This is a genomic window from Streptomyces sparsogenes, assembly GCF_001704635.1.
GTDB classification, from domain to species: domain Bacteria; phylum Actinomycetota; class Actinomycetes; order Streptomycetales; family Streptomycetaceae; genus Streptomyces; species Streptomyces sparsogenes.
Genome location: NZ_MAXF01000178.1, coordinates 1 through 57,671, shown reverse-complemented (window position 1 = coordinate 57,671; position 57,671 = coordinate 1). Strand labels below are relative to the sequence as shown.

46 protein-coding genes and 1 pseudogene (1 of these 47 running past the window's edge) are annotated in these 57,671 nt (G+C 75.5%); 29 read left to right on the top strand and 18 right to left on the bottom strand.

The genetic code is table 11. The features are described 5' to 3' along the window. From BBH68_RS33235 to BBH68_RS33225, 3 genes are all read left to right on the top strand, one after another. Positions 1 to 85, top strand: partial view of a glycosyltransferase gene (locus BBH68_RS33235; RefSeq protein ID WP_065967478.1) — the 3' end only. The gene continues 1,124 nt to the left of window position 1, outside the view; only the last 85 of its 1,209 coding nucleotides appear in the window; the start codon falls outside the window, past its left edge; it ends in the stop codon at positions 83 to 85. Further along, complete coding sequence (locus BBH68_RS33230; protein ID WP_065967477.1) at positions 82 to 3,696, top strand: hydantoinase B/oxoprolinase family protein; 3,615 nt, start codon at positions 82 to 84, stop codon at positions 3,694 to 3,696. Before BBH68_RS33235 ends, BBH68_RS33230 begins: the two co-directional genes overlap by 4 nt. A gap of 268 nt (positions 3,697 to 3,964) precedes the next feature. Continuing rightward, positions 3,965 to 4,291 carry a WhiB family transcriptional regulator gene (locus BBH68_RS33225; protein WP_065967476.1) on the top strand — a complete coding sequence of 109 codons (327 nt, stop codon included), beginning with the start codon at positions 3,965 to 3,967 and terminating at the stop codon, positions 4,289 to 4,291. Here the strand turns inward: BBH68_RS33225 and BBH68_RS33220 are convergent. Both BBH68_RS33220 and BBH68_RS33215 read right to left on the bottom strand, forming a co-directional pair. Then, a complete protein-coding gene (locus BBH68_RS33220; RefSeq protein ID WP_065967475.1) occupies positions 4,207 to 5,253 on the bottom strand; it encodes an iron-containing redox enzyme family protein in 1,047 nt (348 codons plus the stop codon). The genes BBH68_RS33225 and BBH68_RS33220 overlap by 85 nt on opposite strands. Further along, positions 5,250 to 6,905 (bottom strand): FAD-dependent oxidoreductase, encoded by a 1,656-nt coding sequence (locus tag BBH68_RS33215; protein ID WP_065967474.1) that lies wholly within the window; start codon positions 6,903 to 6,905, stop codon positions 5,250 to 5,252. Before BBH68_RS33215 ends, BBH68_RS33220 begins: the two co-directional genes overlap by 4 nt. 117 nt (positions 6,906 to 7,022) lie before the next feature. Here BBH68_RS33215 and BBH68_RS33210 point away from each other — a divergent pair, with 117 nt between their 5' ends. Further along, complete coding sequence (locus BBH68_RS33210; protein ID WP_065967473.1) at positions 7,023 to 7,691, top strand: HemK2/MTQ2 family protein methyltransferase; 669 nt, start codon at positions 7,023 to 7,025, stop codon at positions 7,689 to 7,691. After that, positions 7,663 to 8,022, top strand: coding sequence for a CDGSH iron-sulfur domain-containing protein (locus BBH68_RS44650; protein ID WP_079151370.1), 360 nt, complete (start codon positions 7,663 to 7,665; stop codon positions 8,020 to 8,022). The genes BBH68_RS33210 and BBH68_RS44650 overlap by 29 nt, the downstream gene beginning before the upstream one ends. On the opposite strand, the gene BBH68_RS33200 is transcribed toward BBH68_RS44650, so the two are convergent. Together BBH68_RS33200 and BBH68_RS33195 are read right to left on the bottom strand one after the other, a co-directional pair. After that, positions 7,994 to 8,500, bottom strand: coding sequence for a mycothiol transferase (locus BBH68_RS33200; RefSeq protein WP_065967472.1), 507 nt, complete (start codon positions 8,498 to 8,500; stop codon positions 7,994 to 7,996). The genes BBH68_RS44650 and BBH68_RS33200 overlap by 29 nt on opposite strands. A 29-nt stretch (positions 8,501 to 8,529) precedes the next feature. Further along, positions 8,530 to 9,651: a hypothetical protein gene (locus BBH68_RS33195; protein WP_245738425.1), complete on the bottom strand. Its 1,122-nt coding sequence runs from the start codon at positions 9,649 to 9,651 to the stop codon at positions 8,530 to 8,532. 284 nt (positions 9,652 to 9,935) lie between these two features. Between BBH68_RS33195 and BBH68_RS33190 the strand changes: the two genes are divergently transcribed. Beyond that, positions 9,936 to 11,372: a S1 family peptidase gene (locus BBH68_RS33190; protein WP_065967471.1), complete on the top strand. Its 1,437-nt coding sequence runs from the start codon at positions 9,936 to 9,938 to the stop codon at positions 11,370 to 11,372. 43 nt (positions 11,373 to 11,415) lie between these two features. On the opposite strand, the gene BBH68_RS33185 is transcribed toward BBH68_RS33190, so the two are convergent. From BBH68_RS33185 to BBH68_RS33175, 3 genes are read right to left on the bottom strand one after another with little or no spacing between them, the layout of a single operon-like run. Next, positions 11,416 to 11,703 carry a DUF1876 domain-containing protein gene (locus tag BBH68_RS33185; protein WP_065967470.1) on the bottom strand — a complete coding sequence of 96 codons (288 nt, stop codon included), beginning with the start codon at positions 11,701 to 11,703 and terminating at the stop codon, positions 11,416 to 11,418. 10 nt (positions 11,704 to 11,713) lie between these two features. Then, positions 11,714 to 13,105, bottom strand: a complete 1,392-nt coding sequence (locus tag BBH68_RS33180) for a nicotinate phosphoribosyltransferase (RefSeq protein ID WP_065967469.1) — start codon at positions 13,103 to 13,105, stop codon at positions 11,714 to 11,716. Between the two features lie 45 nt (positions 13,106 to 13,150). Continuing rightward, positions 13,151 to 14,320, bottom strand: coding sequence for an acyltransferase family protein (locus tag BBH68_RS33175; protein WP_245738424.1), 1,170 nt, complete (start codon positions 14,318 to 14,320; stop codon positions 13,151 to 13,153). Between the two features lie 280 nt (positions 14,321 to 14,600). On the opposite strand from BBH68_RS33175, the gene BBH68_RS33170 reads away from it, so the two are divergent. Beyond that, positions 14,601 to 15,506, top strand: coding sequence for an endonuclease/exonuclease/phosphatase family protein (locus BBH68_RS33170; RefSeq protein ID WP_065967468.1), 906 nt, complete (start codon positions 14,601 to 14,603; stop codon positions 15,504 to 15,506). Positions 15,507 to 15,536: 30 nt separating this feature from the next. Here the strand turns inward: BBH68_RS33170 and BBH68_RS33165 are convergent, their stop codons facing one another. Beyond that, the gene (locus BBH68_RS33165; RefSeq protein WP_065967467.1) at positions 15,537 to 16,415 is read right to left on the bottom strand and encodes a LysR family transcriptional regulator; all 879 of its coding nucleotides are present in this window, start codon (positions 16,413 to 16,415) and stop codon (positions 15,537 to 15,539) included. Positions 16,416 to 16,599: 184 nt separating this feature from the next. Here BBH68_RS33165 and BBH68_RS33160 point away from each other — a divergent pair, with 184 nt between their 5' ends. From BBH68_RS33160 to BBH68_RS33150, 3 genes are read left to right on the top strand one after another with little or no spacing between them, the layout of a single operon-like run. Continuing rightward, a complete protein-coding gene (locus BBH68_RS33160; protein WP_065967466.1) occupies positions 16,600 to 16,971 on the top strand; it encodes a YybH family protein in 372 nt (123 codons plus the stop codon). A gap of 2 nt (positions 16,972 to 16,973) precedes the next feature. Beyond that, positions 16,974 to 18,110, top strand: a complete 1,137-nt coding sequence (locus BBH68_RS33155; protein ID WP_065967465.1) for an FAD-dependent monooxygenase — start codon at positions 16,974 to 16,976, stop codon at positions 18,108 to 18,110. 10 nt (positions 18,111 to 18,120) lie between these two features. Continuing rightward, the gene (locus BBH68_RS33150; protein ID WP_065967464.1) at positions 18,121 to 18,804 is read left to right on the top strand and encodes an alpha/beta fold hydrolase; all 684 of its coding nucleotides are present in this window, start codon (positions 18,121 to 18,123) and stop codon (positions 18,802 to 18,804) included. 32 nt (positions 18,805 to 18,836) lie between these two features. Here the strand turns inward: BBH68_RS33150 and BBH68_RS33145 are convergent, their stop codons facing one another. Continuing rightward, complete coding sequence (locus BBH68_RS33145; RefSeq protein ID WP_065967463.1) at positions 18,837 to 19,787, bottom strand: sensor histidine kinase; 951 nt, start codon at positions 19,785 to 19,787, stop codon at positions 18,837 to 18,839. Positions 19,788 to 20,019: 232 nt separating this feature from the next. Here BBH68_RS33145 and BBH68_RS33140 point away from each other — a divergent pair, with 232 nt between their 5' ends. From BBH68_RS33140 to BBH68_RS33125, 4 genes are all read left to right on the top strand, one after another. Continuing rightward, the gene (locus BBH68_RS33140) at positions 20,020 to 20,907 is read left to right on the top strand and encodes an alpha/beta fold hydrolase (RefSeq protein WP_065967462.1); all 888 of its coding nucleotides are present in this window, start codon (positions 20,020 to 20,022) and stop codon (positions 20,905 to 20,907) included. A gap of 165 nt (positions 20,908 to 21,072) precedes the next feature. Further along, positions 21,073 to 21,396 carry a hypothetical protein gene (locus BBH68_RS33135; RefSeq protein ID WP_065967461.1) on the top strand — a complete coding sequence of 108 codons (324 nt, stop codon included), beginning with the start codon at positions 21,073 to 21,075 and terminating at the stop codon, positions 21,394 to 21,396. 54 nt (positions 21,397 to 21,450) lie between these two features. Next, on the top strand, positions 21,451 to 22,281 hold the full coding sequence (locus BBH68_RS33130; RefSeq protein WP_065967460.1) for an SAM-dependent methyltransferase: 831 nt from the start codon (positions 21,451 to 21,453) through the stop codon (positions 22,279 to 22,281). A gap of 167 nt (positions 22,282 to 22,448) precedes the next feature. Then, entirely contained in the window at positions 22,449 to 23,192 is a 744-nt protein-coding gene (locus tag BBH68_RS33125) for an acetyltransferase-like protein (protein ID WP_065967508.1), read from the top strand. Between the two features lie 42 nt (positions 23,193 to 23,234). On the opposite strand, the gene BBH68_RS33120 is transcribed toward BBH68_RS33125, so the two are convergent. Both BBH68_RS33120 and BBH68_RS33115 read right to left on the bottom strand, forming a co-directional pair. Continuing rightward, on the bottom strand, positions 23,235 to 26,033 hold the full coding sequence (locus BBH68_RS33120; protein ID WP_065967459.1) for an AfsR/SARP family transcriptional regulator: 2,799 nt from the start codon (positions 26,031 to 26,033) through the stop codon (positions 23,235 to 23,237). Positions 26,034 to 26,269: 236 nt separating this feature from the next. After that, positions 26,270 to 27,136 carry a pentapeptide repeat-containing protein gene (locus BBH68_RS33115; protein WP_065967458.1) on the bottom strand — a complete coding sequence of 289 codons (867 nt, stop codon included), beginning with the start codon at positions 27,134 to 27,136 and terminating at the stop codon, positions 26,270 to 26,272. 248 nt (positions 27,137 to 27,384) lie between these two features. Here BBH68_RS33115 and BBH68_RS33110 point away from each other — a divergent pair, with 248 nt between their 5' ends. Further along, positions 27,385 to 28,056, top strand: a complete 672-nt coding sequence (locus tag BBH68_RS33110; RefSeq protein WP_065967457.1) for an enoyl-CoA hydratase-related protein — start codon at positions 27,385 to 27,387, stop codon at positions 28,054 to 28,056. A gap of 36 nt (positions 28,057 to 28,092) precedes the next feature. Here the strand turns inward: BBH68_RS33110 and BBH68_RS33105 are convergent, their stop codons facing one another. Together BBH68_RS33105 and lxmK are read right to left on the bottom strand one after the other, a co-directional pair. Then, positions 28,093 to 29,151 (bottom strand): T3SS effector HopA1 family protein, encoded by a 1,059-nt coding sequence (locus BBH68_RS33105; RefSeq protein WP_079151368.1) that lies wholly within the window; start codon positions 29,149 to 29,151, stop codon positions 28,093 to 28,095. Continuing rightward, complete coding sequence (gene lxmK / locus BBH68_RS33100) at positions 29,148 to 30,296, bottom strand: class V lanthionine synthetase subunit LxmK (RefSeq protein WP_079151367.1); 1,149 nt, start codon at positions 30,294 to 30,296, stop codon at positions 29,148 to 29,150. Before lxmK ends, BBH68_RS33105 begins: the two co-directional genes overlap by 4 nt. A gap of 328 nt (positions 30,297 to 30,624) precedes the next feature. Here lxmK and BBH68_RS42370 point away from each other — a divergent pair, with 328 nt between their 5' ends. Continuing rightward, entirely contained in the window at positions 30,625 to 30,792 is a 168-nt protein-coding gene (locus tag BBH68_RS42370; RefSeq protein ID WP_170066623.1) for a hypothetical protein, read from the top strand. Positions 30,793 to 30,992: 200 nt separating this feature from the next. On the opposite strand, the gene BBH68_RS33095 is transcribed toward BBH68_RS42370, so the two are convergent. After that, positions 30,993 to 31,466, bottom strand: a complete 474-nt coding sequence (locus BBH68_RS33095) for a helix-turn-helix domain-containing protein (protein ID WP_065967456.1) — start codon at positions 31,464 to 31,466, stop codon at positions 30,993 to 30,995. A gap of 170 nt (positions 31,467 to 31,636) precedes the next feature. On the opposite strand from BBH68_RS33095, the gene BBH68_RS41080 reads away from it, so the two are divergent. Continuing rightward, a complete protein-coding gene (locus BBH68_RS41080; protein WP_065967455.1) occupies positions 31,637 to 34,186 on the top strand; it encodes a LuxR C-terminal-related transcriptional regulator in 2,550 nt (849 codons plus the stop codon). On the opposite strand, the gene BBH68_RS33085 is transcribed toward BBH68_RS41080, so the two are convergent. The 4 genes from BBH68_RS33085 to nsrR all read right to left on the bottom strand — a co-directional run bounded on the left by BBH68_RS33085 (position 34,134) and on the right by nsrR (position 37,805). After that, entirely contained in the window at positions 34,134 to 35,429 is a 1,296-nt protein-coding gene (locus BBH68_RS33085; RefSeq protein WP_065967454.1) for an MAB_1171c family putative transporter, read from the bottom strand. The genes BBH68_RS41080 and BBH68_RS33085 overlap by 53 nt on opposite strands. After that, a complete protein-coding gene (locus BBH68_RS33080) occupies positions 35,410 to 35,973 on the bottom strand; it encodes a ParH-like protein (protein ID WP_065967453.1) in 564 nt (187 codons plus the stop codon). The genes BBH68_RS33085 and BBH68_RS33080 overlap by 20 nt, the downstream gene beginning before the upstream one ends. Positions 35,974 to 36,082: 109 nt before the next feature. Continuing rightward, complete coding sequence (locus BBH68_RS33075; RefSeq protein ID WP_065967452.1) at positions 36,083 to 37,288, bottom strand: globin domain-containing protein; 1,206 nt, start codon at positions 37,286 to 37,288, stop codon at positions 36,083 to 36,085. A gap of 73 nt (positions 37,289 to 37,361) precedes the next feature. Continuing rightward, entirely contained in the window at positions 37,362 to 37,805 is a 444-nt protein-coding gene (gene nsrR, locus BBH68_RS33070; RefSeq protein WP_065967451.1) for a nitric oxide-sensing transcriptional repressor NsrR, read from the bottom strand. Positions 37,806 to 37,934: 129 nt separating this feature from the next. Here nsrR and BBH68_RS33065 point away from each other — a divergent pair, with 129 nt between their 5' ends. The 12 genes and pseudogenes from BBH68_RS33065 to BBH68_RS33015 form a co-directional block, all read left to right on the top strand. Further along, positions 37,935 to 38,414: a cupin domain-containing protein gene (locus BBH68_RS33065; RefSeq protein ID WP_065967450.1), complete on the top strand. Its 480-nt coding sequence runs from the start codon at positions 37,935 to 37,937 to the stop codon at positions 38,412 to 38,414. A gap of 503 nt (positions 38,415 to 38,917) precedes the next feature. Next, complete coding sequence (locus BBH68_RS33060; protein ID WP_245738427.1) at positions 38,918 to 40,207, top strand: beta-ketoacyl synthase N-terminal-like domain-containing protein; 1,290 nt, start codon at positions 38,918 to 38,920, stop codon at positions 40,205 to 40,207. A gap of 66 nt (positions 40,208 to 40,273) precedes the next feature. Then, complete coding sequence (locus tag BBH68_RS33055) at positions 40,274 to 46,906, top strand: type I polyketide synthase (RefSeq protein WP_079151365.1); 6,633 nt, start codon at positions 40,274 to 40,276, stop codon at positions 46,904 to 46,906. Between the two features lie 279 nt (positions 46,907 to 47,185). After that, complete coding sequence (locus BBH68_RS33050; RefSeq protein ID WP_104531478.1) at positions 47,186 to 49,876, top strand: YfhO family protein; 2,691 nt, start codon at positions 47,186 to 47,188, stop codon at positions 49,874 to 49,876. Positions 49,877 to 49,904: 28 nt separating this feature from the next. Continuing rightward, positions 49,905 to 50,891, top strand: a complete 987-nt coding sequence (locus tag BBH68_RS33045; protein WP_065967449.1) for a glycosyltransferase family 2 protein — start codon at positions 49,905 to 49,907, stop codon at positions 50,889 to 50,891. Continuing rightward, positions 50,888 to 51,286: pseudogene (locus BBH68_RS33040) on the top strand (GtrA family protein); the annotation flags it as partial. The gene BBH68_RS33045 and the pseudogene BBH68_RS33040, both read left to right, overlap by 4 nt. Before the next feature lie 497 nt (positions 51,287 to 51,783). Beyond that, positions 51,784 to 52,377, top strand: coding sequence for a GNAT family N-acetyltransferase (locus tag BBH68_RS33035; RefSeq protein WP_065967448.1), 594 nt, complete (start codon positions 51,784 to 51,786; stop codon positions 52,375 to 52,377). Positions 52,378 to 52,398: 21 nt separating this feature from the next. Next, positions 52,399 to 53,892 (top strand): ABC transporter substrate-binding protein, encoded by a 1,494-nt coding sequence (locus BBH68_RS33030; protein ID WP_065967447.1) that lies wholly within the window; start codon positions 52,399 to 52,401, stop codon positions 53,890 to 53,892. A 44-nt stretch (positions 53,893 to 53,936) separates the two neighbouring features. Further along, a complete protein-coding gene (locus BBH68_RS33025) occupies positions 53,937 to 55,676 on the top strand; it encodes an ABC transporter permease subunit (protein WP_079151363.1) in 1,740 nt (579 codons plus the stop codon). Then, positions 55,673 to 56,947: an MFS transporter gene (locus BBH68_RS33020; RefSeq protein WP_065967446.1), complete on the top strand. Its 1,275-nt coding sequence runs from the start codon at positions 55,673 to 55,675 to the stop codon at positions 56,945 to 56,947. The genes BBH68_RS33025 and BBH68_RS33020 overlap by 4 nt, the downstream gene beginning before the upstream one ends. Positions 56,948 to 57,099: 152 nt before the next feature. Continuing rightward, positions 57,100 to 57,180 (top strand): putative leader peptide, encoded by an 81-nt coding sequence (locus BBH68_RS44645; protein WP_361723878.1) that lies wholly within the window; start codon positions 57,100 to 57,102, stop codon positions 57,178 to 57,180. 224 nt (positions 57,181 to 57,404) lie between these two features. Further along, positions 57,405 to 57,671, top strand: a 267-nt coding sequence (locus BBH68_RS33015) for an NAD(P)H-dependent oxidoreductase (RefSeq protein WP_174589125.1), incomplete at its 3' end; no start/stop codon positions are given.

The following is a 57,671-nucleotide window of genomic DNA, read 5'->3' as shown; positions in this document are numbered from 1 at the left end:
CCTCGCCGCCCACGACGCGCCGCCGGTCGGCGGCGCGGTGTCCGGCCACGCCGCCCCCGCCGAAGGGGTGACAATGGCGGGGTGACGGCAGGACGCTGGGAGTTCTGGATCGACCGCGGCGGGACCTTCACGGACGTCGTGGGCAAGCGCCCGGACGGGCGCCTCGTGACCCGCAAGCTGCTGTCGCACCACCCCGAGCGGTACCGGGACGCCGCCGTCGCCGGCATCCGGCTGACGCTCGGGCTGGGACTCGACGAGCCCATCCCGGCCGACCGGATCGCGGTCGTCAAGATGGGCACCACCGTGGCCACCAACGCCCTGCTGGAGCGCACGGGCGAGCCGACCGTCCTGGTCGTCACCGAGGGTTTCCGGGACGCGCTGCGCATCGCCTACCAGAACCGCCCGCGCCTGTTCGACCGGCGGATCGTGCTGCCCGAGGCGCTGTACGAGCGGGTCGTGGAGGTGCCCGAGCGGGTCGACGCGCACGGCGGTGTCGTACGCGAGCCGGACCTGGAGGCCACCGCGGACGCGCTGCGCGCGGCCCACCGGGACGGCTTCCGCAGCGTGGCCGTCGTGCTGCTGCACGGCTACCGCCACGCCGCGCACGAGCAGGCGGTCGAGGCGGTGGCCCACGAGCTGGGCTTCCCACAGATCAGCTGCTCACACGAGGTGAGCCCGCTGATGAAGCTGGTGCCGCGCGGGGACACCACCGTCGTGGACGCGTATCTCTCCCCGATCCTGCGCCGCTACGTCGAGGACGTGGCCGCCGAGCTGCGCGGCGTCCGGCTGATGTTCATGCAGTCCAACGGCGGGTTGCGGGAGGCCTCGCACTTCCGGGGCAAGGACGCGGTGCTGTCCGGGCCCGCGGGCGGGGTGGTCGGCATGGCGCGCGCCTCCGGGGAGGCCGGCCACCACCGGGTCATCGGCTTCGACATGGGCGGCACCTCGACCGATGTGTCGCACTACGCGGGCGAGTTCGAGCGGGCCTTCGGCACCGAGGTGGCGGGGGTGCGGATGCGCGCGCCGATGATGAACATCCACACCGTCGCGGCCGGCGGCGGCTCGGTGCTCCACTTCGACGGGCGGCGCTACCGCGTGGGGCCCGACTCCGCCGGGGCCGTCCCGGGCCCGGCCTGCTACCGGCGCGGCGGCCCGCTGACCGTGACCGACGCGAACGTGATGCTGGGCCGGATCCAGCCTGGACACTTCCCGGCGGTCTTCGGCCCCGGCGGCGACCGGCCCCTGGACGCGGAGACGGTGCGCGCCCGCTTCGCCGCGCTCGCCGGTGAGATCGCGGCGGCCACGGGCGACCGGCGCGGACCGGAGGAGGTCGCGGCGGGTTTCCTGGACATCGCGGTCCTGGGCATGGCCAACGCCGTCAAGAAGATCTCCGTGCAGCGCGGCCACGACATCACCCGCTACGCGCTCACCAGCTTCGGCGGGGCGGGCGGCCAGCACGCGTGCGCGGTCGCCGACGCCCTCGGTGTGAACACCGTGATCGTGCCACCGCTGGCGGGGGTGCTCTCCGCGTACGGCATCGGCGTGGCCGACGCCACCGCCATGCGCGAGCAGGCCGTCGAGACCGAGCTGAGCGACGCCACGCTGCCGCGCGTGCGGGAGATGTGCGCGGAGCTGGAGACGCGGACGCGCGCCGAGCTGCGCGCGGACGGTATCCCCGACGAGACCGTCACCACCTCGGCCCGGGTCCATCTGCGGTACGCGGGCACCGACTCCGCCCTCCCCGTCCCGCTGGACACCGCCGGGGCGATGGCCGAGGAGTTCGTCCGGGCGCACCGCGCGCGCTACGCCTTCACCATGGACAAGCCGCTCGTCGCCGAGGCGGTGTCGGTGGAGGCCGTGGGCGCGGCGGGCCCCACGGCCCCGGTGGCCGGGCCCCCGGGCGGCGGGCCGCCGCGCGCGGGGGAGCCGCGCCCGGCGGACACCGTGCGGATGTTCGCCGAGGACGCCTGGCGGGACGTCCCCCTGTACCAGCGCGCCGGCCTGCGTCCGGGGGACGCCGTCGGCGGGCCGGCGATCATCGCCGAGGAGGACGCCACCACCGTCGTCGACCCCGGCTGGCGGGCCGCCGCCGAAGAGCGCGGCCACCTGCTGATCACCCGGGCGCGGCCACGGCCGCGCACGGTGGCCGTCGGCACCGAGGTCGACCCGGTGATGCTGGAGGTGTTCAACAGCCTCTTCATGGCGATCGCCGAGCAGATGGGCCTGCGCCTGGAGAACACCGCCCACTCCGTGAACATCAAGGAGCGGCTGGACTTCTCCTGCGCCCTCTTCGACGCCGAGGGGAACCTGATCGCCAACGCCCCGCACATCCCGGTGCACCTGGGGTCCATGGGGGAGTCCATCAAGGAGGTGCTGCGGCGCGACGGGGACGCGATGCGGCCCGGCGATGTGTACGCCGTCAACGACCCGTACCACGGCGGCACCCACCTGCCGGACGTCACCGTCGTCACCCCGGTCTTCGACGAGCCGGGCGCCGAACTGCTGTTCCTCGTGGCCTCGCGCGGCCACCACGCCGAGATCGGCGGCATCACCCCCGGCTCGATGCCCGCCTTCAGCCGCCGGATCGAGGAGGAGGGGGTGCTCTTCGACAACTGGCTGCTGGTCCGGGACGGCCGGCTGCGCGAGGAGGAGACCCGCGAGCTGCTGACCTCGGGCCCGTACCCCTCGCGCGCCCCCGACGCCAACCTCGCCGACCTGCGGGCCCAGATCGCCGCCAACGAGAAGGGCATCCACGAACTCCGCCGGATGATCGGGCAGTTCGGCCTGGACGTCGTGCACGCCTACATGGGCCATGTGCAGGACAACGCCGAGGAATCCGTGCGCCGCGTCGTCGGGCGGCTGGGGGACGGCTCGTACCGCTACGAGACGGACAGCGGCGCGGTCATCCAGGTCGCCGTGCGGGTGGACCGGGAGGCGCGCGCGGCCGTGCTGGACTTCGCCGGCACCTCACCGCAGCAGCCGGGCAACGCCAACGCGCCCAGCTCGGTGGTGATGGCGGCGGTGCTCTACGTCTTCCGGACGCTCGTGGCGGAGGACATCCCGCTCAACAGCGGCTGCCTCAAGCCCCTGCGGGTCCGCATCCCCGAGGGCTCGATGCTCGCGCCCGTCTTCCCGGCCGCCACGGTCGCGGGCAACGTGGAGACCTCACAGGCCGTCACCGGCGCGCTGTACGCGGCGCTGCGGGTCCAGGCCGAGGGCTCCGGCACGATGAACAACGTGACCTTCGGCAACGACCGCGTGCAGTACTACGAGACCGTCGCGGGCGGCTCGGGCGCCGGCGAGGGCTTCGACGGCGCGGACGTCGTGCAGACCCACATGACCAACTCCCGGCTGACCGACCCCGAGGTGCTGGAGTGGCGCTATCCGGTGCGCGTGGACGCCTTCGAGGTGCGGCACGGCAGCGGCGGCCGCGGCCGCTGGCGGGGCGGCCACGGCGCCACCCGGCGCATCCGCTTCCTGGAGCCGATGACCGTGGCGCTGCTCACCGGCCACCGGAGGGTGCCGCCGTACGGCATGGCGGGCGGCGAGCCGGGCGCCCGCGGGGTGAACCTGGTCGAGCGCGCCGACGGCACCGTGGAGCGGCTCGGCGGCTGCGACGCGACGGAGGTCGGGGCGGGGGACGTGCTCGTCGTCCACACGCCGGGAGGCGGCGGCTACGGGCCGCCGCCCGCCTGAGCGCCCCGCGCTGACGCCCTGTCAGCGCCGTTTGGCCCGCCGCCCGATGTTCGTCACCCCTGAGGCCGTTTGCGGTCGCGGTGGTGGGAAACCCGCCACACGTCAAGCCCGCAGAGCCCGCCCGCGGCGGCGCCGACCTTCCGCCCCGACCGCACGAAGCACGCGTGAGCACGCGTCCGGGGCGCGGAGAGCGAGACCGGCGCGCACCAGTGCCGCGGCCGGGCCGGGAGCGGGACCCAGTACGGCGATCAATAGCTAAGGAGCGGCCATGGAGTGGTGGCGGCACGCCGCGTGCGTGGACGAGGACCCGGAGCTGTTCTTCCCCGTGGGCGTGGCCGGCCCGGCGGCCCAGGAGCAGCAGGCGCGGGCCAAGGAGGTCTGCGCCCGCTGCCCGGTGAGCGGCGAGTGCCTGGAGTACGCGCTGGGCGTGGGGGTGACCCACGGCGTGTGGGGCGGCACGAACGAGGAGGAGCGCCGGGCGCTGAACCGCCGCGCCCGGCGCCATGCGCGTCAGGCGTCGAGCGGCAGCCGCAGCGAGGAGCGGTCGGCGTCCCACGCCGCGAGCAGGTGGTCCGACCAGCGCGCCTCGAGGTAGTTGGTGGCCTGGACACCGAAGGCGACGGCCGCGGCCTGCTCCGGTTCGCGGTCGAGGAGGTCGCCGATCACGCAGCGGCGCATCAGCTGCTCGTGCACCGCGTCGGCCTCGATGTGCTCGGTGAAGAAGTGGACGCACCGGGGCTCGGCGCCCAGCCGCTCCAGAGCCCGGGCCAGCCGCTGTGAACCGGGCGACGAGGTGATCTCCAGGACGGCGAAGTGCCCGGCCATGGCGCCGCGCAGCGAGCGGTGCAGGCCCAGCAGCGACATCAGGTTCACGGTGGCGAGCGTCGGGGCGGGCGCGTGGTCCACATAGCGGCCGTAGGCCGGGTCAAGACCGGCGCCGGCCATGAGGTCGGCGAAGAGCCGGGCGTGCACCCGGTCGCCGTGTCCCGCCCCGAACTCGTCGAACTCCACCGCCACCAGTGAGGCCTTGGCCTGTCCCGTCAGCCGGGGGATCAACCACGCCTGCGGATCGGCCTCTTTGAGCTGGTAGAGCGAGCGGTGGACCAGGTACTCCCGCATCCGCTCCCAGGTGCCGTGGCTCTTCAGGCGGTGGCTGACGCCCCGCGCGCCCAGCGGCTCGACCAGCAGCGCGTCCAGATCGCCGGTCACGTCCGTACCGCCCGGCACCGCCTCGCGCAGCGCGGCCAGGAAGCGGTCCTCCAGCACCCCGCGCAGCCGCAGCAGATCCGGCTGCCACTCCCAGCTCTCCGCGACCCCCGCGAACCCCCGGTAGTGCAGCTCGTAGCAGACGTACAGCGCGAGCTGGGCGTCCTCGCCCAGCGGGTCGGCGGCGCGGGCCCGGTCCAGCGGCAGCGCCGCGTGCTCCGGGGGCGGGGCCTGGGTCAGCGCGTCGCGTACGGCGGCGGAGACCGGGCCGCGGGCCTCGGGCAGCGGCGGCCCCGCCGGGGGCGCGTCGGCACGTGCGCCGGTGGAGGTGCGGTCGGCACCGACGGTCACCGCCGATCACCTCCGGGGGCGCTGTCGGGCCCGGAGGCGTCCGGCTCGGGGGCGCCCGGCTCCGGGGCATCGGGTCCGGGGGTGTCGGGTTCGGGAGCGGCCGGGTCGGGCACGTCGTCGCACCGCTCCAGCGGGCGCACCGCGGGGCCCTGCAGCACGCTTCCGTCCGAGGCGAACCGGGACCCGTGGCACGGGCACTCCCAGGCCCGCTCGGCGTCGTTGAACCGCACCAGGCACCCCAGGTGGGTGCAGCGCGCGGACACCGTGTGCAGGGTGCCCTCCTCGTCGCGGTGGACGGCGCGCTGCCGGCCGCCGACGCGTACCACCGCCCCGCCGCCCGGCGGGATGTCCCGCACCGAGCCGGCGCCCGCGCCCGAGAGCCGGTCGCCGATGAAGTGGCGGGCGACGTGGGCCTGCAGCCCCAGCAGCGCCGGGGTCTCGCGCAGCGGGTTCAGCCGCACCGGGTCGTACAGGTCGGCCCACTCCGGCGGCTCCCCGGTGATCCGCCCGGCCAGCAGGCGTCCGGCGAGCACTCCGCCGGTCATGCCCCACCCGGCGAAACCGGTCGCCACATACGCGTGGTGCGCGGCCGGGTGCAGCCGCCCCACGAACGGCACGTGGTCGGTGGTCCAGTTGTCCTGCGCCGCCCAGCGGAAGGCGGGCTCGGCCCCGGGGAAGCGCCGCCGGGTCCAGGAGATCAGCCGCTCGTAGCGGCCGCTGACATGGCCCACGCCGGGCGTGAACTTCTCCCCGGTGACGATCAGCAGCCGCCGCCCGTGGTCGTACGGCGCGGTGCGGACCGAGCGGGTGTCGTCCTCGGGCGTGATGTACATGCCCAGCGGATCGCGGTCCGCCGGGAGCACCGCCGCGACGACCAGCTCCCGCCGCGGCTCCAGCCGGGCGAACAGCAGCGAGCGGTCGAAGATCGGGTAGTGGGTGGCGACCACGACGTCCCGGGCGCGGATCGACGCCCCCCGGTCCGTGCTCAGCCGGCACGGATCGCCCTCCTTGAGGCCCACCACCCGGGAGTTCTCGAAGACCCGGCCGCCGCGCGCGACCAGGTCCCGGACGAGCGCCAGCAGATATTTCCGGGGGTGGAACTGCGCCTGCCCGCTCACCTTGACCGCGCCCGCCACGGGGAACGGCAGATCCGTCTCGGTGACGAACGAGGCGTCCAGGCCGGCCTCCGCGGCCGCCTCCGCCTCGCTCCGCACCGCCCGCAAGGTCTCCTCGGACTCGGCGTAGGTGTACGCCGGGACGTCCTCGAGATCGCACTCGATGCCCAGCTCGGCGACCACCTCGACGACCCGGTCCAGCGCGTCGGCCTGGGACCTGGCGTACACCCGGGCCGCCTCCTCGCCGCGCGAGGAGCGGATGTCCTGGTAGGCGAGGCCCTGCAGGGCGGAGAGCTTGGCGGTGGTGTGGCCGCTCACCGCGGCGGCCACCCGCCCGGCCTCCACCAGCGCGACCTGGCGTCCGGCGCGGGCCAGCTCCCACGCCGTGCAGATGCCCGCGATCCCGCCGCCGACCACGGCGACGTCGACGTCCGGTCCGGCGAGCCCGGGGCCGGGCTCCAGGGTGGGGTACTCGGGTCCTGGCGCCGACTCCATCCAGTAGGACGAGGGCGCGAACCCGGTGGGAAGACTCGTCATCGGCAACTCCTCTCCCGTCCGCGAGTGCCCCCCATCGCCCGCCTCGATCACCTTTTCGCGCTTTCGGCCCCGCCGGTGCCGCCGTTTGGACCGCCGTGGCGGAGGTACCCGGGGACCATGCGGTTGATCAGGCCACCCGGGGTGTATCCACCACAGGACGACACCATGCTGCTGGCCGAGGCGGTGTGGCGGGAGCCCGGCGTGTCCGGCGGCCGTGTCCTGGACGTCGGCACCGGCACCGGCGCCCTGGCGCTGCTCGCGGCCCGCCGCCGGGCCGCCGAGGTGCACGCCGTCGACGTCGCGCCGCGCGCCGTGGCGACCGCCTGGCTGAACGCCCGGCTGCGGCGCGCGCCGGTCCGGGTGCGCCGGGGCGGCCTGCCGGACCCGGCCACCGCCGGCCGCTTCGACGTGGTCCTGGCCAATCCGCCGTACGTGCCCGCGCCGTCCTCCTCCAGCCTGCCACCGCACGCCCGCGCCCGCTCCTGGGACGCGGGGCCCGACGGCCGGGCCGTGCTGGACGACCTGTGCGCCCGGGTTCCGGCGCTGCTGCGGCCCGGAGGCGTGCTGCTGCTCGTGCAGTCGGCGCTGAGCGGGGCCGGGACTACGCTGGAACAGCTGCGGACACAGGGGCTGCGGGCGGAGGTCACCGCACGCCGCATGATCCCGTTCGGACCGGTGCTGCGCGGCCGCAGCGCATGGCTGGCCTCCCGGGGGCTGATCGCTCCGGGAGAGGACAAGGAAGAGCTGGTGGTGATCCGTGCCGTCCGCGCCGACCACGCCGTCTGAGGCCCACGAGCCGCCGGCCGACCGGGCCCCGGCGCGGCGCGTGATCGTCGATCCCGAGGGCCCGCTGCTGGTCGAGGGGCCGGTGGAGGTCGTCCTGGAGGACGGCACCACGGTGCGCTCCGACCGGGTCGTGGTGGCCGTGTGCACCTGCCGGCGCAGCGGCCGCTACCCGTGGTGCGACACCAGCCACCGCCGCCGCGTGCGGAAGGGATCGGGCGACGCGGGATCCGGCGGCACGGGATCCAGTGGCAGGGGATGCGGCGGTACGGGCGCGGGCGCCACGGGATCCGGTGCCACGGGAGCTAGCGGCGCCGCAGCACCCCGCGGATGAAGGCCGCCTGACCGGCGTGCTGCAGATCGTCGGAGATGACGCTGACCAGCCGGACCCCCAGCGTCACCGGCGGGGTCCACGTCTCGTCCACGACGGCGTCCAGATCGGAGTCCCGCAGGCCCCGGACGAAGTCGGCGGTGCGCTCGTGGACCGCGTCGTGGTACCCGAGCAGCAGCTTCGCGGGCACCCGGACGGCGTCCACGTACTTGGCCCGGTGCCCGTAGCCCGTAGCCGACGCCGAGAAGGGCAGCCCGAACCGGTCGTACCAGCCCTGCTCGGTCCAGACCTGCTCGGTATTCGCCACCTCGGAGACATGGTCGTCCTGAACCCGCGTCAGATGCCACACCAGCCAGGCGACGGTGTTCGCCTTGTCGTCGAGCCGCGTCGCCAGCTGTTCGGCCGTCAGTCCCTTCACGGCCTCGTGGACCGTCTCCCGCACGCGGCCGAAACCGTCGGCCAGAACGTCAGCGCTGTTCATCTCACGATCGTAAATGACGTCGACGTGACTCACTCGTACATGACGTAGTCCGGCCGCGGCCGGAGGGCGAGCACGTCTTCCGGGGTCATCAGCGAGCCGCCGCCCTGGGTGTCCTCGTCGTAGAAGAGCTTGAAGCCGGTGCGCAGTCCGTCGGGCAGGTCCGCGACGAGGCGGCGCCAGGTCTCCCGCTTCATGCCCGGCGAGCCGATGCCGTCGGCGCTCTTGATCATCACCACCCCGGGCTGGGGGCGCAGGGCGGACTGGTCCCGCACCACGGACTCGGCGACCTGGTGGAACACCAGCGGCTTCTCCGGCAGGTCGTGGTCGGCGACGAGGCCGGACAGATAGCGGGCCACCCGGGTCAGCTCACCGCCCGTGGTGTGGCCGTAGCGGTGGCCGGGCACCTCACCCGGGCCCATCTGCCACTCCGGGTCGAGCGCCAGCCCCACATCGGGGTGGACCAGCCACTCGCGCAGGGCCTTCACCTCGTCGAGCACCGGCGCGCGGCCCGGCTGGACGTTCAGCAGCAACAGGGCGCGTTGGCGCCGGGCCGCCCGGTGGAAGCGGCGGATCGTCGCCGCGGGGGTGCGCGAGCGGTAGCCGCCGTCCGGGCCCGCCGTGCCCTGCGCGACGGTCGCCAGGAGTTCGAGGACAGGCAGCGGCTCCCGGTCGATGGCGTAGGCGCGGGCGGTCCTCTCGATCTGGGCGATGCGGTCGCCGAGGTCCCCGGTGCCGAGGCGGCCGAGCGCGGCGGCGCCGGGCAGGCCGCAGTAGCCGACCAGCCGGTAGCGGGACAGCCGCCGCCCGCCGCGCGGGAGTTCGGGACGCCGCCTGGCCGGCCGCCGCGACGGGGACGGGCCGGGGGAGGGGGCGCCCGCGCCGCCGCTCCTGGACGAGGACGAGGACGAGGACGGGGACGGGGACGGGCCGGACGCGGACTCGGCCTCCTGCCCGGCGCACCCGGCCAGCGCGCCCAGGCCGGCCGCCGCCGTCGCCGCGAGCAGCCCACGCCGGGTGGGCGATGGCGCGCCCCGGGGGGACAGCCGCCCGGCGGTGTCCGCGGCGGGGCCGGTGGCCTCGGCGGTGTCGTCGGCCACCTCGCCGGGCGGTGTCGGGTCCGGTACCGGGTGCCGGGGCGTGCGATGAGCCACGTTCCTCCCTCCGTGGTGCCCGGACGGGGGCCGGGCACCTGCGTGTCCTGTGTGCCGATCAGTCCCCCCGTGCCCTGCGACTTCCACAAACGCGGCACCCGAAACGACCGACGGCACGATCGACGGCACATTTCAGGGCCGTCCGGCGCCGCGGTGAGCGGAACGGCGCGGCGGTCCGTATGGAAGGGGGCCGTGCCGGTGTGGCCCCTGGCGGCCGAGCGGCGGCGCGGTGCTGGACCGACGTGCGGGAAACGACGTGCCGGAACGACGTGAGGAGGCAGGTGGTGGGACATCCGCGGCGCAGCGCGCACCGTGTCGCACGCCTCGTGGCCATCGGGGCAGTGGTCTGCGGCGGACTGATGGTCTCTCAGGCCGCGGCGGACGGATCGCCCGCCCAGGGGCCCGGTGGCCGGCCCGCCCGGGTCCTCCAGGACACCCCGGGCCCCCCGGAGGCCCGGCTGGCCAGGAGCCTGGTGGACCGGCTCGGCGCCTCCCGTACGGCGGGCAGCTGGATCGGCGCCGACGGAAGGGCGGTGGTCGCGGTGACCGACGCGGCCGCGGCCGCCGAGGTCGACCGGGCGGGGGCGCGGGCCAAGCAGGTGCGGTACAGCATGCGGCGGCTGCGCTCGGCGGCCGAGACGCTGCGGCGGGCCCCCCGGGTGGCCGGGACCGCGTGGGCGGTGGACGCCACGGCCAACAAGGTGGTGGTGCTCGGCGACAGCACCGTCTCCGCCGACCAGTGGACGCGGATGAAGGGCGTCGCCGCCGGCATCGGCGGGGAGGTGCGCATGGAGCGCACCACCGGCTCGTTCACCACCCGGACCGCCGGCGCCGAGCCGATCTTCACCCGGGGCGGGCGCTGCTCGGCCGGTTTCAACGTCACCGACGGCCAGTCCGGCTACATCCTGACGGCGGGGCACTGCGGCCCGAACGGCACCGCCTGGTTCGCGGACAGCCAGGGCACGGCCGGCGTCGGCACGACGGTCAGGAGCGACTTCCCCGGAAGCGACTTCTCCCTCGTGCGCTACCGGAACCCCGCCTCGGACCAGAGCAGCGTGCTGAACGCCGGGGACGGCCAGGTCGTGCGGATCACCGCCGCCGGCGATCCGGTCGTCGGCCAGAAGGTCTTCCGCAGCGGCAGCACCTCCGGGCTGCGCTCCGGCGAGGTGACCGCGCTGAACGCGACGGTGAACTACCCGGAGGGCACCGTCAGCGGCCTCATCCAGACCAATGTGTGCGCCGAGCCCGGAGACAGCGGGGGCCCGCTCTTCGACCGGAACACGGCGCTCGGGGTGACCTCCGGCGGTACCGGCGACTGCACGAGCGGGGGCGTCACCTTCTTCCAGCCCGTGACCAAAGCACTCACGGCCCTCGGCGTGAGGATCCCGGACGCCCCCGCGAGCGACGGCGACGCCGCCGGCGCCGCGCCCACCGCCCCCACCGCCCCCACCGACGGCTCCGGCGCCGGCGCCCAGGACCGGCCGGGGGCCCAGGACCGGCCCGGGGCTCCGGACCGGCCGGGGGCTCCCTCCCAGCCGGTGGCCCCGATCATTCCGGGCACCCAGGGCGACACCTCGACGCTCGCCGGGATCGTCGGCTACGCCCAGCGCCTCGGCCCGGGGCTGGCGCTCGTCGGCGCGGGCCTCCTCGGGTTCCTCGCCACCCTGGTCATCCGGCCGGGCCGGCGGCGGTACCGCGGCTACTCGACGCGGTGGGGGTGACCCGGCGGGCGCTGCGGCGCCGGGACGTCGGCCCGGCGCCGGGTCACAGGGCCCATCCGGGCGCCGGCCGGATCCGCGGCCGGCGCGCGGCCACCTCGCCCTCGATGTCGCGTTCCGCGGCGATCAGCAACTGCTCGCCCAGGTCGTGCATCGCCCGCCCGGCCGCCAGCTCGTCGCCGATCTCGGGGACGTCGCGGTCCTCGGGGGCGCACCGGGCGACGCCCCGGCCGGTGAACGAGGTGTCCCTCGTGTCGAGCACCACGCGCGCCTTCGTCGTTCCCTCGTCCTCGTAGAGGTAGAGGTGGACCTTCCATTCCACGGTGTGCGGCATGGCCGACTCCTCACCTGATGGTGGTCGGGTGTGTTTCGGGGCGGGGCGGCCCGGCCCACGCGGCGACGGCGTCCAGCTCGCGGCCGATACGGCCGCGCACCTCCTCCTCCAACGCGGCCAGGCGCTCGGAGACGAGGGGGCGCTGGGCGGCGGGGGCGCGGATCCGGCGGGCCGGGTGCGAGAGGTCCGCCAGGTCGGCGCGGAGCCGCTGCCGGCACTCCGCCAAGGTGGCGCGCCCGCGGGTGCGCCGGCCGTCCCGCATCACCGTCTCCAGCACCGGCCGGCCGTACCGGGCGGGGTCCTCGTCCGCCACGCCGATCACGTCCGGCCGCCCGGCGCGGCGGAAGACCTGCTTGGGGCCGGGGGCGGTGACCTTCGCGGGGGAGAGCTTCATCACCGGCCGCCCGTCGTACGCGACCATCTTGTAGGCCGAGTCCAGGTACGGGGCGTCGGCGGAGACCCCGACGCGGGTGCCGACCGCGTAGACGTCGATGGGCGCCCCGGAGCGGACCAGGTCGTCCACCGCGTACTCGTCGAGCCCGCCGCTGGCCACGATCCCCACATCCGCCAGTCCGGCGGCGTCGAGGATGTCGCGCGCCCGCCCGGCCAGGAGGGCGAGGTCCCCGCTGTCGAGCCGGACCGCCGAGCCGGGGCCCCGGGCGCCCCCGTCCAGGTCGCGCAGCACGCGCGCCGCCGCGCGCACCCCCGACTCGGTGTCGTACGTGTCCACCAGCAGCGTCACCGGTCCGGGGTGGGCGCGGGCGAAGGCCCGGAAGGCCGCCTCCTCCGAGTCGAAGGCCTCCACGAACGAGTGGGCCATCGTGCCCACCGCCGGCAGCCCCTCGGCACGGGCGGCCGCCACATTGCTCGTTCCGGCGAACCCCACGACCCCGCCGAGCCGCGCGGCGTGGAAGCCGGCCTCGGGCCCGTGGGTGCGGCGCAGCGAGAAGTCCACGACGGGGTGTCCCGCCGCCGCGAGGACGCACCGGACGGCCTTGGAGGCGATCGCGGTCTGGTGGCTGAGCCGGTTGAGCAGGTACGTCTCGACCAGCTGGGCGACCGGCAGCGGTGCGGTGACCTCCAGCAGGGGTTCCCCGGCGTGCACCACCCGGCCCTCCGGCACCGCCCGCACCTCGCCGTCGAAGGCGAGCCCGAGCAGCGGCCGCAGATCCTCGGCCGGCCGGTGCAGCACCGCGGCGAAGTCCGCCACGTCCTCGGGGCCGACGCGGTAGCCGGCCAGGAAGTCCAGGCCGGACTCCAGGCCCGCGGCCACCAGGAAGCCGCGGTCGGGCGGCAGGTCCCGGACGAAGAGGCTGAAGGTGGCCGGTCCGGTCATCCCCTCGCGCAGATAGGACATCGCCATGGTGACCTCGTAGAGGTCGGTGGTCGTCGCCTCGGACATCGACGGCACCTCCTCAGTGCCCGCTCCGTGCCGGTATCACCCACTTTAGTGAGTGTTCTGCCCTGCTTTGGCGCGCTCCACCGTATTCGTGGCTTTCCGGGTGCTCGCGGTGCTCTCTGTGCTCGCGGTGTTCTCGTTGCTCGCGGGGGCGTTCCGGTCCGGTCGTCCGGCCTCGCGCCGGAAGGCCCAGGCCATCCGGGGCTCGACCAGGGGACGGAAGAGGCGCCGTACGGGGGCGGTGCACAACACGGTGATCATCGCGATGGCGGCGGCGGTGACCGTCAGCTCGCCGAGGGGGGTGTGCAGCCAGGGGTGGTCGTACCACCCCCAGAACCGGGACGACTTGATCACGAAGCCGTGCAGCAGATAGCCGTACATCGTCCCGGTGCCGAGCGCGGTGATCCACAGCCGCCGCCGGGGCACCCAGGCCAGGAACGCGGCCGTCAGCACCAGCGCCAGCAGGAAGAGCGCGGGCGTGGTGAACACCCCCGCCCAGGCCGGCACCCCCAGCCCCGCCACGCTCCCGCGGTGGTAGAACCACCCCGCGTCGAGCCGGGGGGCCACCGCGTACGCCGCGATCAGCGCCCCCGCGCCGACCGGCAGCGCGGCCAGCCGGGCGCGCCGGGTGCGCAGCCGTGCGAAGTGCTCCGGCCGCAGCGACAGCCCCAGGACGAAGAAGGGCAGAAACGCCAGCACCCGCTGGAGGGCGAGATCGCCGCCCATCTCCGGGGAGACCGAGGCGAGGACGGCCAGGACCAGCGAGACCGGCACCGGATGGCGCAGGGCCAGCCACAGCGGGGTGGTGAGCCGCCAGATGAACAGCGCCACCAGGAACCACATCACATACCAGGGGTCGAGCAGGCTGATCGGATAGCCCGGGTCGTCCTGCGCCCACCGGTAGAACAGGGTGTACGCGACCTCGAAGACGACGTACGGCGCGGCGACCCCGGTCAACAGCCGCCGCAGCCGTTTGGGCCCCGGGTCGAAACCGCGCGAGAAATAGCCCGAGATCAGCGCGAAGGCCGGCATGTGGAAGGCGTAGACCGTGAGATAGACCGCGGTGACGGCCCGGCTGCCGTAGGTGAGCGGCTCCCAGGCGTGACCGCAGGCCACCAGCACGATGGTGAGGTACTTCGCGTTGTCGAAGTACGGATCGCGCGTCCGGCCGCCCGACCCCCCGCCCCGGAGCGGAGCGTCGGTCGGCGGCGTCGGCACACGCGCGGGACTGTCCTGCTGCACTGTGTCTCCCGGGCACCCTCGAGCGGATCGTCATCGGACCCGGGGGCGTCTGCCCGGTGCGGCCCTTCTCATGCGGCCCCGCTGCCGTTGTGCCGTTTGGAAATAGTGTGCCAAGCGGCAACAGCGGCCCCTGGGGCGGTGGATCGGCGGCCATCCACGGGTAGTCCTACGTTTCGAAGCACGGTCACCGCAGGTCACTTCGCCCACACCGCGAGGCACCAGACTCGGGGGCCTCGCCGGACCTCACGGAGGAGCCATGCCCGCACCTGTGTTCAGCCGTCGCCACGGTATGCGCGCCGCGGCCGCCGCGGCCCTCGTCCTGCCGCTCGCCGCCACGTCCCAGGAGGCCGCCGCGGCCGCCTCCGGCCCGCGGCATGACACGCGGCTGCGCGTCATGACCTTCAACCTCCGCTTCGCCTCCGACACCGAGCCCAACTCCTGGGCGGCGCGCCGCCCGGTGATGCGGGAGCTGCTGCGCCACGAGGCACCCCATCTGCTGGGCACCCAGGAGGGGCTGTACGGCCAGCTCAGGGACATCGCACACGATCTCGGGCCGCGCTACGACTGGCTGGGCACGGGGCGGGCGGGCGGCAGCCGCGATGAGTTCATGGCCGTCTTCTATGACACCGGTCGGCTGGAACCGCTGGAATACGACCACTTCTGGCTGTCCGACACCCCGTATGTGATCGGTTCCAACACCTGGGGCGGGGCCGTGGTCCGTATGGTCACCTGGGTCCGCTTCCACGACCGGCGCACCGGCGGGCAGTTCTACGCCCTCAACACCCACCTCGACCACCGCAGCCAGCCCGCCCGTGAGCGCGCCGCCGCGCTGATCACCGAGCGGCTCGGCGGCCTGGACGCGGCCCTGCCCCGCATCGTCACCGGCGACTTCAACGTCGCCGCCCACGGCAACCCGGTCTACGACGCGATGCTCGGCGGTGGCTCCCTCGTCGACGCCTGGGACGCCGCCGAGCGGCGCGGCGCGCAGTACGCGACCTTCCACGGCTACCGTCCGCTGGTCCCGGACGGCGACCGGATCGACTGGATTCTCACCTCGCCGAGCGTGCGCACCCACTACGCCGCCATCAACACCTACTCCCGTGACGGCCAGTTCCCCAGCGATCACCTTCCGGTGCAGGCCGTCCTGGAGCTCGGGGCGTAGCCGTCCGCCCGTCCGCCCTTCTGTGAGGCCTCAGGCCCCGAGCAGCCGTCGCGCGCGTCCGATGAGGGCGCGGGCGGCGGGGCTGACGGGGCCTTCGGCGCGCCAGGCGAGCGCGAGGGCGCCGCGCAGCGCGGGGCGGGTGATGGTGAGCGCGCGCAGGTCGTCGCGTCTCTTCGCGATGCCCTCGGGCACGATCGCGATGCCCAGCCCGCGCGCCGCGAGCTGGGCGAGCACCGTGGGGGTGCCGGCCTCGAAGGCGATGTGCGGGGTGAAGCCGGCGGCGGCGCAGGCCTCGTTGAGCAGGGAGCGGATGCCGGTGCCCCGCGGGAGGCTGATCAGCACCTGGTCGCGCAGGGCGTCGAGGGGGATCGTCGACCGCTTCGCCAGTTCGTGGTCGGGGCCGACGGCCGCGACCACCGGCTCCTCGGTGACGATGTGGAGGGCGAGACCGGGTGGGGGCGTGGTGCCGAAGGCGATGACGGCCGCGTCCAGCCGGCCGCCGCGCAGCCCCTCGACGAGCCGGTCGGAGCTGTCCTCGGTGAGGGTGATCTCCACCGCCGGGTGGTCCTCGTGGAAGTCCGCCAGCAGCGTGGGCAGATCGACGTTGTGGGAGGTCACCGTGCCGATGGCGACATGCCCGCGGACCAGCCCGGTCAGTTCCTCGACGGTGAGCCGCACCCCGGAGACCGCGGCGAGCGCCGCCCGGGCGTAGGGGAGGACCGCCGCGCCCACCTCGGTGGTCCGCACCGAACGCCCCGAGCGGTCGAGCAGCTCCTGCCCGAGCTCGCGTTCCAGGCGGCGGATCTGCGCGCTGACGCCGGGCTGGGCCACATGGAGCCGCTCCGCGGCCCGGGTGAAGTTGGCCTCTTCCACCACGGCCACGAAGTATTCGAGCTGCCGAAGTTCCATGGCGGAAACTCTATCGGCACGTCATAACGAATGCTTCTGGTGTGCAGCAGAACCAGCTCTTGGACTTCTGATCCGGGCTGCTCCAGAGTGGAGGTGTCAGGGAGCGGGACACCCCCGGACACCAGCAAGAACGCCAGCGAGAACGCCAGCGAGAACACCAGCACCCCAGAGCTGAGGAGCAGCCATGGCCGCCCAGACCACCACCACCCGCCGGGGCGCCATCGAGCCCGAGGACCTGGCCCGCCTGTTCGTGGAGCGGGCCAACGCCGGGGACGCCGAGGGCCTCGCCGAGCTGTACGAGCCCGAGGCCGTGCTCGCCTTTCCTCCGGGGGCCCGGACGGTCGGCCGCGAGGCGATCCGCGCCGTGTTCGAGCGGATGCTCGCGCAGGTGCCCCGCTTCGAGGTGGAGCCGGCCCTGCCGACCGTCCGCAACGGCGACCTCGCCGTCACCTCCACGCGCCCCGCCGACAACACCGGCGGGCGGGTCCAGGTCGTGCGCCGGCAGCCCGACGGGACCTGGCTGCGCGTCATCGACCGCCCCGAGATCAGGGACTGACCGTGGGAGTGCTCATCGCCGGGGCCGGGATCGGCGGGCTGACCGCCGCCCTGGCCCTGCACGCCGCGGGCATCGAGGCCACCGTGGTCGAGGCCGTCCGCGAACTGCGCCCGCTGGGCCTGGGCGTCAACCTGCTGCCGCACGCGGTGGGGGAGTTGACCGCGCTCGGCCTCGGCGACGACCTCGCCCGCATCGGGGTCGCCACCACGCGGAACGTGTACTGCGACCAGGCGGGGAACACGCTGTTCACCGAGGAGCGCGGGCTGGCCGGGGGCTACCGGTGGCCGCAGTACTCGGTGCACCGGGGCCGGCTGCAGTCGCTGCTGCTGGCCGCGGTGCGCGACCGGCTCGGCCCGCACGCCGTGCGCACCGGCGCCCGGCTGCTGGACTTCGAGCAGGACACCGACGCGGTCCGGGTCCGGGTTCCCGGGGCCGAGTTCGAGGCCGAGGCGCTGGTCGGCGCGGACGGCCTGCACTCCGCGGTGCGCGCGCGGCTGCATCCCGACCAGGGCCCGCTGCTGTGGGCCGGGGTGCGGATGTGGCGCGGGGCGGCGGAGGCCGGGCCGTTCCTCGACGGCCGCTCGATGGTCATCGCACGCGGCGACCGGAATGCCGAGCTGATCGCCTATCCCCTCGGCCCGTCCCTGGTCAACTGGGTGGCCATGGTGTCGGTGGCCGAGCCCGGGCCGCTGCCCGGCGACGCCAGCTGGAACCAGCCCGGCCGCGCCGAGGAGGTCCTGGAGCACTTCGGCGGCTGGACCCTGGGCGGGCTCGACGTGTCCGACCTCATCACGGGCAGCCCGGCGATCCTCGAATACCCGATGGTCGACCGCGACCCGCTGCCGGCGTGGGGCCGGGGGCGGGTGACCCTGCTCGGCGACGCGGCGCACCCCATGTACCCGGTCGGGGCGAACGGTGCCTCGCAGACCGTCGTCGACGCCCGGGTGCTGGCCGACGAACTCGCCCGCGACATCCCCCGGGGCCTGAGGGCCTACGAGAACAAGCGACGGGAGGCGACCGCCGCCGTCGTCGCCGCCAACCGCGAGATGCAGCGCTCGTGGCACGCGCGGTCCCCGGAGGAACTCGCCCGCGTCACCACGACCTACCGGCGCGCCACCCGCGCCGACCACCAGCACTGAGGAGCGTCACATGGCCACCTTCGTACTCGTCCCCGGCGCCTGCCACGGCGGCTGGTGCTACGAGCGGATCGACGACCGGCTGCGGCGGCACGGCCACCGCGCGCACGCGCTCACCCTGACCGGCTTCGGCGACCACGCCCGGCCGATGAGCGGCACGGTGAACCTCGACACCCACATCCAGGACGTGGTCGACGTGCTGACGGCCGAATCGCTCGAGGGCGTGGTGCTGGTGGGGCACAGCTACGGCGGGATGGTGATCACCGGGGTGGCCGACCGGGTGCCGGAGCGGGTGGACTCCCTGGTGTACCTGGACGCGTTCGTGCCCGAGGACGGCGACTCCGTCTGGACGCTGACCTCCGAGGCGGAGCACGAGTGGTACCTGAGCGCGGGGGAGACCGGCTACGCGGTCCCGCCGCTGCCGTTCTTCGACCCCCGCGCCACAGCCCACCCGCTCGCCTCGCTCGTCCAGCGGATCCGGCTCACCGGCGACCTCGGGCGCTTCCGGCGCCGGGAGTACGCGTACGCCACGCTCTGGGACGGCCCGTCGCCGTTCACCCCCACCTACGAGCGGCTGCGCGAGGACCCCAGCTGGACGGTGCACCCGCTGGAGGGGCGGCACAACCTCATGCGGGACGTGCCGGACGACCTGCTGAAGATCCTGCTCGACGTGGCGCCGCCCGGGCCCGGCCACTGACCCTCGTTCGACCCGGGCGGCGCGCGGGCCGCTCAGATACGGGTGCGCAGCCTGATGGTCGTGCCGTCCGCGTCGGTCTGCATCTGCACCACATCGCACAGCATGCGCACCCCCCACAGCCCGAAGGCGGGCTCCGAGCCGCTCGGCGGAGTGAAGCCCCACAGTGCGTCCGGATACCAGTGGCCGGGGCCGGACATCTCGCAGACCAGGTCGCCGTTGTCGGTCCACATCCGCAGCTCCGCCGGCGCGCTCCCGTGCCGGACGGCGGTGGTGGCCACCTCGGCGACGGCGGACACCATGTCGCGCAGCGCGTCGCCCGCCAGCCCCTGGCGAGCGGCCCGCTCGGCCGCGAACACCCGCGTCGAGTCCAGGTCGGCCGGGTTGATCGACAACGTCTCGGCCAGCCGGGGGGCGCGGGGCAGCGGCCGCCGGTCGCAGGTGGCGCTGAACGGGCCGGGGTCGGTGTACTCCTCGCTCCTGCGCGGCCCGTGGCCGTCGATGATCTCGGGGTGGGTCTGCCGCGCGTAGCCGAGGATCTCCGGGTGCAGCGCCCGCCGGTCGTAGCAACAGATCGCGTGGGCACCGGAGTTGCTGAACGCGGCGTTCACGATGGACTCGTAGCGCGCCCACTCCACGACCTCCAGCGGGGTGCGCCCCTGCCACACCGGCTCGGCGATCACCCGGGCCCGGCGGGGCGCCTCGGCCTTGACGTAGGCGTCGTACGCGGCGATGGTCCGCACGGGGTGCTGGTACCAGTTGAGCGCGTCCTCGAACTGCACCGACGAGGCGTCCTGGCCCAGGGCGTCCCGCAGCGCGATGACGTTCGACTTGGCGGCGACCACGACCACGGCGTCGTCGGCTTCGAGACCCGCGCGCAGGAAGGGCACGCACACCGAGACCACCTCCTCCTCGTCGTGGTAGAGGAATCCGCGGTGCACCATGGAGCCGCGGTGCTCCGCGACTCCACTGCTCTGGCCGGTCATAGGGGCTCCCTCGGGCTGCGCCGGAAAATCGCACGCGCGTCCATCATTCGAATGTCAGGACGGTGTGGTGTGCAGTCTGCCACCCCCGGCCGCGCGCCGCACGGGGACCCTCAACATCGAACAATGCCTGAACGCAACGGCGTTGCGGGACGAATGGGCCGGGTGGAGCGGCGCCCCACGGGGGTGGCGTCGGCGCATGGACGAGCACCTGGGGGTGGCATAGCATCCCGGCGTGACACAGCTGAAATACGTCAACGCCAATGATCTCGAGTTCGCATATCTCGAAGCGGGCCCCGCTGACGCGCCGTTGGCACTCTGCCTGCACGGCTTCCCCGACACCGCGCACACCTGGCGCCATCTGCTGCCCGCCCTCGGCGACGCGGGCTACCACGCCGTCGCCCCCTTCCTGAGGGGCTACGCGCCCACCGGCATCCCCGCCGACGGCGCCTACCAGGCCGGTGCGATCGCCTCCGACGCCAACGCGCTGCACGACGCGCTCGGCGGCGACGGCGACGCGGTGCTCATCGGACACGACTGGGGCGCGATCGCCGCCTACGGCGCCACCGCCCACGCCCCCGAGCGCTGGCGGCGGGCCGTGACGATGGCCGTCCCGCCGCTGGGCGGGGTGCTGGCCGACTTCTTCGACTACGACTACGACCAGTTCAAGCGGTCGTTCTACATCTTCCTGTTCCAGACGCCGCTGGCCGAGGCGGGGGTCGCGGCCCACGACATGGCGCTCATCGACGGCCTGTGGCGCGACTGGTCGCCGGGCTACCACCACGCCGAGCAGGACATCGCCCACGTCAAGGAGAGCCTGCGCGAGCCGGCCAACCTCGAGGCCGCCATCGGCTACTACCGCGCCCTGTTCGACCCCTCGCGCCACGTGGAGAAGTACGCCGCCGAGCAGGAGGCCATCACCCGGACCGGCGAGCGGCCCACCCTCTACCTGCACGGCACCGCCGACGGGTGCATCGGCGCCGACGTGGTCGGCAGCGCCAAGGACAACCTCCCGCCCGGCTCGCGCGTCGAACTGGTCGAGGGGGCGGGACACTTCCTCCACCTGGAGCGGCCCGAGGCGATCAACCGGGAGATCCTCACCTGGCTGGGCGCCGTTTCCTAGGGGGCTCGGTTCGCCCCGCCACCGGGCGCGACATGGCACGGGCGGCGGGCCGGTATACCCGGCCCGCCGCCCGGTTTACCGCCGCTATACCGCCGCTACCCCGCCCTCTTCGATGCTGGAGGCATCGCTACAGCCGCCCGATAGGGACGCGTCTGGAGAGGGCCTGTGAACGTCGACGAACACCAGCAACAGCACACCGAGCGCGAAGCCCTCTACGCCTGGAGCACCTACCAGGTCTCCGGCGGAGTGGAAGGATCCGGCCCGAGCGGCACCTGCCGCGCGGAGAAGACCGCCCGTGCCTGCCTCGAAGCCGCGCTGCAGGCGGCGGCGGTCCACTCGGACGTCTACTCCTGGGGGCAGCTCAGCCGGGTGCGGGCGGATGTCGATCTGCCCTTCCACCTGTGGTCCCGCGCCCCGCTCGCCTGGGCCGAGCCGGGCCCGCGGGAAACGGTCACCTGGCGGCCCGGACTCGCGCCGCACGGGCAGTGACACGTATCGGCATGCGGTGAGGCGGTGGCAGTGCTCGTGGCAGGGGAATTCGGGATGAACAGCAGCGGGGCCGGGATCGGTCTCAGGACACCGGGGAGCCGGCAGCAGGCCGCGGACGGTCACCCCCAGGGCCGTGCGGCCAATCCGGCCCGGGTCTACAACTATCTGGTCGGCGGCAAGGACAACTACCTCGCCGACTACGAGCAGGCCCAGCGGTTCCTGCGGATCGCGCCGGAGGTCCGGGACACCGCCCTGTCCAACCGGCGTTTCCTGGCCCGCGCGGTGCGCCACGTGGCCGGCGAGGGCATCGACCAGTTCCTGGACATCGGCGCGGGCCTGCCGGTGAACCCGAACGTGCACGAGGTCGCGCGGGCGGTCGAACCACGGGCCCGGGTGGTCTACGTGGACAACGATCCCATCGTGGCCAGCCACGGCCGGGCCCTGCTGACCGGCTCCGGCACCACCACCATCAGGGCCGATCTGCGCACCCCCGAGCGGATCCTGGACCACGACGAGCTGCGCCGGCTGCTGGACCCGCGGCAACCGGTGGCGATCGTGCTGACCTTCGTCCTCGACTACATCGCCGACGCGGACGACCCGTGGGGCCTGGTCGCGCGGCTGATGGACTGGGCCGCGCCGGGCAGCTGTCTGATCCTGTCCCATGTCACCGGCGACTTCACCGAGAACCCGTACCGGGACTGGTCCGGCTTCACCACCCCCGTCTCGTCCGCGGCCCGCGACCGGGCGGGGATCCAGGAGTTCTTCGCCGGGCTCGACCTCCTGGAGCCGGGCCTGGTGCAACTGCCCCTGTGGCGGCCGGGCATCGGGGCCGAGCACGACCCGTCCCGCGTCTGGGCGTACGGCGGAGTCGCCCGCAAGGCATAGTGCGGCCCGGGGACCGCTCGACCAGGGAAAACATTTGGCACCGAGCCCCGGTTGTGGCAGCGTTCCCGGCCGTGACAGACACCAACACTCACACGGACACCAACACTCACACCGACGCCGGCCCTGACGCCGGCACCGGCAGCGGCGCGGGCACCGACGGCCTCCGGATCACCCGGCTCGCCGACCGTCCCTCGCTGACCGACCGCGTCTACGAGATCTCCGAGGCCTGGCCCACCTTCATCGCCCACGACCTGGTCGCCAACGCCCTGATGTCCCGGGTGGTGGAGGAGTTCCCCGAGTACTGCGTGGTGGCCACCGACGGCGACCGGGTCGTCGCGCGGGGGTTCGCCGTCCCCTTCAACGCCGAACTCGACGGCCGCGAGGAGATGCCGGACCAGGGCTGGGACCGCGTGCTGGCCTGGGCGTTCCGCGACCGCCGCGGCGGGCATCCGACCACGGCGGCCAGCGCCCTGGAAATCACCGTGGACGCCGACTACCTCGGCCGCGGTCTGTCCTACCGGATGCTGGAGGCCCTGTGCGACGCGGTCGCACACCAGGGCCACGACGCGCTCCTCGCCCCCGTGCGCCCCACGGCCAAGCACCGGGAGCCGCACGTCCTCATGGCCGACTACCTCGCCCGGCGGCGCGACGACGGGCTGCCCAGCGACCCCTGGGTACGGGTGCACGTCAAGGCCGGCGGCACCGTCGAGAAGATCGCTCCGGCGTCGATGACGGTCAGCGCGTCCCTGGCGCAGTGGCGGCTCTGGACCGGCCTGCCCTTCGATCGCGACGGCGAGGTCGAGGTGGACGGCGCCCTGGTGCCGGTGCGCTGCGACACCGCCCATGACCACGCGGTCTACGTCGAACCCAACGTGTGGATCCGCCACCGCCTGCGCCCGCGCTCCGCCTGAGGGCCCGGGGCGCACCCGGGAGGGCTCGGCGGGCCGCGCGGCTCAGCGCGGCCCGGGCCCGATGTCCAGGGTCATACAGGCGGGGAAGAGCCCGCTCCAGGTGTGCCCGCGCCAGCTCTCATAGGTGCCCGGCTGCTTCCACACCGGCAGGGCCTGGTCCAGGTGTGTCCGGCCCTCGGTGAATCTGCCCTGCTCCATGTACGTGATCCCCATCTCGTACAGGGCGAACCCCTCGTGGTGGATGTTGCCGGCCCGCCGGGCGCCCTCCAGGCTCTCCTTGAAGCAGGTCAGGGCCTCCTCGGGCCGGCCGAGACCGCGGTGGGCCCGGCCCAGGTTGCCCAGGCCGATCACCTCGGCCGCCAGGTCGCCGGTCTTCCGGGCCAGGGCGAGCTGGCCCTGCTGCACCTCGATGGCCTCCTCGTGGAGCCCCAGCTCGCACAGCGCGTCGGCGAGGTTGCACAGGGACCGCAGCTCGCCCTCGTGGTGGCCCAGCTCGCGCCAGATCTCCAGTGCGTCTTCCAGACACGCCCGCACCTCCCCGTACGCGCGCCGCAGCCAGTGCGCGCCCGCGAGGTGGTCGAGGCCCCACGCCTCGCTCTCCAGGTCGCCGAGGCGGTGGGCGGCCTGGATGGCCAGCTCGTTGACCGTCTGGAGGTCCTGGGCGTGGGCCCGCGGATAGAGGAACCACTGCAAGGACTGGGCCAGCCGCACGCCGAGGCGCGCGACCGGCTCCGGCCCGTCCACGGCGTAGGCGACGGCGGCCAGCAGATTGCGCAGCTCCGCCTTCAGCCAGGCCTCCGCCTCCGCGCCGTCGGAGAGCGGGACCGCGGCGCCGTCGGCGGGGTGCCGGGGCCAGGGGCGGAGCGGATCGAGCAGGGTGACCGCCTGCTGCGCGGTGGCCAGGTAGCAGGACAGCCCGCGCGCCACCGCGGCCGACCGCTCGGCCTCGGAGTCCTCCTGCTCCGCCCGCTCGGACGCGAACAGTCTGAGCAGGTCGTGCATGTGGTAGCGGATCGAGTCCGGGCTCTCCAGGAGCTGTGCGTCGACCAGCCGCTCCAGGGCGCCCTCGGTCCGGCCGGGGGTGAGGCCCAGCAGGGCGGTGGCCACCGGCAGGCTCACATCCGGCCCGGGCAGGGCGCTGAGCAGTCGGAACGCGCGCGCCGCGTCCTGGTCGTCGGAGCGCCGGCCCTCGCGGAAGCCGTCGTAGCTGACCTGGAAGCTGGTACGGACGGCCAGGTCGCCGAAGCTCAGCTCGTCCAGCCGGCGGCGCGCGTCGGTCAGCTTGGTCACCAGGGAGCGCAGGGAGCGGCCGGGGCGGGCGGCCAGCCGGGCCCCGGCGATCCGCAGGGCCAGCGGCAGGCCGCCGCACAGCCGGGTGATGGCCTCGGCCTCCTCCGGCTCGGCCCGGACCCGCTCCGCGCCGACGATCCGCTCCAGCAGTGCGACGGCCTGGTCGCGGGGGAGGACGTCCAGGTGCAGATGGGTGGCGCCCTCCAGCGTGGTGAGCATCTCGCGGCTGGTGACCAGCGCGCTGCAGCCGGGTCCGGCCGGCAGCAGCGGGCGGACCTGCTCCACGGAGGCGGCGTTGTCCAGGATCACCAGCAGCCGCCGGCCCGCCGCCAGGGAGCGGAACTGGGCGGACGCCTCGTCGGTGTCGCCGGGGACCTGGGAGCCGTCCACCCCGAGGGCGCGCAGGAACCGGCCGAGCACCTCGCCGGGGTCGAGGGCCGTGAGCCCGGCCGTCGCGCCGTGCAGATCGACGTAGAGCTGGCCGTCGGGGAACCGGTCGGCGAGCTGGTGGGCGGCGTGGATGGCCAGGCTCGACTTGCCGACCCCGCCGGTGCCGTCGATGGCCGCGATCACCACCGGACGCCCGCTCGCGCCCCCCGCGCCGCCGTCGGCCCCGCCGGCTCCCTCGGCCCCGTGCCGGTCCTGTTCCTCGAGCAGGGTCCGTATCACCGCGACCTCGCCGTGCCGCCCGGTGAAGGCGGGGCTGGCGGGCGGAAGCTGCCGGGGGCCCCGGGAGGCGGCCCGGCGAGCGGGCGCGGGTCGCTCCTCGCGGGGCTCCGGCGGCGGCATCAGGGCCTCGTCGCCGGCCAGGATCCGCTGGTGGAGCCGCTGCAGCGCCGGGGTCGGCTCCACGCCGAGCTCCTCGGCCAGCGAGCGGCGCAGCGCGCGGTACGCGGCCAGGGCGTCGGCCTGCCGTCCGGACCGGTACAGCGCCAGCATCTGCCGGCCGCGCAGGTCCTCCCGGAAGGGGTGCTCGGCCGTCAGCGTCTCCAGCTCACCCAGCACCGAGGCGTGGCGGCCGCACCGCAGATCGGCCTCGACCCGGGCGTCCACGGCCTGCAGGCGCAACTCCGTGAGCCGGGCGGTCTCCGCCTGTACGGAGGGGGCCGGGGGCACGTCCTGGAACGGGGCGCCGCGCCACAGCCGCAGCGCCTCGCGCAGCCGCTCGGCGGCGGCCTCCGGGCCGTCCCGGTCCAGCCCGCGCCGCCCCTCCTCGACCAGCTGCTCGAACCGGTGCGCGTCGAAGTCGGCGGCGTCCACGGCGAGTCGGTAGCCGTGGGCCTTGTAGCCCTGCTTGTCGGTGATCAGGACCTCGCCCGACTCGTCACCCAGGGTCTGCCGCAGCCGCGAGACATAGGTCTGGAGCAACTTCCCGGCGCTGCGCGGCTGTCCCTCCTCGCCCCACAGTTCGTCCAGGAGCCGCTCGGTGGGCACGGTCCGGTTGGCGTGGCACAGCAACACCGCGAGCAGCATGCGCCACTTGGCGGGGCCGAGGGAGATCCATCGGTCGCCGCCGCGCACTTCCAGGGCTCCCAGGACCCGATACCGCACCCGTTACCTCCGAGGCCCCCGGACCGAGCCCGGCCCCTGTCTCGTCCGTCTCTTCCGGCTGGTCTGTCTTCCGGACGGTGTGTGTCCCGTCCGGCCGGTGTGTTCCGACACGTCAACTCACCGCTGTTGAAACGGTTATACCTTCCCGCGGGCCGTTCCCGTGCATCATTCACCGGTTGCGAAGGCCCCTCGCCGGCCCTGAGCGGTGAGGTTGGCCGAAACCGGCCGCGGGTGCGTCAGGACGCGGTGGCGGACACCCAGTGCGCGGGGTGGCTCAGGGCCCGGGGCAGTTCGGTGGTGGCGTCCCCCTTGGCAGCGTCGAGCTGGGCCTGGGTGAGGAAGATCGCTCCCGTGAGGTCGGCGCCGGTCAGATCCGCGTCGCGGAAGTCCACCCCGATCAGATCGGCCTCGCGCAGGTCCGCGCCGCTCAGGTCGGCCGCGATCAGACGGGCGCCGCGCAGGTTGGCGCCGCGCAGGTCGGCCCCCTTGAGGCGGGCGCCGATGAGGTCGGCGCCCCGGTGGTTCTTCTTGCGGCCGGGGACCTCGGCCCGCACCAGCTCGCCGGCGCGCAGCAGCAGGACGTTCACCTCCTGGCGGAGCGCCGCCACGTCCAGCCGGGCCAGGGATTCGGCGCTGCCGCGCGTGTGGCGTTCCAGGTTCTCCCGGGCGAGGCGGAGGTCGGCGTGGATCGGGCGGGCCGGGCGCAGGGTCAGCGCCTCGGCCACGTACCACAGCAGTTCGTGCAGCGCCCGCATGACGGGGAACACCTCGAACATCCGCGGCGCGGTGTCGGGGGCCTGCCGCCAGTCCCGGCCGCCGAAGGTGACCTGGGAGACCTTCTGGCCCGCCCCGAAGCAGTCGAAGACCGTGCAGCCGGAGAAGCCCCGCTCGCGCAGCCGGGTGTGGATGCCGCAGCGGAAGTCGGCCTGGAGGTTCCCACACGGTTGCCCGGCCGGCTTGTCGACCGCGAAGTCGGCGGAGCGGGCGAAGGGCAGGGCGACGCAGCACAGTCCGAAGCAGTTCGCGCAGTCGGCCCGCAGGTCGGGCCGGACGGGGCCGGTCGCGGGGGTGCCGGCCGACGGGGTTTCGCGCTTCCGGGACAACGTGCCTGGTCTCCTACCGTGAGATGAGCGCCGCTCGCCGCGTGCTCGGGACGGGTGTCCATTCTCCCTCAGGTCCCCGGCGCCCCGGCGCTCGGGCCGGGCCCGGCCCGACCTCGGGGGGAACCCCCTTGTCCGCGCTGTGCCGCACCCTTTAAGTTACTGGCAGGTAGAGCTGTCGGGGAGGCGGTGGGTTTTCCGGGCCGTGCCCCGTCGTCACGCCTGTCCCCGCCCAGCTCGAAGGAGCCGCCATGCCCACGCTCGACCGCCACGACAACGTCTTCGTCCTCGATCTCGGAGACGGCGAGAACCGCTTCCACCCCGACTGGCTCGCCTCGGTGGGCGCCGCCCTGGAGGAGGTGGAGAAGGCCGAGGGCCCCCGCGCCCTGGTGACGGCGGCGACGGGGAAGTTCTACTCCAACGGCCTGGACCTGGACTGGCTGTTCGCCCACTCCGACCGGCACCGGGACTACGTGGTCTCGGTCCATGAGCTGTTCGCGCGGCTGCTGTCCCTCCCGGCGATCACCGTGGCCGCGCTGCAGGGGCACACCTTCGCCGCCGGCGCCATGTTCTCCCTCGCCCACGACTTCCGGGTGATGCGCGCCGACCGGGGCTACTGGTGTCTGCCCGAAGCGGACATCAACATCCCCTTCACGCCCGGCATGAGCGCCCTCATCCAGGCCCGGCTGACCCCGCGGACCGCCCATGAGGCCATGCTCACCGCCCGCCGCTACGGCGGTACGGAGGCCGCGGCCGCCGGCGTCGTCGACCGCGCGGTCGACGAGGAGGCCGTACGCGCCACCGCCGTGGAGATCGCCCAGGCACAGGTGAACAAGGCCGGAGACACCCTCGGCACCATCAAGGCGCGGATGTACGCCCCGGTCCTGGCCGCCCTGCGCGACACGGCCAACCCCCTCGGCTGACGACGCGTGCGGCGCCCCGGGGCGTCGGAGGATTCCTCAGGGGAGGGGGTGGGAAGCCGGCCGCGACGTCAGCAGGGCCGAGGTGGGCAGGTCGGGGGAGGAGTGGTTGCGGGCGGGTTCCGCCGGGTCGGCCCCCGCGCGGTGCAGCGAGGCCGCGACCTCCCGGGCCAGGTCCGTGCGCTCGCGGTCCGCGGCGTGCCGTAGGACGCCCTCGGCGACGGCCGCCGCCCGGTGCTGGCCGAAGCTCTGCCCGGGCCGGCCGGGCCGGGCATCGCGCGGCTCCCAGGCCACCGCGACCCCCGGGATCAGCCGCCGCGCGAAGACGGAGGTGTCCGCGCCCACGCCCGGCAGTCGGCGCACGGCCGCCGCCAGCGGGAACACCGCGTCCGCGCGGTCCGCGTCGAGATAGACCACGAGGGCGTCGCGGCGCGGATACGCCCACGGGCGCGAGAGGACCTTGGCGCGGTACGGTACGGACCGGGCGGTCAGCTCCGCCAGCAGGACGCCCCACACCCGCGGCGCGGCGTCCGCGTACCGCAGATGGACGTACATCCGCAGCAGCTCGCGGTCCGCACCGTCCGTGGGGCGCCCGTCCGCCCCGTCCACCAGCCAGAAACCCGGTGACAGGGCCGGCCGTACGGCGGGCAGTTCCACGACCACCCGCGCGCCCGCGCCCGGCGGCCCGCCGGCCGGGCCCCCGCGCACCGCGTCCGGCGGCAGGCTCACCCGAACCCGCCCCAGCTCCGCGGTGAGCACCCCGCCGCCGGGCGCCGGCGGGGTGCGCACCACGGCCTCGGCCGGCGTGTGCGCGTGCGGTGTCGCCCCGCTCAGCCGCGCCTCGAAGGGGTGGTCGCGGCGCGGCGGGAGGGCGGGCGCGTCCGGCTCGCGCGCCGTTCCCGCGTGCCACCGCTCGTACAGCGCGGCGGCCAGGGCCTGCCGTACCTCCCGCACCGTGTCGCCGGGGACGCGGAGCCCCTCCAGCCGGATGTCGGGCGTGCCGTCCGCCCGGGTGCCGCACAGCCGCAGGTGGGTCAGCGCGGCCCGCAGGGCGGGGGACAGCGGGCCGGGCCCGGCCGGCTCGGCGGTGCCGGTCATGCGTCCCCCAGCCCGAGCACGTCGACGAACCGGCCGGGGGCGAGCAGCGCGCCGCGGCCCACGCCCGCGGTCCCCCGCTGGACGGCGGTCAGCCGCGCGCTGTGCGCGGCGGCGGCGAGCACCCGGTCGAACAGGTGCCACCCGGCGTAGGCCACCGCCCGCTCCGCGAGACCCGGGTCGGCCACCGGCCGGGCCTCGCGGTACCCCCGCCAGAACGCGGCGATCAGCGGCCGTACGCCGTCGAGCCGGCCGGCGCCGGCCCGCACCAGGGACGCGTGGGTGCCGCCGTCGGCGCCTTCCGGGTCCCCGGGGGCGTCGGGCTCGAACTCGGTGAACATCAGCGTGGCCGCGCGGAACAGCCACTGTCCGACGAAGCCGCCGACATCGCGGGCCGGGTCGGCGAGGCGGAACTCCTCCCAGTCGCACAGGTGCAGTTCGCCGCCGTGCAACAGGAACTGATCCAGCCTCAGATCGCCGTGTGCGGGCACCGGCCCGGCGGCGGCCGAGCGCTCGCCGAGCGCCCGCAGCGCCGCCCGGAGGTCCTCGTCGTGCTGCAGCAGCGCCCAGAAACCGAGTTCGCCCCCGCTGCTGCGGGCGTACTCCGCCACGGTCAGGGCGGACAGCCGGGAGGCCAGTCCCCCTGTCCCCCGGGCTGCCGCGCGGGGGGCCCCGCCGGGGTGGAAGCCGTGCAGCTCTCCCACCGCCCGTCCGGCGCGGCGCGCCAGGCCGGTGTCGAACGCGCCCCGCTCGGCCAGGGCCGCCCCGGACACCGCCCCCTCCAGGAGGGCGTAGACCAGGACCAGGGCCTCGCGGTCCCCGCCGAGGAAGGCCGGGGCGCTCCAGTCGAGCGGGCCGGCCGCGGCCCGCGCCACCTGGAAGGCGTACGCCCGGTCGAAGCGCGCCGCCGCGTCGGGCGCCCCCCGGTCCAGCCGTTTGACGAACACCCGGCGGCCGTCCTCGGTGCGGCCGGCCCAGTTGTCATTGCGTCCCGGGTGGCCGACGAGCCCGTCGGGCACCAGCGGCCGGAGTCCGAGTCGCGTCAGCGCGAGGCCGACCTCGGGGGCCTCGATGAGCGGCACCGGGGCGAGATCGTGCCGTGGTGCGGCCGGTGCGCCGTGCACGTCCGCCGGAATCGTCGCTGTCATGCCCGGAACGCTAGGCAGGGGCGGGACCGGACGGAAAGTGACAGGACTTGGCCTGGCAGGCGCCCGTCGGGAGCCACCGGCCCGGCCCCCGGGGGGCAAGGTTCTGCCGGTTTCGCGCGGTGGCGGGGCGCTCCCGCCCCCTCGCCGCCGCGCCGACCGCCGCCGGCGCCCCGGGGTTGGGCCAGTTTCCTGCGGGTGTCCGTGCCGGGCGACGGCTGCTGGGATCGAGGCAGGGACGGGGAGGCGGGGCCGGGGCGGATCGCGACCGGCCCCCGCGCACCCGGCACCGCCCCCGACACACGACACGCGACACGAGGAGACAGCAGCCATGAGCGCCATCGACCTGATGGGCGGTTACGCCGCCTACACCACGCCCGACGCGGCCGTCGCGGAACTCGCCACCACCGGCAACGCGGCGGACCAGTCCACCATCACCATCATCACCACCACGCTCTCGCTGATCACCACCATCACCGCCGGCGACGCGCCGGTGTGAGCGGCGGGGGCCTGACGGCCTGTCGAAACGAGCCCGTCATGACCCCGTAGCCCCGAACGGGCCCCGTCGACGCCCCCGTCGGCGGGGCCCGCCCGTGGTGTCACGCGGGGGACCGGCTCCGGCGGCGGCTCCGGTGCCGGCTCGGGGGCCTGCCGCCTCGGCCGTCCGCGCGGGCGCCCACTCGGGTGTCGGCTCGGGTGTCAGCGCCGGTCGGGGCGGCGCCCCGCACCCTTCTCCGCCTCCGCCTCCGCCTCCGCCGCGGCCCGCGCCTCGCGCCGGGCGATCGCCTCGATGACGTCGCGGATCCTGCCCAGCCCCTCCGGGGAGAGGTTCACCGCGCGCAGCGCCGCGTCCCGGACGCCCGCGTCGCGCAGCGCGCCGAGCAGCTCCAGTTCGCGGGCGATCTCCGTGCCCTGCTCGTCGTCGAAGAAGTAGGCCGGGGGGACCTGGAAGAACCGCGCCAGCGCCTCCAGATGGCGCTTGGTCGGGTTGTCCCGCCGCCCGGTGCGCAGTTGCCACAGATAGGTGGCCGAGAAGGTCTCACCGGTGGCCTCGCGGCAGGCCCGGGCCACTTCCTCGTGGCTGTACTGCTGGCGGTCGGGTCTGCGCACGATCTCGAAGAGAGCGTCGATCCTGTCGGCCAGCGCCGACCGCGTGGGCTCCTCCCCTGTCACGGCGCACCTCTCCCGTCGCTCGTCGGCGCCCGCCGCGGCTGTCCGGCGGATATCAGCACACATGGGTCTTCAACCCGTCGCCGATTCATTCTAGTTGACAGGCCGTCGAGCTGCTGTGCAGGATTTTCCCCACCATATTCATCTCAGCTCATATCCCTCGGGGGGCGGCCGTGACCGATCCGCACGACCGCGAGATCTTCGGACGGGACCGTGAGGTCTCCGAGCTGCTGGCGCTCCTGACCGACACCTGCACGCCCGGCGTGGTGCTCTCCGGCGGGCCGGGCATCGGCAAGGCACGGCTGGCCCGAGCGGTCGCGTCCGCGTACGCGGCGGCGCGTGGCGCCGAGACGATCACCTTCGACCCCACCGCCCACGAGAACCCGGGCGCGGAGCTCCGCCGCCTCCTCGAACGCCCCGGGCGCGCCGGGGCCGGCCCGCTCCTCGTCGCCGAGGGCCTGGCCCCGGCGCACCTCCAGGGGCTGCCGGCCGCCGTGGCGCGCGACGGCGCCCGGCTGATCATCACCACCCGCGAGCCCCTGGCCGCCGTGGGCGCCGAGGGGTTCGCCGGGCGCGTGGTCGGGCCGCTGCCCGTCCCGCTCGACTGCTCGGCGCTCGACCTCGACGGCCTGTGCCGCATCCCGTCCGTGCGGCTGTACGTGGCCTCCGTACGCGCGCTGAACCCCGCCTTCCGCGTCCGGCACCACAACCAGGAGGCGGTCGCCCGCACCTGCGCGGAACTGCGGGGCGTCCCCGGCGCGCTGGTCCTGGCGGCGCGGATCGCCGCTCTGGAGGGCCCCGAAGTGCTCTGGGCCGCGCTGGAGGGGCGCTTCGACCCCGGGCCGGCAGGCCCGGCGGGGGCCGGGGGCGACAGCGGGAGCCTGGCGCGGCTGCTCGACGCGTACGGCGGCCCCGCGCCCGCCCCGGCCCACCCCGTGGAAGGATCCGCACCGGCGGGGACCGGCCCCCACCCGGGCGACACCGAACGCCGACTGCTCGCCTGCTCCCGGCTCTTCAGCGGCGGGGCCGGGCCCGAGGCGCTGCGCCGGATCGCGGGCGTCCCCCTCAACGCCTTCCCGCGGGCGCTGGAGAACCTGCTCGGCCGCCATCTGCTGGCCGTGTCCGCCCTCCCCTCCGGCCGCCTGGACGGCTTCACCCGGACCCGGCTGCACCTGCCGTTCCAGCCGTCCGCCGCCGGGCCGGGCCCCGCGCCGCGCGGCGACGACCTCCGGCTCGCCCACGCCCGCTACTACGCCGAGCTGGCGAGCAGCGCGGCGCGCCGCATCGCCGAGGGCGACCAGCAGACGGGGATCGCGGCCTTCCGGAGCGAGGAGCGCAACATCCGCTGCGCCCTGGACACCCTGATCGACGCCGGCTCGGCCGACGAGGCGATCGCGCTCGTCGACCACGCGCGCGCCTACTGGTGCGTCTCGGGCACCCCGTTCACCTGGGCCGAGCGGCTGACCGCCCTGCCGGCGGCGCCGGCCGCCGCGCCCTGGCGGATCCGGCTCGACCTGTTGCTGGCCGAGGCGGCGATCCGGGCCGGGGAGCCGGAGGCGGCCCTCGCGCTCCTCGCCCAGACGGACGCCGACCGGGCCGGCGCGGACGGGACACCCGGGGCCGCCCTGCTCGCGGCCAGGTCGCTGCACCTCAGGGGCATCGCCGAGGCTCCGTACCGGCCGCGCGAGGCGCTGACCGCCCTGCACGCGGCGGTCGCGGCCCACCGGTCGTACGCCGGCGACGGACAGGCCACCCACCGCGTCGTGCTGGACGCCTCGCTCGCGGAGTTCCTCCACGGCGGCCTGACGAAGGCCACGGCCCTGGCGGTGGAGGCCCTGTCGGGCGCCACCCGGCGCCGGGACGCGCTGGTCTCCGGGACCGCCCTGCTCCAGCTCGGCGTCTTCGCCGCGGCCCGTGGCCGGGCGGCCGAGGCCGACGGCTGCTTCGACCGCGCCGTGGCCGGGCTGCGCACCCTCGGCATCCCCGCCGTGCTCGGCGCCCTGGTGTCGGTGCTCGGCACTCCCCTGCTGCCCGCGACCGCCGCCCGCGCCGCCGAGGTGGTCCGGTGCCTGGGCGGCTGCCACGCCGCGCGCGGCCCGGGCGGGCTGCTCGACGAGCCCGCGCACCCGGACTTCACCATGGGGCGGCTGGAGGGCCACATGCGGCGGTACCTGGGCGAACGGGCCTTCCTCGCGGCCCTGTCGGAAGGGGCCGGGACGCCGCTGCCCGACCTGGTCAAGCAGTTCGCGTCCCGGCACGGCCCCTTACGGCCGGACATGCGGCCGGACGGGGCCCCCGGCCGGGGCGCGGCCCTCGACGCCTCGCCGGGCCGGAGCGCGCCCGCGGCCCCCGGGCGGGGACGCGCCCCCTGGGAGGTCGGGGCCCCTGAGCCCCGCCCGGCCGCCCCCCTGCCGTGCGCGGGGCCGGCCGCGGACCCGCCGCCGGCCCCAGGCCGCGGCGCCCCCCTGCCCGGCGACCCGCTCACTCCCCGTCAGTCCCAGGTCTCCGCCCTGATCACCCTGGGGCTGAGCAACAAGCAGATCGCCCGCCGGCTGCAGATCTCCGAGTGGACGGTGGTGAACCACATCAGGGAGACCATGCGGAAGCTGGGCTGCTCCTCACGGGTCGAGATCGCCAACTGGGTGCACCACACCTCCGACGCCTCCGCGTTCAGTCCTTCCGCCCCGGCGCCGACGCCGGCGCCCGCTCCCGCCCCGGGGTGAGCGGCGGCCCGGCGGTGGCCCGGGCGCCTGTGGCCCGCCGCTCCGCCGCCGCGGCCCCCGCGGACCGGGCGAACGCCTCCGCCACCCGCACCAGCCAGGCCGCCTCCGCGTCGACGCTGCCCCGCACCGGCCGGACGGCGGGGCGGGGGCCGGTGCCGACGACCGGGTCCGGGGTCCGGGCGTCGGGCCGTACCCCGCCCCTGGCCGCGTCGAGCGCCGCCGCGACGGCGGCGGCCTCCGTCTCGGCGCCCTCGCCGTCCCCGGCCCGGCCCACCGCGAAGGTGCCGCACCGCGGGACGTACGGGCGCAGCGCCAGATAGCCGTCGCGGATCTCGATCACCCTGCGGTACAGCGCGAACTCCGCGCTGCGCGGTGGCAGCCACGCCGGCCGGCGCGTCCGCGCCCGCAGGGCGATCCCGGGCACGGCGGTGTGGAGCGCAGACCAGAGCGGTTCCAGGGCGCGGTAGCTGCGGTAGGCGCGCAGCCAGCGGGCCGGCGCCGTCAGGGCGCCGCCCCACCGGGCGGCGGTCGCGCCCAGGCCGGCCAGCACCAGGCAGGCGCCGCCCAGCGCCAGCGCGACCGGGTCCTGGCCCGCGCCCTGACGGCCGGTGCGGGCCATGTTCGCGACGCCCGCCAGGCCCCACACCGCCCACAACCCGCCCAGACACGCGCTCGCGGTGACCAGCCGCAGACCGGTGCGGAACGGGCCCGGGCCCGAGCGCCGGACCTGGGCGTGCACCGGGAGCGCGAACAGGGCCAGGCTCCACAGGCTGTACAGCGTGAACAGCACGTCGAAGGCGACCAGGGCGGCCCTGCCCGCCGTCCCGGGGGCGGTGATCGCGCCTTCCTCCACGGTCGCGCGCGAGACGAGGAAGCACGCGGTGGCCGCCGCGCACACGGCCACCGTGACCCACGGGTGCCACCGCGCCGGGAGGCGCCGTGAGTCGGGCAGGCCGAGCTCCGCCGCCGCCAGGGCCAGAGCGCACAGTGCGGCCATCTCCAGTTGGCGGCCGAGGAGGTGCGGCCAGGCCGTGGCCGCGGTGGGCAGCACACGGGCGGCCGCCGCCGCCGTCGCCGGGGCGAGGACCGCCATCGCGGCCCCCATGCACAGCCCGAACAGACACAGCGGGCGGCTGCCCGGGGGGAAGCGGCGTCCGCGCGCCGGCCGCAGTTGGTACCAGCCCACCGCCATCGCCGCCGCGGCGGGCAGGTAGGCCAGGAGGTCACCCACGGCCGGGTGCACGGTCCGGAGCCTGAGCCCCGGCCGGTCCGCGCGGTGGGTGCGTACCGCCCGGCCTCGCGCCGACGAGCGGGCCGAGCCGGGCCTGGCCGGGGCTGGGCGCGCCCGGACCCTGGTCGTTGCGCAGCGCCCGCTGCCGGATCAGGGAGGCCAGGTACTCGGCTTCCCGCTCCTGCGGCTGGGTGTACACGGTCCTGCCGAGCACCCGGCGCACCAGGGAGGCCGTCAGATGGGGTGTCAGCAGGCCCACGACGGCCGGGTCGGCCGTGCCCTCGTGGCCCCACAGCAGGTGGGCGGCCTCGTGCAGCACGATGTGCTGCCGGTGGAGGTCGGTGGTGTCCGCCGCGTAGCAGATGTAGTCGGCCCGGTCGGTGGTCGCGAGCAGGCCGCACGGCAGGGAGCCGCGCACGGTGACCGGCAGCAGCTCGATCGGGCGTCCGCGCCGCTCGGCCAGCAGGGCCACGAACGCGGCCGGGTCGAATGGGCTCGGCAGGTCGAGACCGTCGACGAGCCGGCGGCTGCGCCACCATAATCGCGCGCGGTTCACCGGCCGCCCGCCAGCCCGCGCATAAGCCGCCCCCTTCAACCGCCCCGCGTTCGCCCGGCATGGGCGACTGTACCGGCATCCGGGGAATCCACAAGCGCGAGAAGCGGCCTCACTCCTGGCCGAGCCACAGGTCCGGGCCGAAGACCTCGTAGTGGATCGCGGCGGCGGGCACGCCCAGGCGCAGCAGATCGCCGCGGACCGCGCGCAGATACGGCAGCGGGCCGCACAGGAACGCGGTCAGCCCCTCGGGCAGGTCCAGGGCGCCGACGTCGACCCGGCCCGCCGCCACCTCCGGGGCCGCGGTGTCCGGCGCCACGCCGTCCTCGTACCACAGGCGCAGTCGGGCGTCGGGGAGCGCGCGGACCAGGCGGAGCTGTTCCTCCCGGTGGGCGTGGTCGCCGGGGGAGCGGTCGCCGTGGACCACGGTCACCCGGCGGCTGGAGCCGGTGGCGGCCAGGTGGTCGAGGATGGACAGCATCGGGGTGGCGCCGATGCCGGCGGAGGCGAGCAGCAGCGGGCCGTCGCCCTCGGGCAGCACCAGATCCCCGAAGGGAGCGGACACGGTGAGCACGTCCCCCACCTTCGCGTGTGCGTGCAGCCAGGACGAGACCTCGCCCTGCGGCCCGGCGTCGCCCGCCACCCGCTTGACGGTGATGCGCCACCACGGTCGGCCGGGCGCGGCTGAGAGGCTGTACTGGCGGATCTGCCGGGCGCCGTCGGGGAGTTCGGCCTGGACGCTGACGTACTGGCCGGGGAGGAAGGGGCCGGCGGGCAGGCCGTCGGCGCGCCGCAGCACCAGGGACACCGCGTCGGGGGTCTCCTCGCGCCGCTCGGCGATCACCATGCGCCGCCACACCTCGCCCTCGGCGACGCCGGCTTCCTGGTACAGCCGGGCCTCGGTGGCGATCAGCGCGTTCGCCATCAGCCAGTAGACCTCGTCCCAGGCCGCGGCGGCCTCGGGGGTGAAGGCGTCGCCGAGCACCTCCGCGATGGCCGCGAAGAGGTGGCGGTGGACGAGCTTGTACTGCTCGGAGGTGATGCCCAGGGAGGCGTGCTTGTTGGCGATGCGGCCCAGCAGCGCGTCCGGCCGGACGTCGGGACGCTCGACCAGCAGCCCCGCGAAGGCGGCGATGGAGCCGGCCAGGGCCTTGCGCTGCTCGCCGTTGGCCTGGTTGCCGCGGTTGAACAGATCGCGCAGCAGCTCCGGGTGCGCGGCGAAGAGCTTCCGGTAGAACAGCCCGGCGATGTCCTCGACGGCCGCGCCGACGGCGGGCAGGGTGGCGCGGATGACCGGGGCGGATTGCGCGGAGAGCATCACGACTCCTTGAATTGGTTAATGATCTTCGTATTTAGCTGTACGGACAAGCGCCCCCTGGCGGGGGCGCGGGTCAGTCGGGGCGCCGGCCGGTCAACCCGACCAGCACCGGGCCGGTGGGCGCGGTCACCAGGTCCGCCACGGTCAGCGGGTCGAGTGCGCGATGGAACGCCTCCTGCGCCTCGCGCAGCGCCCCGCGGAGCCGGCAGGCGCCGCGCAGTGGACAGGGCGTGTCACCCTCGCAGGTGACCACCTCGTCCTCCCCCTCCAGCTCGCGCACCAGCCAGCCGACCGAGGCGGTGCGCCCGAGGCCGGTCAGCTCCAGCCCCCCGCCGCGCCCCCGCCTGGCCTCCACCACGCCGAGGTGCTGCAGCCGGGTGATCACCTTGGCCATGTGCGCGTACGGCACGTTGACCGCCTCGGCCACCTCGCGGGTGGTCAGCGGGGTGCCCCCCTCGAAGACCGCGAGCCGCATCACGGCTCGCAATGCCAGATCCGTGAACTTGGTCAGTCGCACAACACGACGTTATTAAATCGGCATGCTAAATTCCAGTTATCGGCGGGCGGGGCTTGTGTGGTATGCGTCTCAGGCATCCGGCCGCCCGTGGCCGTGAGGATGCGCAGGGGTTCGTACGGAGGGAAAGAGATGCCGCCGGTTTCTGGTGTGCTGGGGAGGGTGTCCGAGCTGCTGCGCGAGGCGGCGGCCGACCGGGGCGGGGCGCTGTGGCGGCTCGACGCCGAGGGGCGCCAGCTGGACTCCAATGTGATCCGGCTGCCCGCCGGGGCCGGGGTCGACGTCCATGTGGAGCCCGACCTCGACGTGGTGCTGTTCGTGGCCGAGGGCGGCGGATGGCTCGAGACGGCGGACGGGCGCCAGGAGCTGACCCCCGGCTGTGTGGTCTGGCTGCCGCGCGGCAGCCGTCGCGCCCTGTCCGCCGGCCCCGGCGGCCTGGCCTACCTCACGGTGCACCGCCGCCGCCCCGGCCTGGCCATCCGCGCCGCCGCCCCGCAGGGCGGCGAGCCGGCCTGCCTGCTCCACCGGGTCTGCGCGGAGTGCGGGCGCCTCGCCCAGGAGTCCGACGCCCGCTACTGCTCCCGCTGCGGCGCCGGCCTGCCCTCGGACTGACGCTCCGCCACCTTGAGCGACGGGGACGGCGACGGCGGCACCGGCCGGTTCACCGGGCCTCGCGCCCAGAGCCCCGAGCCCAGAGCCCCGGGCCCCGAGCCCAGAACCCCGAGCGCGGTGCCCCCGGCGCCGGGGGCGCCCGCGCGTCCGACGGGGCGCCGCGCCGGCGACGGGCGCGCGGGGCGGGGAGCGGGGGTCCGGAGCCCCCCGCCGCCCGCCCGCGCGCCGTCCCGCGGAACTCCGCGCGGCGGCGTACCCACTGTCCCCGCCCTGTACCACCTTGTGTATCGGCGCTCCCTTTTTCTTCCCGACGCCGCGGCGTAGCTTGGCAGTTCCACAAACCGTTGAAGCGTGATGCGACGGTTCTCCCGGCCGGCCGAGGCAAGGACTCGCGGCCGACTCCAGCGCATGGGATGCAAGGAAATGACTCAGCTCAGCTCCGGCGGGCCGTCGTGAGCCGGCCCGACGGCTCCCGCGAAGGCCGCGAAAGCCCCAGGGACGCCGTGGTGACCGGCCTGGGCTTCTGTCTGCCGGGCGAGGGCGGCCCCTCCTTCACCGCGGGCCAGGTGTGGAACATCGCCTCCCGGGGCGGCTGTTGCCTCGGCCGGGACGGGACGTACTACGGCTCGGTCGACCTGACCGACGAGATGTTCGCCGAGCGCGTCCCCGGCATCCCCGAGTTCTTCTCCCGCCAGTTCACCGACGCCCACCGATTCGGGCTGGTGTCGCTGGTGGAGGCGTGCGCGGACGGCGAACTGGACATCCAGGCGGGCGATCTGCGGGACGCGGCGCTGCTCGTCGGGCGCGGCGGCATCGACAGCAACGTCAACAGCTATCTGGCCGCCTCCCGCGCCGACCCCGAGCACACCGCGCCGCTGGACGCGCTGGAACTGTTCATCGCGGTGGGCCAGTCCGCCATCCCCTCCGATGTCGCCCTCGTGCAGGGGACGCTGACCCGCACCACCGGACCGTGCTTCACGGTGGCCTGCGGCTGCGCCTCCGGGGGCGTGCAGATCGGCCACGCGCAGCGCCTGATCGCCGCGGGCGAGATCGACCTCGCCGCGGTGACCGGCGTCGACGTGTTCGACAGCGAGGTGGTCGGGAGGGCGGAACGCCTGCTGGAGAGCGCGCGGCGCGCCTACGCGGCCGAGGGCGGCGAACCCGGCGCGCTGGGTCCCACCCCCTCGTCCGAGTCCCTGATGCGGCCGTACGACCGGCGCTCGGACTGCATCAACTACGGCGAGGGCGCGGCGACCGTCATCCTGGAGAGCCGCGAGCACGCCCGGCGGCGCGGCGCGCACATCTATGGCCAGGTGCTCGCCACCGCCCTCACCCGCGACGGGCTGGCGAACCCCCTGGGCGCCGACGACAGCGGCGCCCAGCTGGTGAACGCCGTGCGCCGGTGCCTGGGGGAGCGGTGGCGGATCGAGCAGGTGCCGTACATCCACAGCTGCGGCGACGGGGACCCGGCCGTGACCGCGGTCGAGGCCAACGCCGTCCGGACCCTGTACGGGGCCACGGCCGGCCCGGTGCTGGTCACCTCCCAGGACGCGTGCTTCGGCCACCACGGGGCCCCGGCCGGCTGCCTGGGCGTCGGCCTGACGCTGATGATGATGGAACAGGGCGCGGTGTGCCCCACCGCGAACTGCGAACAGCCCATGGAGGGCCTCCCCTTCGACCCGGTGCCCGGGACGCGCGCCCGGCCGCTCGACTTCGACCACGCGCTGTGCTTCAGCTACCAGACCGGTGGTGTCAAGCACGCCATGCTGCTCGGCGGCCCGGACGTCACCTAGTGCCGGTGCCCGCGCGGAACCACCCCCACGGCTGACCCGGCCGTCGCACCATCCTCGGAGATCCCGATGAGCCAGCACACACGCATATCCCGTCGCCCTCCCGGCCGTATCGCGGTGATCGGCGCGGGCTGCCGGTTCCCCGGGGGCGTCGACTCGCCCGCCGCCCTGTGGCGGCTGCTGACGGAGGGGCGGGAGGCGCTCGGGGACCCGCCGGCCGAGCGGGCGCGGCTGTGGACGCCGGACGGCGCCCGGCCCCCCGCCGCCCCGGGGCCGGCGGACGGCACCGTGGCGCCCGTGCGCGGCGGCTACCTGCGCGATGTCTCCGGCTTCGACGCCGACTTCTTCGGCGTCTCCGGCCGCGAGGCGGACATCCTCGACCCCCAGCACCGACTGCTGCTGGAGGTGGCCTGGGAGGCCCTGGAACACGCCGGGACGCCACCGGAGCGGCTGGCCGGCACCTCCACCGGCGTCTTCACGGGCCTCAGTTACGAGGACTACACGGCCTGCCTCGACCGGCAGCCGTACGAACACGAGGGCTCGGTCCTGGCCAACGGGCGGTGCGTGGCGGCGGGCCGGATCTCCTATCTGCTGGGCCTGCACGGCCCGTGCGTGGCCCTGGACACGGCCTGCTCCTCCTCGCTGGTCGCGGTGCACCTCGCCGCCCAGGCGCTGCGCGCGGGGGAGTGCGACCTCGCCCTGGCCGGCGGGGTCACGCTGATGTTCGACGACAGGACCACGCGCGCCTTCACCCGGATGGGCATGCTCTCGCGCAGCGGCCACTGCCACTCCTTCGACGCCGCCGCCGACGGATTCGTACGCGGCGAGGGCTGCGGGATCGTGGTGCTCAAACGCCTCGCCGACGCCGTCCGGGACGGCGACCGGATCCTGGCGGTGCTGCGCGGCTCCGCCGTCAACCAGGACGGCCGGTCCGACGGCCTGGCCGCGCCCTCGGCCACCGCCCAGCGCGCCCTGTACCAGAAGGCGCTGGCCCGGGCCGGGGTCGACCCGCGCGACGTGGGGATGATCGAGGCACACGGCACCGGCACCCCGGTGGGCGACCCGGTGGAGTTCGCCGGCCTCGCCGAGGTGTACGGGGCCGGCCCCGGCCGGTGCGCGCTGGCGTCGGTCAAGACCAACCTGGGCCACCTGGAGCCCGCCGCCGGGGTGGCCGGGCTGATCAAGGCGGTGCTGTGCCTCGGGCACGGCACCATCCCGCCCAACCTGCACTTCACCCGCTGGAACCCGGCCATCGAGAACCCCGGCGCCACCCGTCTGTTCGTGCCCACCGAGCCGACGGGTTGGCCGGTGGACACGCCCGCACGGCTGGCCGCCGTGTCCTCCTTCGGGTTCTCCGGGACCAACGCCCATGTGCTGCTGGAGGAGCCGCCGGCCACCGCGGCCCGCCGGCGGACTCGGACACCGCGACGGGAGCGGCGCGCCACGCCCCTGGTCTTCCTGGTGCCGGCGGGCTCCCGGGCCGCGCTGCCGGCCGCCGCGGGGCGGCTCGCGGACTGGCTCGAGGGCGACGGCGCGGCCGTACCGCTGGGCGACATCGCCCACACCCTGGCCCTGCGGCGGAGCCACGGCCGCGGACGGCTGGCCGTCACCACGGCGTCGCGGGACGGACTCGTGCGAGTTCTACGCGCGTCACAGGCGGGGCGGGCCCACCCCGCCGCGGTGACCGGCGAGGTGGGGGCCGCGGTGGCCCGGCGGCCGGTGTGGGTGTTCTCCGGCCAGGGCTCGCAGTGGCCCGGCATGGGGCGCGGCCTGCTGGAGCACGAACCCGCCTTCGCCGCCGCGCTCGCCGGGGCCGACGAACTGATCGCCGCCGAGGCCGGGTTCTCGGTGCTGGACGTGGTGCGCTCCGGCGAGCCGGTGACCGGCTGCGCACGGGTCCAGCCCGTGCTGTTCGCCCTGCAGACCGCGCTCGCCGCGGCCTGGCGCGCGTACGGTGTGGAACCCGCCGCGGTCATCGGACACTCCATGGGAGAGGTCGCCGCCGCGGTGGTGGCCGGGGCGCTGTCCCTCGCCGACGGGGTACGGGTGATCTGCCGCCGCTCCGCGCTGTTGACCCGCGTCGCCGGGCGGGGCGCGATGGCCACCGTGGGCCTGGGCGCCGACGAGGTCCAGGCCGAACTCGACGCCCGCCTCGGCGGCGGACCGGGCGCCGGACGAGACGCCCGACGAGAGGCCCCGGGAGCCGCCGGCGCGGTCACGGTCGCGGTCATGGCCGCGCCCGACGCCACGGTCGTGGCCGGGGACACCGAGCCGCTGGAGCGCCTGGTCGCCGGCTGGGAGGCGCGCGGCATCCCGGCCGCCCTGGTCGCGGTGGACGTCGCCTCCCACTCCCCGCACGTCGAACCGCTCCTGGCCGATCTGCGCGCCGCCCTCACCGACCTGACGCCCCGCCGGCCGCGCGTGCCGTTCTACTCCACGGTGCTGGACGATCCGCGCACCGCCCCCGCCTTCGACGCCGACTACTGGTGCGCCAATCTGCGCCGCCCGGTCCGGTTCGCCACCGCCGTCGCCGCCGCCGCGGCCGACCGCCACCTGGTGTACGTCGAGATCGCCCCGCACCCCGTCGTCACCCACTCCGTCAGCCGCTGCCTGGAAGACCTGGCCGGCCCCGCCGGGACGGCCGGACCGGCCGGGGCCCCGGTCGTGCTGCCCACCCTGCGCCGCGACGAGGACGAGACGGCCACCTTCCGCACCCAACTGGCCGCCCTGCACTGCGCGGGCGTCCCCGTGGACTGGTCGCGGCTGTGCCCGCGTACCGCCCTCGCCGACGTCCCCACCCTCACCTTCGACCGCAAACGCCACTGGACCGCCCCCGCCCTCCCGGCCGCACCCGGGGCGTCCCCGGCACCCGCGCCCGGCCCGCTGCCCGGCGGCCACACCGAGGTGCCCGGCGAACCGGTCCGGCACACCTGGCACGCCCGGGTCGGCACCGCCACCCTGCCCTGGCTGGACGACCACCGGATCCACGGCGCCCCCGTGCTCCCCGGGGCCGCCCACTACGCCCTCGCGCTCACCACCGCCTGCGAGGTCTTCGACGCCCGGCCCACCGAGGTCGAGATCACCGATGTGCGCTTCCGGGAGCCGCTGCGGCTGGCCGCGCACACCGACATCGGCACCACCCTCACCCTGGCCGCCGCCGACCGCGCCGACTGCGAGATCTTCGGGCGAGGCGACGACGGCTCCTGGACCCGGCAGTCCACCGCGGTGGCGCGCCGGCTGGCCGTACCGCCCAAGTCCCGCGCCGCGTCTGTGGAAACCCTCGCCCTGCGCCACCCGGTCCCCCTCCGACCGGCCGACCTCTACGCCCGCATGCGGGCCCGAGGTGTGCGGCACGGGCCGGCGTTCACCGGGATCACCCGGATGCACGCCTCCCGCCGCGGCGACAGTTTCTGGGCGCGGATCCGGCTGCCCGAGGCCGCGCGCACCCCGGCCCACGCGCTGCGCGTCCACCCCGTCCTCGTCGACCTGTGCGCCCAACTCCTCGCGGCGGCGCTGCTCCACGAGAACGGCCACGGGCTGATCCTGCCCGTGCGGATCCGCACCGTGCGGGTCCTCGGCGACCCCGCCGCCGCGGTGTACTGCCACGCCCGCGTCGTCGAGAACACGGCCGACACGCTCCTCGGGCACATCCGGCTGCTCGACGGGACGGGCAGACCGGTCCTGGCCGTCGACGGACTGCGGCTGGTGCGCCACACCGCCCCCGAGGCGCCGGAGGCCGACCACTGGTTCCTGGAGACCGGCTGGCACCGCGCCGCCCGGCCGGAGCCCGCGGCCACCGGGCGGGCGGGGGAGTGGCTGGTCGTCGGCGAGGGCGGCCCGGACCCCTCCGCGCGCGAACTGGCCGGGGCGCTGCGCGCGGCCGGGGCGCGGGCCGCGCCCTGGGCCTGGCCGGCGCGGGACCGCCGCCTCGAGGCCTGCCGGGAGGCCATGGCCGGCCGCCTGGCCCGGGGCGACACCACGGCCGTGGTGCTGCTGTGCGGCGCGGGCGACGCCGCCGACCCGGGCGCGGAGGCCCTGCGACGCACCCGCAGGGCGCTCGGCGCCGCGCAGGCGATCGCCGCCCACGCGGCGGAGCCGCCCCGCCTGTACGTGGTCACCCGCGGCGCCCGGGCCGTGGCGCCCGGGGAGGTGGCCGACCCGGCGCAGAGCTCCCTGCGCGGGCTGGTACGGGTGCTCGCCCTCGAACACCCCAGGATGCGGGCCACCCTGGTCGACACCGCGCCCACCGCCGGAGCCCATGCCGACGCCGATGCCGGGGCCGATGCCGGGGCGGAGCACACCTGGCCGGCGGACCTCGCCGCTGAACTCCTCGCCGGCGCCCCCGAGGACGAGGCCGCCGAGGCCCCCGAGGCCCCCGAGGCCTCCGAGGCAGTCGAGGAGCAGGCCGTGGAGGACGAGGTGGCCCTGCGCGGCGCCACCCGCCACACCGCCCGGCTGGCATACGCGCCGCTCACGGACGCCGAACGCGCCGCGGCCACCACCCGCACCGTGCGCTACGGCGCGGACGGCTTCCGGCTGCGGGCGGGCCGGCTGGGGGACCTGGGCAGCCTGGAGCTCGCCGCCACCGGGCGGCGCCGGCCGGGGCCCGGCGAGGTGGAACTGCGCGTGAGCGCGGCCGGGCTGAACTTCCGTGACGTCCTCACCGCCATGGGGCTGATCCCCGGCGACGGCGACGTCCGCTACCGGATCGGCTTCGAGTGCGCGGGCGAGGTGACCGCCGTCGGGACGGGCGTGACCCGCCCCGCCGTCGGCGACCGGGTGGTGGCCGCCGATGTGAACGGCGGCGCGTTCGGCTCGTTCACCGTCGTCCCCGCCGAGGTGGCCGTCCCCGCCCCGGCCGGGATGGACCCGGCCACCGCGGCCGGGCTGCCCATCGCGTTCCTCACCGCCTGGTACGCCCTGCGCCACGTCGCCCGGCTGGCCCCCGGGGAGCGGGTGCTGATCCACTCGGCCACCGGCGGCACCGGCCTGGCCGCCGTCGCGGTGGCCCGGCTGCTGGGCGCCGAGGTGCTGGCCACCGCGGGCAGCGAGGACAAGCGGCGCTGTCTGCGCGGCATGGGCATCGCCCAGGTGATGGACTCCCGCTCGCTGGACTTCCTCGCGCAGACCAGGGCGGCGACCGGAGGCCAGGGCGTCGACGTCGTCCTCAACTCGCTGTCCGGGGCGGCGATCCGGGCCGGGCTCGAAGCGCTGCGGCCGTTCGGCCGCTTCGTCGAACTGGGCGTGCGGGACATCCTCTCCGACGCCCCGCTGGGCCTGGCCCCGCTGCGCCACAACATCACCCTGAGCACCGTGGACCTGGGCGAGCTGTGGCGCGAGCGCCCCGCCGAGTTCACCGCCGCGCTGCGCGAGGTGCTCGCCGAGCTCGCCGCGGGGCGGCTGGGGCCGCTGCGGTGCACGGCGTTCCCGCTGTCGGCGGCCACCGACGCGTTCCGGCTGATGGCCGGGGCCGGCCACCTCGGGAAGCTGGTGCTGACCGTGCCCGAGGAGGGCGAGACCGGCGCCGTGCTGCCCGACGGGCCGCGGCCGGTGCGCGAGGGCGCGGCGTACGTGGTCACCGGCGGGCTGCGCGGCCTGGGCCTGGCCACCGCCCGCTGGCTCGCGGCCCAGGGCGCCGGACACCTGGTGCTGGGCGGCCGCACCGCCCCCACGGCCGCCACCGCGCGGGCACTCGGCGAACTGTCCGCCGCCGGGACCCGGGTCAGCGTGGTGCTCGGCGACATCGCCCGACCCGGCACCGCCGAGCGCCTGGTGGCCACCGCCACCGCGGACGGCACACCGCTGCGCGGCGTGGTGCACAGCGCCATGGTCCTGGACGACGCGGCGATCACCAACATCCGCGACGACCAACTGCGCCGGGTGTGGGCGCCCAAGGCCACCGGCGCCTGGCGGCTGCACCAGGCCACCGCCGGGCACGCGCTCGACTGGTTCGCGGTGTACTCCTCGATGGCCGCCCTGCTGGGCAACCCCGGCCAGGGCGCGTACGCCGCCGCGAACGCCTGGCTGGACGGGTTCGCCGCCTGGCGCTCGGCGCGCGGGCTGCCCACCCTGGCGGTCGCCTGGGGCCCGTGGGGCGAGACCGGCGCCGCCACCGACTTCGCCCGCCGCGGCTACGCGACCATCCCCACCGACCGGGGCCTGCGGGCGCTCGGCGCCCTCCTGGGGCATGGGCGGGTGCACACCGGGGTGATCCCCGGCGAGCCGGGCACCTGGATCCCGGCGGCCGCCCGGCGGTCCCCGTTCTTCAGCCGGCTGGCCCCCGCCGACGCCGGCCACCCCGGCGAGGCCGACGGCGCGCGGAACGCGGGCGACGTGCCCGGCACCGCCGGCACCGACGACACGGCCGACACGGCCGACATCCGCGCCCGGCTGACCGCCCTCCCCGCGGGCCTGGCCCGGCGCTCGGCCCTGGAGGCGTACCTGGGCGACCACATCCGCACGGTGCTGCGGCTCAGCGGCCCCACGCTGGACCCGCAGACCTCGCTGAAGGCCCTCGGCTTCGACTCCCTGCTGGCCATGGAGCTGCGCGTACGGCTCGAATCCGCCCTGGGCGTCAGGCTCGCCGCCAACTTCGTCTGGCAGCACCCGACGGTGGCGGGGCTGGCGGCCGGGCTCGCCGAGCACATGGGACTCGACCTCGGCGGGGGCCCGCCGGGCGGCCGGCGGCTGACCGCCGACTGACCGCGGGCCCGGGCCGGTGAACTCGCGCCCACGCGTGGCCGTTCACCGTCGGGAAGGTGAATACGGGAAATCCGAAGGATTAATTCCAGGGGCCATCCCATCTGTTTGTAAATTCCCCGGACCGCGGGGCAACCAATCGCGGATTCGCAGGGTCAAACAGGCTGAATGAACGCGCCACACATTCCATTTGGGGGAGTCGCGCGAGGTCCACTGCGGCGTGCAGCCGAAATTCACGCCGTCCACCGGAACGGAATCCTGACGAATTCCATGCGATCGCTGATGACCGGCCGACCGGCCCGCACCCCGCCGGAAGACCAGCCGGAAGACCAGCCGAGCACGTCCGGCGCGCCGCCCGCGCCGGACGCCTCGCCCGGGGCGCCGCCCGGCGCCCCGCGCGGCGTCCGCGCCCGGGCCGCCGCGCTCGCCGCGCTCGTCGCGGTGGCCGCCTTCTGCCTCGGCGACGCCGTGGCCCGCTGCTTCCCCTTCGGACCCAGGACCCGGAGCGTCAACGACCTGGGCAACCAGTTCGTGCCCTTCCACGCCCACCTGTGGGACCTGCTGCACGGCCGGGGCACCGGCGGCCTGTTCCTCAACTGGCAGTCCGGGTACGGCGCGAGCTTCCTGCCCGATCTCGGCACCTACCTCGGCAGCCCGTTCGCCCTGCTCGTCGCCCTCTTCCCGCGCGACCGGATCGACCTCGCGGTGTACGTGATCACGCTGCTGAAGACGGCCGCGGCCGGCGCGGTGATGGCCCAGTGGCTGCTGACGCTGCGGCCGGGACGGTGGTGGGCGGCGGGGGCGCTGGGCGCCTCGTACGCGCTGTGCGGCTGGTCCCTGGCCGAGGCCTCGTACAACCCCATGTGGCTGGACGGGCTGATCGCGCTGCCGCTGCTGTGCCTGGTCGGCCACCGGGCGCTGGCGGGCCGGTGGTTCGCGCTGGGCGCGCTGCCGGTCGCGCTGGTGTGGGTCGCCAACTTCTACACGGCGTACATGGCCACCCTCGGCGCCGTGCTGATCCTGCTCACCGGCCTGTTGGTGGACCACGCCCCCGGCGGCGGCCCGCCGCTGCGGCGCCTCGCGCCGCTGGGCCGGCCGGTGGCGCGGCTGGCGGGCGTCCTGGCGCTCGGCGTGGGCCTCGCGGCGCCCCTGGTCTCCGTGGTCTTCCTCGGCACCCGGCACGCCTACCCGGGCCGGGTCGTGGAGTTCACGCCCAAGCCGTGGACGGACGTCCTGGCCCGGCTGCTGCCAGGCACGTACAACTTCAGCAGCCCGGCCGTCTACGTCGACACCGTGGCGCTGCTGCTCGCCCTCACCCTCCCGTTCAACCCGGCGGTCCCCAGGCGGCTGCGCGGCGGCTGGACGCTGCTGGTCGCGGCGGTGACGCTGTCCCTGCAGTGGGGGCCCACCCAACTGGCCTGGCACGCCTTCAGCGTGCCCAACGGCAGCCAGTACCGGGAGACCTTCGTGCTGGGCGGGCTGCTGGTGACCGCCGCCTGGCTCTCCTTCGCCCACGGCATGCCAGGCCGGCGCCCGCTGCTGGCCGCGGGCGCCCTGCTGGCGGCGATCGCGGCGGCCGCGTCCCGGGCGACCGAGCTGATCCGCCCCTGGACCTACCCGCTGCTGCTGGCCGGCGTCGCGGCCGTGGCGGCCGCCCTGCTGCTGGCCCGCCTCGCCCGTCGGCACCGCCATCCGCTGCCCGCCGCCCTCGCCGTCGTCCTGCTGATCGGCGCCCAGGTGGGCCAGTCCGCGGCCACCACGGCCGTCGCCGACCGGCTGCGCCTGGGCCACCTGGACGACTACGCCCCCTGGGGGCAGCGCCAGCGGACGCAGAGCGAGCTGATCGCCGAGGCCGACGGCTGGCCCCGCTACCGTACGGACCCGGGTCGCGAGCAGACCGTCGGCAACGACCCGCTGCTGGTCGGCGGGCAGGGCGCGCAGTACTACAGCAGCCTCACCTCCGATGTGCTCAGCCGCACCATGACCGCCCTCGGCGGCGGCTGGACCTCGCGCGGCCGGTCCGTGCAGAGCCTGGACAACCCGGTCACCGACGCGATCTTCTCGGTCGGCGCCCGCGTCCACTCCCCGCCCGACCCGCATCAGGACTGGCAGGCGCCGACCGGCGCCGAGCCGTACGTCACCCGCCAGGTCGTACCGCCCCTCGTCACCCTCCGGCCGGACCCGAAGAGGCCGCCCGCCTTCGGCCCGTCGCCGTTCCGGAACCAGGAACTGCTGCTCGGGGCCCGGGTGTACACCCTGCCGCGCGACGTCGCCGTGCGCGGCGCGGACGGCCGGCCCGCCGCCCGCACCCCCGACGGGGGCTACCGGCTGCCCCCGGGGCCGACCAAGCGGTCCCGCCCGAAGGCGCTCCTGACCGCCACCTGCCCGCGCGACTCCCAGGTGTTCCTGTGGGCCCCGCACTACTGGGGCGTCGCCGCGATGCGCGGCGCCGGCCGGCCCCCGGTCGGCTTCCGGGGCGACCACCCGGTCACCAAGATCGCCCCCATGCAGCCGCTCGGCGCGGCCCCGGCCTCCGGGCGCGTCGAGGTGGTGCTGACCGTCCAGAAGGGCGGCACCGTCCCCGCCGGGTCCATCGGCTGCCTGGACCCCGCGCGGCTGCGCGCCGCCGTGGACCGGCTCCGGGCCCAGGGAGCCACCGAGGTCCACGTCTCCGACACCGGCATCCGGGCGAAGCTGCCGCCCGGCTCCCGGGGCATCGCCGTGGTCGCCGCCCCGCGCATCGCCGGCTGGCGGTGCGCCGCGGGCGACGGCCGGCACCGCCCGGCCGACGGCTACCTCGGCCTGCTCGCGGTCGAGCTCGACACCTCGGCCACCTCCGTCGACTGCGCCTTCCGCCCGCCCGGCCTGCGCCTGGGCACCGCCGTCGGAGCCGCCGCGCTGCTCGCCCTGACCCTGCCCGCCGCGTATCGACTCCTGCGTGCCCGACGGGAGCGCCGCCATGCCCACCACTGACGCCCGCGAATCAGCCCCGGGGGAGACCATGCTCATTTCCGTCGTCGTACCCTGCTACAACGAGGAATCGGTGATCGGTCGTTTTCATGAACACCTCACCCGGGAACTCGCGGTGATCGACCACGACTTCGAATTCCTTTATGTCGACGACGGCAGCAAGGACCGCACGCTTTCCCTCCTGAAACAGCTCGCAGAAAGCGAACCCCGGGCCCGCTACGTCTCCTTCAGCCGCAATTTCGGCAAGGAGGCGGCGATGCTGGCCGGGCTGCGGTATGCCTCGGGCGACGCCGTCGTCATCATGGACGCCGACCTCCAGCACCCGCCGGAGCTCGTGAAGCGCATGGTGGAGCTGCACGCCCAGGGCCACGACCAGGTCATCGCCAAGCGCACCCGCGACGGCGACCGGGTCACCCGGGTGCTCACCGCCCGCGCCTACTACCGGCTCATCAACCGCTTCGTCGACGTGGAACTCGTCGACGGCGTCGGCGACTTCCGGCTGCTGTCCCGGCGCGCGGTGGACGCCGTGCTGGAGCTGACCGAGTACAACCGCTTCTCCAAGGGGCTGTTCGCCTGGGTGGGCTTCCCCAGCGTCACCTTCGAGTACGAGAACGCGGCGCGCGAGGAGGGCCGCAGCAAGTGGACCTTCGGCCAGCTGCTCAACTACGGGGCCGACGGGCTGATCTCCTTCAACAACAAACCGCTGCGCGCCGCAGTCTACCTGGGCCTGCTCCTGGTGTCGGTGGCCGCGCTGTACGCGATGTGGATCGTGGGCAGCGCGGCGGTCAACGGGATCGACACCCCCGGCTATGTGACCCTGCTGGTGGTCATCACCGCGCTGGCCGGCGTCCAGATGGTCATGGTCGGCGTGATCGGTGAGTACATCGGCCGCATCTACTATGAGGTCAAGCGGCGTCCCCACTTCCTGGTGCAGTCGACCAACGCGGTTCCCGCCGCCGCCCCGCGGGACCGGATGGGGGACCCGATGCGGGACCGGATGAAGGACCTCGTGCGATGACGCCCCGCCCGGCGCGCCGGCGCCCGCCGGTCCTCGGCCAGCTGGTGAGATTCGGCCTGGTGGGCGTCGTCAACACCGCCACCTATTACGGCATGTACCTGTGCTTCCTGCGCCTGCTGCCCTACCTGGCGGCCCATGTCGCCGCCTTCGCGCTCAGCACGGTCGGCTCCTTCCTCCTCAACTCCTGGTTCACCTACCGCACCCGCCCGACCTGGCGGAAGTTCCTGCTCTTCCCCCTGACCACGGCCGCCAATTTCGCCATCACCACCGGCGGGGTCTACGTCCTCGTCGACCTGCTGCACACCGGGGACCGGACAGCTCCGCTGATGGCCGCGGCGGTGGCCGTGCCGATCACCTTCGTCCTCTCCAGGACGATCATGCTCGAGCCCGGGCGCGGCATCCCGGTCGAAGAAGAGCCCCGCGCGGGAGAGCCGCACGTGGAAGAAGAGTCCCGCGTGTACGAGATCCGGGTCCACTGTTACGGCGCCTCGGAGGAAGCCCTCGCGCTCCAGGAGCCGATCGCCCGTCTGCTGTGCCCGGACGCCGGGCACGACGGCCCGTGCGAGGTGCCCTGGGAGTTCACCCTCGCCGGTGCCGGGCGGGCCGGGGGCGACGCGGCCACGGTGCTCGTGCTCGGCGTCCACACCTCCGGTGCGCGGGCGGCGGAGGTGGCCGACCGGGTGCGGGCGGCCATCGGCGAGACCCGGCCGGTCGAGCTGCGCGAGGGCGACGCCGAGCGGTTCGAGGCACTGGTGGAGCAGTACCGGATCGAGAGCGGGGCCCGGCGGATGTGACGGCCCGGCCGCGGCCCGGCGGCAGCGCCTCCCGCCCGGCCTCAGCCGACGGGGCCGGCGTCTGCGCCGCCGCGACGCTTGATGCATATGATGTGCAAGTGCATGACTACCGCATCAGGACGGCCACCCCCGAGGACCTCGACGGCGCTCGGAGCGTGATGCTGGACACCGTCTACCGGGACTTCGGCACGGGCTATGTGCCGCGCTGGCACGGCGACATCGTCGATCCGGAGCGCGCCTACCTCCGCCCCGCGCGGCACACCCTGCTCGTCGCGGTCGACGGGCGCGACGAACGGGTGGTGGCGACGGCCGCGCTCGACTCGCGCGGGCCGGCGCATCCACCCAACCCCCGCCCGCTCGCCGAGCGTTACCCCTCGGGGGCGACCGCGCAGCTGCGCCGGGTGTACGTACGGCCCGAACACCGGCGGCGGGGGCTCGCCCGGCTGCTGGTGGGCCGCTTGCTGGACTTCGCGGCGGCGGACGGCGGTTATCGCGCGGTCTATCTGCACACCGACCCCGCCGTGCCCGGGGCCGAGGCCTTCTGGCGGTCCCTGGGCGAGGTGGTGTGCGACGAACGGACGGCGCCCGGCGGGGGAAACGCGGTGGTGCACTTCGAGGTGCCCATGTCGCGGACACCCCGGACGGCTGGTGAAAATGATAACCATGTAGTGTGCGTGGCGTCCCGCTCGTAAACCCCGTGGAGAACGAGGTCCATGCGCTTCGCCCGCCGCCGTCGGCTGGCCTCCGGCCTGCTGCTCGTCCCCCTGCTGTCCGGCTGCTTCGCGTCCGGTGACCCCTCCCCGTCCGGCTCGGCGTCCGGCGGACGGCTGCGCGTCGCGCTCGCCTTCCCGCCCTCCGAGAACTTCTCGCCGTACGGCGGTGACGCCACCCTGCTCAGCCGGCTCGGCGTCACCGAGGGGCTGACCCGGCTGGACGCCAACGGCGCCGCGTCCCCCGCGCTCGCCGAGTCATGGCGTCAGGAGAACGGCCGCAGCTGGCTGTTCACCCTGCGCGAGGCCCGCTTCCAGGACGGCACCGACGTCACCCCGGCCGCGGTGGCCACCGCCCTCACCCACGCCGCCCGGGCCGAGCCCGGCCCCGCCGCGCTCTCCGGGGTGCGGCTGACCGCCGAGCCCGCCGGAGAGCGGCGGGTCCGCGTCACCACCGCCGAACCCGACCCCGTGCTGCCGCTGCGGCTGTCCAGCCCCGGCCTGGCCGTGCTGTCCGCCAAGGCGTACCGGAAGAAGGGCACCGCCGACCCGGTCGGCACCGCCACCGGGCCCTTCCGGCTGACCAAGGCCGGCGGCGGCGACCGGGCCACCCTGGACCGCTTCGACGGCTACTGGGGCGGCCTGGCCCACGCCTCCGGCGTCGACGCGCGGTTCATCGCCGACGGCACGGCCCGCGCCAACGCCCTGCGCACCGGCGACGTGGACATCGCCGAAGCCGTGCCCGTCGCGCAGATCCCCTCCCTCCGCAAGGGCACCGCCCGCGAACTGGCCACCGCGCGCACCACCAGCCTGCTGCTGAACACCCGCTCCGGCCCCTTCGCGGACCCGGGGACGCGGGCCGCCGCCCGCGCGGCGATCGACACCTCCGTCCTCGCCAAGGACGTGTACGAGGGCCACGCCGACCGCGGCCAGGGCGTGTTCGGCCCCGCCCTGACCTGGGCGGCGGGCAAGCGCGAGGAGCCGAAGGGGCGGGCCCGGGCCGCGCGTGTCCACGGCACCGCCATCACCCTCGCCACCTACGACAACCGGCCGGAGCTGCCCGAGGTCGCGCAGGTGCTGCAACAGCAGCTCGAAAAGGCCGGCTTCACGGTCGAGGTGGAGGTGCGCGAGTCCTCCCGGATCGAGGGCGACGCGCTGGCCGGGAAGTTCGACGCGTTCGTCGGCGCGCGCAACACCATGCTCGACACCGGCGACCCGGTCTCGATCCTCGCGAGCGACTTCACCTGCGACGGCGGCTACAACCTGGCCCTGCTGTGCGACAAGCGGGTCGACCGGGCGGTCGCCACCGCCGAGGCCACCGCCGACCCGGCCGAGCGGCAGGACGCGGCGATGGCCGCGGAGGCCCGGATCCTGCGCACGGACGCGACCGTACCGCTCGTCCACCAGCGGATCGTCCACGGCGTCCGCGCCTCCGTCCGGGGCGTCCTCCTCGACCCGTACGAGCGCGCCCTCATCGGCCCCGGGACCCGGCGCTGAGCGCCGTACGCCGCGGCGCCCCCGGCGCGCTGTGGCGCCTCGCCGTGGCCGCGGCCCTGCTGTGCGGCATCGGCCTGCTGCCGTGGCTCTCCCGCACCGACCCCGCCCGCACCGTGCTGGAGGCCCGCTCGGCCGAACGCGACCCCGCTCCCGACGTGCTGGCCGCCGTACGGGACGAACTCGGCCTCGACGCCGGCCCCGCGCATCTGCTCGGGCAGTGGCTCGGCGGGCTGGTGCGCGGCGACGCCGGCCACTCCTGGGTCTCCGGCGGCGCCGTGCTGCCCGGTGTGGCCACCGCCTTCGGCGCCTCGCTGCTGCTCATGGCCGCGGCGCTGACCGTGGCCGTGGCCACCGCCGCCGCGGTGTGCGCCCGCACCCTCGTCCTGGGGGCGCGGCGCGGACTCGCCGGGCGGCGCACCGGCGGCGCCGCGGCGATGCTCGCCGCGCTGCCCGAGTTCCTGACCGCCTCCCTGCTGGCCACCGTGGTCGGGGTGCAGCTCGGCTGGCTGCCCGCGCTCGGCTGGTACGGGCCGCGCTGGCTCGTCCTGCCCGCGCTGGCCATCGGCCTGCCCACCGGGGCGCTTCTCGGGCGGATGCTCGACGACGCGCTGCCCGGCGCCTTCGCCGAACCCTGGGCGCGGGCCGCCACCGCCCGGGGCGTCCCGGGCCGGCGCGTCGCCCGCCACGCGCTGCGCCGCTGCCTCCCCGGACTGCTGCCCAACCTCGGGCTGTTCGTGGTCGGCCTCACCGGCGGCGCGGTCGCCGTGGAGCAGATCTTCGACATACCCGGGCTCGGCCGGCTCACCCTTCAGGCCGCCCTCGCCCAGGACCTTCCCGTCCTCCAGACCGGCACACTCGCCCTGGTGGCGCTCGCCGCCGCCGTGGGCGCCCTGGCCCGGCTCGCGGGCCGCGCCCTGCTCGGACCCGCGCTGCGCGACGGCGCGCTGGCCTCCCTGCACCGGGACACCGCACCGGGCCCCGGCGGGCATCCGCTGCTCTACGGCGCGCTGCTGCTCGCCGTCATCGGGCTCGGCCTGGCCCGCGACCCCCTGGCCGTGGACACCGCCGCCCGGCTCGAGGCCCCCTCCTGGGCGCACCCGTTCGGCACCGACGCGCTGGGCCGCGACCTCCTCGCCCGGGTCGGCCACGGCGCCCTCACCACCCTGGCCCTCGCGCTCGCGGTCAGCGCCGCGGCGCTGCTGGCCGGGGTGGTGCTCGGCCTGGTGCCACGGGTCTCCGCGGCCCTCGTCGACACCGCCAACGCCGTTCCCGCGGTGCTCGCCGGACTGCTCGTCACCGGCGTCACCGGCGGCGGCCCCGCCACGCCCGCGCTCGCCGTGGCCGCGGTCGCCTGGGCCCCGCTGGCCGCCCACACCTCGGCCCTGCTGCGGCAGGAGCGCGCCACCACCCACCTCACCGCCACCCGCGCGCTCGGCGCCGGACGGGCCCATGTGCTGCGGCGCGTCCTGCTGCCCGCCGTGCTGCCCCCGGTGGCCCGGCACGCGCTGCTGCGGCTGCCCTCGGTGGCGCTCGCCCTCGCCTCCCTCGGCTTCCTCGGCCTCGGCGCCCAGCCGCCGTCCCCCGAGTGGGGACTGCTGCTGGCCGAGAACCACCCGTACGCCGAGCGCGCCCCCTGGGCGGTGCTGGCCCCCGCCGCGATGCTCGCCGTCCTCGGGGCGCTCGCGGTGACCGCGGCCGGCGGGGTGCGCCGGCCCCGGCCCGGCCGCGCCCGGCGCGGCGACGGGGCGCCCGCCACCCCGGGTGTACGCGAGGAGGGCGGATGACCGGGACCCCCGCCCGGGCGGCCCCCTCGGCCGGGGCGCGGGCCCGGTGGCGGCGCGGCGGGACACCGCCCCTGCCGCCACTGCCACCCCTGCTGCGGCTGCTGATCGGGACCCAGCTCGCCTTCAACATCGGCTTCTTCGCCGTCCTGCCCTTCCTCGCCGAACACCTCGGCACGGCCGTGGGCATGGCCGGCTGGCTGGTCGGCCTGGTGCTCGGCCTGCGCACCTTCAGCCAGCAGGGGCTGTTCGTGGTCGGCGGCGCCCTGGCCGACCGGTACGGGGTCCGGCCGGTGGTGCTGGCCGGCTGCGCGCTGCGGATCGCGGGCTTCGCGTGGCTCGGCTGGGCGGAGAGCACCTGGGCGGTCATCGGCGCGGTGCTGCTGATCGGCTTCGCGGCCGCGCTGTTCTCGCCCGCCGTGGAGTCCGAGGTGGCCCGCCAGGCGGTGTGCTGGGAGGAGGGCGGTGGCGGGCCCCGCACCCGCGTCCTGGCGCTGTTCACCGTCGCCGGGCAGGCCGGCGCGTTCGTCGGACCGCTGCTGGGCGCCCTCCTGCTGGCCGTGGACTTCCGCACCGTATGCCTGGCCGGGGCGGCGGTCTTCGTCCTCGTCCTGGCCGGCCATCTGCGGCTGCTGCCCCAGCACATCCCCGGCCGGGCGGCCGCCCCGGCCCCCGGCGGGGCCCGCGCCCTGCTGCGCGACCGGCGCTTCCTCGCGCTGTGCCTCGCGTACGGCGTCTACCTGCTCGCGTACAACCAGCTCTACCTCGCGCTGCCGCTGGAAGTCGAGCGCGCGGCGGGCTCACAGGCCCCGCTGGCCTGGCTGTTCGCCCTCTCCTCGGCGCTCGTGGTGACCGCCCAACTGCCCGTCACCCGCTGGGCGACCACCCGGCTGGACCTGCGCCGCTCCATGGCGGCCGGGCTGCTGCTCATCTCCGCCGGCTTCGCCGCCGTGGCCGCCACCCGCCCCGCCGCCTGGACGGGCGGCGCCGCACTGCTGCCCTCGGCGGGCCTGGTCGTGCTGCTCACCCTCGGCCAGATGCTGCTCGCCCCGGCCGCCCGGGCCTGGGTGCCCGACCTCGCCGGCGAGGGCAGGCTCGGGCTCTACACCGGCGCGCTGTCCTCCGTCTCCGGCCTGGTCGTGCTGGCCGGCAGCGCGCTGACCGGCTCGCTGCTCGAGGCGGGCCTGCCGGCCGCGGTGCCCTGGCTGGTGCTCACCGCGCTCCCGGCGGCGGCGGTCGCCCTGCTGCCGCGCCCCGGGCCGGTCCGTCCTTGACACAATGCCCCCGTCTCCGCCGGCGGACGGGCCGTGAGCTGATCGACGAGGGGGTGGCGCGCTGATGCCGCGCCACCCGGCCGCGTCCGCGATGCGGAATGCCGCTCGGGCCTCCTTGACCCGATGTAGACGCCACTGATTTGATCGAGGACATGAAGCGACAGGACCTCACGCGGCGGCGCCACGTCGATCTCCTGCGTGTCTCCAGCGCGTTCTGTTGCCGCCGGGTCTGAGCGGGCCCGCCCGCACCCTCCCCGCGTCCCCGCCGCGCCGACCCTGACGAACTCCGGCCGCGCGGCCCGACACGGCGTTCTCCCCGCCGCGACCTCGCCGCCGCGACCTCGCCGTCGCGGCTCCCGTCGTTCGCCCCGACGCCCCGTCACTCCGCTCGCGAGCACGCCCTGCCCGGCCGATCGGCCGGACCGCCGCATCGCACCGCCTTCCCGAAGGGTCCGCCATGGCCACTGTCCTGTCCGTCTCCGGAAGCCCCTCCGCCACCTCCCGCACCGCCCGGCTGCTGCGCCACCTGGACGCCCGGCTGGAGCGGCACGGACACGAGGTGATACCGCTGGACGCCCGCACGCTCCCGGCCACCGCGCTGCTCGGCGCCGACTTCGCGCACCCGGCCATCGCCGAGGCCGCCGCCCTGTTCGCCCGGGCCGACGGCGTCGTCATCGGCACACCCATCTACAAGGCGGCCTACTCCGGCCTGCTCCCTGCTCGA

What these genes read in the sequence shown, in the direction of transcription:
- BBH68_RS33225 (WP_065967476.1), top strand. Translation starts at nt 3,965, where the DNA reads ATGGAGTGGTGGCGGCACGCCGCGTGCGTGGACGAGGACCCGGAGCTG.
- BBH68_RS33215 (WP_065967474.1), bottom strand. Translation starts at nt 6,905, where the DNA reads ATGACGAGTCTTCCCACCGGGTTCGCGCCCTCGTCCTACTGGATGGAG.
- BBH68_RS33210 (WP_065967473.1), top strand. Translation starts at nt 7,023, where the DNA reads ATGCGGTTGATCAGGCCACCCGGGGTGTATCCACCACAGGACGACACC.
- BBH68_RS33200 (WP_065967472.1), bottom strand. Translation starts at nt 8,500, where the DNA reads ATGAACAGCGCTGACGTTCTGGCCGACGGTTTCGGCCGCGTGCGGGAG.
- BBH68_RS33185 (WP_065967470.1), bottom strand. Translation starts at nt 11,703, where the DNA reads ATGCCGCACACCGTGGAATGGAAGGTCCACCTCTACCTCTACGAGGAC.
- BBH68_RS33180 (WP_065967469.1), bottom strand. Translation starts at nt 13,105, where the DNA reads ATGTCCGAGGCGACGACCACCGACCTCTACGAGGTCACCATGGCGATG.
- BBH68_RS33170 (WP_065967468.1), top strand. Translation starts at nt 14,601, where the DNA reads ATGCCCGCACCTGTGTTCAGCCGTCGCCACGGTATGCGCGCCGCGGCC.
- BBH68_RS33165 (WP_065967467.1), bottom strand. Translation starts at nt 16,415, where the DNA reads ATGGAACTTCGGCAGCTCGAATACTTCGTGGCCGTGGTGGAAGAGGCC.
- BBH68_RS33160 (WP_065967466.1), top strand. Translation starts at nt 16,600, where the DNA reads ATGGCCGCCCAGACCACCACCACCCGCCGGGGCGCCATCGAGCCCGAG.
- BBH68_RS33150 (WP_065967464.1), top strand. Translation starts at nt 18,121, where the DNA reads ATGGCCACCTTCGTACTCGTCCCCGGCGCCTGCCACGGCGGCTGGTGC.
- BBH68_RS33145 (WP_065967463.1), bottom strand. Translation starts at nt 19,787, where the DNA reads ATGACCGGCCAGAGCAGTGGAGTCGCGGAGCACCGCGGCTCCATGGTG.
- BBH68_RS33130 (WP_065967460.1), top strand. Translation starts at nt 21,451, where the DNA reads ATGAACAGCAGCGGGGCCGGGATCGGTCTCAGGACACCGGGGAGCCGG.
- BBH68_RS33110 (WP_065967457.1), top strand. Translation starts at nt 27,385, where the DNA reads ATGCCCACGCTCGACCGCCACGACAACGTCTTCGTCCTCGATCTCGGA.
- BBH68_RS33105 (WP_079151368.1), bottom strand. Translation starts at nt 29,151, where the DNA reads ATGACCGGCACCGCCGAGCCGGCCGGGCCCGGCCCGCTGTCCCCCGCC.
- lxmK (WP_079151367.1), bottom strand. Translation starts at nt 30,296, where the DNA reads ATGACAGCGACGATTCCGGCGGACGTGCACGGCGCACCGGCCGCACCA.
- BBH68_RS42370 (WP_170066623.1), top strand. Translation starts at nt 30,625, where the DNA reads ATGAGCGCCATCGACCTGATGGGCGGTTACGCCGCCTACACCACGCCC.
- BBH68_RS33075 (WP_065967452.1), bottom strand. Translation starts at nt 37,288, where the DNA reads ATGCTCTCCGCGCAATCCGCCCCGGTCATCCGCGCCACCCTGCCCGCC.
- BBH68_RS33065 (WP_065967450.1), top strand. Translation starts at nt 37,935, where the DNA reads ATGCCGCCGGTTTCTGGTGTGCTGGGGAGGGTGTCCGAGCTGCTGCGC.
- BBH68_RS33055 (WP_079151365.1), top strand. Translation starts at nt 40,274, where the DNA reads ATGAGCCAGCACACACGCATATCCCGTCGCCCTCCCGGCCGTATCGCG.
- BBH68_RS33050 (WP_104531478.1), top strand. Translation starts at nt 47,186, where the DNA reads ATGACCGGCCGACCGGCCCGCACCCCGCCGGAAGACCAGCCGGAAGAC.
- BBH68_RS33045 (WP_065967449.1), top strand. Translation starts at nt 49,905, where the DNA reads ATGCTCATTTCCGTCGTCGTACCCTGCTACAACGAGGAATCGGTGATC.
- BBH68_RS33030 (WP_065967447.1), top strand. Translation starts at nt 52,399, where the DNA reads ATGCGCTTCGCCCGCCGCCGTCGGCTGGCCTCCGGCCTGCTGCTCGTC.
- BBH68_RS33020 (WP_065967446.1), top strand. Translation starts at nt 55,673, where the DNA reads ATGACCGGGACCCCCGCCCGGGCGGCCCCCTCGGCCGGGGCGCGGGCC.
- BBH68_RS44645 (WP_361723878.1), top strand. Translation starts at nt 57,100, where the DNA reads ATGAAGCGACAGGACCTCACGCGGCGGCGCCACGTCGATCTCCTGCGT.